Origin of the sequence: uncultured Methanobrevibacter sp. (assembly GCF_902801725.1) — an archaeon.
GTDB lineage: Archaea > Methanobacteriota > Methanobacteria > Methanobacteriales > Methanobacteriaceae > Methanocatella.
The window spans coordinates 47,667-90,841 of sequence record NZ_CADCJB010000015.1; the positions used below are offsets into that span (position 1 = coordinate 47,667).

Sequence of the window (43,175 nt, forward strand, 5' to 3'; positions counted from 1 at the left end):
CTTTAAACAGGTTAATTTCTGCAAATTTTTCATCATGAGAAGAGAATTTTGGAAATTCTGACTGGATAACACTTTCAAAATCTGAAGGGTCTCCATTTTCACCTAATAATTTAGGAACGCTACGAAATTCAACTTTAAGCAATACCTCATTTAAAAATTTTTCAGAAATGTCCAAAGTCATTGAAAACACCAAATAATCAAAATAATTATCTTTAAAATTTATATTCCTAATTATGATTTACAATACATATAAATTTTCCTAAATCATTTTATCCTCTACAGAATTTACATTTAATCATTCAATAAATCTTTTTCTCTGGTCTTTCTTCCAACTTATTTAATCTTTCAATGATTATATCTATTTTTTTATTCAATCCTGGTATAATATTTGCATTTTCAAGTAATTAAGAATTTTATATTGTTAATATCAAATAGATTAACATTTATATTGTTAGTCAAACAATCCAGATAATTGTTCTATTTTTCTTTTAACTTAATTTCTAATTTATTTTGTATTTTAAATTTTTAATTGTCAGTGCGAATACTCACTAAATTTTTAAAAAAGTAGCCATAATATATAAATATTTATATATTATAAATAATAAATTATATAATAAATTAAGTGGAGGAAAAATTTAATGGCAGATTCTATAATATTGCTTGAAGAAAGAAAAGAAGTCACAACTTTCCTTCTGGATGAGGGTACAATCACTGCAACCACTGTTACAACCCCTACCGGTGAGACTCCGGGTTATGAATACGCAGGAGATAAAATCAAGGTCGATGATGCAGTGACTTTATCTGATGCCTCAGACATTGGAAAGCCAACAGTCAAAAAATACACTGCAGCTGATGATGAAATAATTTTAGGAATTGCAGTAAACGATCCCGTCACTATGACCGGCGGCAGAAGAAAAACCTCAATATTGGTATTGGGACATTTATTCAGATTAAAATTAGCTAGTGGATTATCAAACATTAAAGTCAATGACAGAATTGCCCTAACCAGTACCGGAGCAATCAAATCAGATGACGGAGAATACATTGCGATGCATCCGGTTGAAAGCTCAGACGATTACAACTACATTGAAGTATTCAGACCATATGATATGGGTGATAGTTAATGATAACCAAAGGAAACGACACCAAAGTGCAAAATGAGGTAATTGCTCAAATAATTACTGATGAGTCAGCTAAAAGGTTGAGGCTGGCAAGACTATTTCCAAAGCAGGAAATAAAGGAAAATTCCGACTACTATACCTACTTCAGACAGAACATCAATCTTGATGATGCAATTAAACGTGGACTTTTGGGTGAGGCAAAAGATCTTGCACCGGGTGCCTCTTTACAAGAGTTAAACATAAGAAAACCTGTAACAGACACTATTTCAATTGACACAGTTGGAGGTGTTTTAAACGTCAACAAGGATGTCTTTGACAGTGATAGAATCTCCTTTGAGGATTTGTTGGCCGATGTGGCAACACTCATTGCCAATAAAATCGAAACCAACATTTACAATACTCTTGTAAGCTCACATAAGGTTCCAACATACAATACCACACAAACCGAGGATACCATGGAAGCCTTCGGTCAGTTCGTCATCAAGGCACAGGAAGCCTTCAAGGGAAGCTCCGGTGCAGGTGCTGATTTGACAATAATGGTCGAGTCATACAGGACATTAAGCTATATCAAGCAGTTGGCATATATGAGCAACAAGCTCGTTCAGCCGATAGAGGAAATACAGGCTTATTACGGTGTCGACAATATTGACTTTCTTGGAACAACCCATGCAGACGGCGGAGCAATGCTTGGAGAAAAGGACTACATCGCATTTGATTTAAGGAATGCGCCGTTGACCGTGTTGTATTCCAAGTCTTCAGGAACAACTGTTGCACCGATTACATCAGATCCGGATATTGCTGATTTTTATCCTATAATTGAAATCATGCGCAAGGACATTTATGATGAGCTTCCTCAGTATACTAAACTGTTCATCCAGTCCAAGGTTGGAATATTGTTGAACAAACCGCATCTTGCCATGACAGGCACATGCAGACCATAGGTGATATTAATGTTGACTAAAGGAAACAATGCTAAAGTTCAAGATGAAGTGATGGCGCAGATTGTGGCAGACACTTCAGCCAAATGGATGAGATTCACAAGACTGATTCCAAAACAGGAAATTGAAGAGAATTCCCAATATTACACTTACATGTCACAGCGTGTCAATATCGATGAAATAATAGCAAAAGGTCAATTAGGTGAAGCAAAAGATGTTGCACCCGGTGCTACTTTACAGGAATTGAATGTAAGAAAACCTGTAAGCGATACCGTGTCAATTGATACAATAGGTGGTGTTTTGAATGTCTCAGCACAGATGCTTGACTCTAACTTGATAAGTGTCCATGATATGCTTCAGGATGTTGGGATTCTTATAGGAAGAAGCATTGAGCAGGCTGCTATCAACATGATTTTAAACAACGATAAGGTGGCAACCTATAATCACACTTCCGGTGATGACAGCGGAGTTACCATTTTAAAAGCTCAGGAAAAGTTCAAGGAATCTGCCGGAAGTTTCTGTAACCTGAACAGTATGGCAGTCAATTATAAGTCATTGACCACATTAAAGTCTGATATGTTTGCAGCGAACAGACAGGTTGAACCGGTAGAGGCAATAAAATCATATTATGGTATTGACAATATTGATTTACTCGGAACTGCTGTTTGTGATGGTGGATCTGAAATTGCCGAGAAAACCTACATCGGTATGGACTATCAAAATCCAGGAATGAAACTACTGTACTCAAAGATAACAGGGACAACCGTTGCACCACTCGGACCTGACGGGGATGTGTATGATTTCTATCCGTTGATTGAATTCATGCGCAAGGACATCAGGGATGAACTGCCGATGTATACAAAGCTATTCATACTTACTTCAGTGGGTGTTTTGATGAATGCACCTAATAGGATTATTAAAGGTAAGTTCAGGGCATAAATAGTTGGGAGTTAATTCTCCTAGCTAAACATATTTTAGATAGAGATTGTAATATATAACTGAGGCAATAAAATGAAATTAATACTAGATAGTGAAAATTCAAATCCAACAACAATAACAGTTAAAGGAAAAGAGATAACATTGCTTTTAATTGAATCTAGTATTTTAATCGATTCATCTCAAATTGCTAAGATTTTCGATAAAAAAGAAAAGACAGTTGCCACAAAGGTGCAGAAATCCGGACTGGAGAAATACGAAACAGAAAATGTGAAGCTATTGAAAAAATATGGATTGATGCATCCGGATGCTGTTAAGCCAAGGCCTTTTTATGATTTAAGGCAGATGCTTGAAGGACCTGCGGAATATTATTTCAAACAGATTGATGAATTTGATTTGATTGAGGTTATTGTACGTGTAGCTATTGGAAAGCACCGTGAGTGGATTCATAATAAGAGGATTGATAAATTTTAATCTATTTGATTAGTCGGTGTGATTATGTTGAATGAAATAATATGGGAAATTAAATTACCGTCATTTTCAAATAGTTCATCTCAAGAAATCGTAGAAACAATTAATTCTATTTTAAGTTCAGATTTTAAAGAATTGGATGTTTGGTTAGATGAACAAATTGAAAACAAGACTCTAAAAGGATTTAAAAAAGAAAAAGTACCTAATGTTAATTTCAATGAAAGAAATGTCATTTCAATACTAGATTTGAAATTTAATGAAAGGTATTTTAAGACTCTTAATCTTATGAAATATAACGAAAAAACATTCTGGTGGGATGAAGTAGAATTTAATAATCAAATTTTTATAAGGGAGTTCAGATACACATTAAAAATTCCATTGGATAGTACTATCATTAGGTTAAATAAAAAAAATTTTCAAATACATGTTCCAGAACCTTGGTTTGTAGATATTAACAAATTTGATGTAAAACAATTGAAAACCCAAAAAAATGTAACTATATCATTCATTATTGGTTTTAAATTTGATAAAGAAATAACAAATGAGGAATTATATCCGAATGTCAATTGTGATCATGAATTTAGATTATTTTATAATGGAAATTGGAATTGGCATTTAATATGGGAATGTAAAAAATGTGGATTCATTTGTTTTTGTTCTTGTTTTAAAGAAGCTATTGAAGGTTGTAAGCAAGGAAAGATTATTACAGAAAATAAATTTAAAAATTTGGCAGGTAAAGAAGTTATATCAAAAACAACTCAAAGACTTTTCATAATTGATAAAATGTTATTAAAAGAAAGGGGATTTACTTTAGATGATTTAAATCTAAATTTATATAATCTTCCTTATTATGAGAATGCTTGTGAGGTTTGTCGTGGAAAAACTTCTTCCCATAGGTTTTGTCATAAGATGTATTCTCGCAGTGAATTTGAAAGAAAATATGGGGCTTATGCCAAAAAGAAATTTTTTGAATATAAACTTTTAAATGAAGATGTCAATGATGAAGATTTGGAAAGAAGAACAAATAATATAACCCGTGAAGAGTTAGGATTCAGAAAGATAGGTGAAAGATTTGTTACAGAAACTGAGTTATATAGGATAATCAAGTCTATTTTCCCAGATAATAAAGTTATTCATCATTATAAGACAAAATGGCTTGAAAGACAAGAAATAGATATTTTTGTACCTCATTTAAATTTAGCAATTGAATATGATGGCATCCAACATTTTAAGCCAATAAAAGCATGGGGTGGAGAAGAAGGTCTTAAAAAGAATATTGAAAGAGATAAAATTAAAGAAGAAAAATGTAAAGAAAATAATGTGACTTTAATTAGATTCACCTACAAAGAAAATGATTTATTATCTGAAAATTATGTTAAATTCAAATTAAAAGAAAAGGGGATTCATGTTTAATATTAATTAACGGTATTCCAGTAAAAAAATTAAATTTATAACTAATCCGATTTCAACATATGTCTATTGCAGTTTATTTATTTTGTTACAACTTATTTAAAGAATCTAAATAACTTATTTTGATGATATCCTAATGTTTATGTAATAGGAAATCTAATTATTAACTAATATAACAAACAAAGAGGATAAGTATGGATATTGAATATATTAAAGAGAATTATATTTTTGAAAAATTAAATGAAAACCATAACTTAGATGATTTTGAGTGTGAATCCGAGGATTTAACAAAATTTTTAAAAGAGGATGCATTGAATCAGCAAAACATGAATTTAAGCTTAACACATGTAGTTATTTGTGATGAAACTGTTGTTGGATATGTATCAATTCTAACAGATGCAATGAAATTAAAAATCCTTGAGGATAAAGAAACTAAAGATAAAATACGCAGCAAGCTAAACATTAGTGAAAACAATGTGATACCTGCAATCAAAATAGGAAGGTTTGCAATAGATAAAAAATATGCTCATAACGGATTGGGTAAACATGTTTTTAGAAATGTCCTGTTAAGCATTTTGGATATATCTGAAAATATTGTTGGGTTAAGGTTTATAACTGTAGATGCATATGCAAATGCATTCGGGTTCTATGTTGAAAAACACAAATTCAAATATCTGAAAAAAGATCAGAAAGAAGTTGACGACCTAGATAGGATTATAAAAATAGATCCTGAAAGAAGTTTCAGTCTTTACAAAGATATAAAAAGTATATAAAAATAAAGTTTGCAAAAAAATATTATTTTGAAAATAAAACAATTCTCTGATTTCTGATTTCTTTTGCAAACTCTTTATCTTCCTGTGTAGGTGCTTCCTGCATTTCATTTAAAACAGCGATTGCATCTTCACCTTCAAAAACAGGAGTTTTTGCGATAGGTTTTGCCATATGAAATCACCTCTTAAAAATATTTAATTTGTATTTTTATTTATATTTTTAATCCTTTAAATAGATTATGCATGTTAATATATATGTTTTAGAATATAGTGATTCTATATATTTGCTCTTATATTTCAATCTTTTTCTAGTTTTTATATGTTCTTATAGTATCAACATGTTCATGTTACTACTTAAACATCTTAAATCAAATAATTTGAAACATAAAATATTAAAGTTCTGATTCTAAAGTATTAAAGAATTTTTTAAGTAACTTTATAACTTCTTCATAACGATTAAAAACTTCTTTTTGAATTTCATCATCAGTAATTGCGTCAATGAGTTTTTTAATATTGTCATTTGTAATCTTTAAATTTAAATCTTCATCAAATTTAGATGAATCCCAATATTCATCAAACATTTCAATATTTTTCACTAAAAATGAGTCCCCATCATTCATTAAAGTTAGTTTACCTAAACTTCTCATAATTTTAACAGAAATTTCTTCATTTGGAGGTAATCCTTCATCTAATTCTTTTGCTTTATAGATTAACAATTTAAAAATAATATAATTATAAGACTCTGGTGCAATTAACTTAAAATTGGATTTATCATCTATAAATAAACTAAATATTTTATTAAATGCTGATAATTCGTCCCCTATACCCATTTTATCAAAACGCCGATACCATGATAATTCAAGTTCTAAATCAGATTTTAATCTAAATGAGTTGGGTATTACTGAGAATTTTACAAACTCTAGATTTTTATTATTTGTATAAATAGTAACAATTGAAGTAAATAATCCCACCATCAATGCAGAAAACACAGTAAAATTATGAATTCCTAAGTTTAAAAATGCATGATACACAATTTGATTATTATTTACAAATTTTATAGGGCAAAATACGACTAAATCGAGTATCATAACTGAAAAGATAAACAGATATGCATAATTCTTTTTAATCAAAATACAAAGTTTAGAACAAATCATTAAAACACCTTTTAGTTATATAATTAGTAATATCTTATAATGTTATACAAATAGTAATCTTTCTTAATTAATATGTTATTTAAGATATGGTTAACAAATATATATTTCATGAAAAAAGAAGAGTTTCCATCTTATCTTGAATTAGATTTAAGTAGTGCTAAAAATTTTGCTATTAAAAATAGCATTATTCCGTCTGAGTTATTCAAGTATACAAAAGTTAGAAATGCCAAAGAGTTACTCTATGATAACATAATGTATCTTCCTCAGCTTTCTGAATTAAATGATCCTTTTGAAGGGTCTTTGTTGTGTGATGAGGGTAAAGTTGAAGATTTTTATGTGAATAGTAAGCTTGATGAGTTTATGAGGTATATAGAAGAGGAACTTGATGGCGAAGATTATGATGAAGATTATTTTAAGAAGTTAGGAAAGTTATTTTTAAGATTTCAAAGCCAGGATAAACTATCGGAAATTAGGAATGTATTAACCGATGAATTTTATGTTATTTGTTTAAGTGGGCGTAAGGATATTGCCTCCTTGTGGGCACATTATGCAGATAATCATAGGGGAATCTGCATTGAGTATGATTTAGTAAATACTAAAAATGAAATTTTTAAAAATTTGTGTTTTCCAATAGAGTATTTGGAGGATTATGATCTCACTAAAGATGTTAATTATAGTTTTAATAAGAAGTCCTTTAATTTAAATTTAAAAATTAAGCCGTTATTATTAAAAGCTAAAGATTGGAGTTATGAGGAGGAATGGAGAATAATATTTGATGACTCCATTTTTTCCGATTTTTGTCCATATGAACCCTATATAAATTTTTTAAAACCTCAAAAAGTTTATATGGGCATAGACATATCTGAAAAAGATGAAAAACTAATTAAAAACATTTGTAAAATTAAAGAAATACCTTTGTTTAAAGCAATAAAAGATAAAGATAAGTATAAATTTGATTTTGATGAAGTAGATATTTAATTTAACTATAATTGTAGTTACAAATTTTTGGGGAAGTAATATAGTAAATAATTTGAAATTAAAAGCACTTGAAATTAGTAATTTAATTTTAGAAAAAGAAACTCATTTGATTGGGATGATATATTAGAAGCATCTGGCTATTGATAGATTACATACATTAATGACTAATTAGGTAAAGGAATTATGTGTAAATCATTCTATTCCATTTAATGAAAATGATAGGCTGGATGTTATTTTTAAAAATATGTTAATTAGATTAAAGAGTATTGACTCAGATATGTATTTAACAATTCTAAAATCAAATATTTCTTTATTTTCGCAATTTAACAATATAAGAAATAATTATATGAACATGATAATGATGTTTTAAGTGATGCTGAAAGTAAATTAATTTTTAAAAATATTATTAACGTTAAAGAGTTTATTGATGATTTAGAAAATAGGATTTTTTAGTTGTTTTAAAAATCAATTGTAGATCTTTATTATATTTTTTTTGTTTTCAGATAATCCTTTTCGTATTAAATATAATTTTTAATATAATTATATAAATCTTTATATTGTCTGATAATATAATATATTAATATTTGTAAATATGTAAAAATATTGATATCTATACATGGTGATTAGTGTTGATTGAGACAGCAATAGGTATCCCAGAATTTGAAGATAATGGGTATTTGCCTCATAAATGTTATGAAGTAACTTTAAATGAAATAAAAGAAAAATTAGTTGATAATTTTCCTGATTCAAAAACTAGACAATCTAGATTTGAATGTTTTATGAGATTTTACAAAGAATTATTAGATAATGTTAAGTCTTGTATAAGATTACTTATTGATGGAAGCTTCGTAACTAATAAAGAGAATCCGCGGGATGTTGACTTTATCATTATTGTTGATTCATTGAAATTAACTAAATCTGAAAAAAAGTATTTGGAAAATATTTTATTTAAAAAAGATGAATTAAAAAAAGAGTTTGTTCGCTATGAAAAATTTGTTGAGTTAGGGATGTTACATGAAGATTCATTATATAACTTGAGATTTTATAGAATGGGTTGTGATTTCTTTCAAGTTATTAAATATGATTCATCACACTTGTTATATGAAGAGTATGTTGAAGAAAGAGATGGTTGGATTTCATTTTGGGGTCATCAAAGAGATGATTCTGAAAAAGGTTTTTTGAATTTACCTGTGGATTATGGTGGAGATTTAAATGGACTCTATTGAAATTCGTTATTTGGAAAATGAAATAGAAAAAATAGAACGGAGAATTAGTGTTATAAATGATTATTTAGAATCTCATCCTGATGATTTTGCAGTTCAATTAAGTTTATCTAATTTAGAATCTAGAGTATCTGAATTAAAATTAGAGTTGTATTTGAATCAAAATAATTTTAGTGAAATGTTTGTTAATGAAGAGGTTAATCTACATTTCTCAGGCAAATTTGTTAAAAATAATTCTATTTTTGCTCCAATATTGGTTAAGATTATTGAAACATATGAAGAAGTGATTATGTACATTTCTGCAGCATTAAGATATGGTGTAGAAAATATGGAAAAACATATGGATGGAGATTTTAAAAAGGAAAGTGGTCATTTTGTTAAGGCTTCACCAGGTTCATTTATGATTACATTTTTTCCAGTAATTCATGAAGATAGTCAATCTACTTTTATACCATCTTTAAATAAATTGTCTTTTGAAAAATTTTGTGAACTTATAAATTATGATGATGATATTGATGAAATTATTAAACAAATTGATATAATTGGATCTACAACTATTTTAAAATATAAAAAGTTCATTGAAATTTTAGACAAAAATGAATTAGATATGGATATAAATGATGGGAATGATGAATCAATAATCAGTATAAATCATGAAAAAGCACATGATATTTATCATAGTCTTAAATCTTTCGAAGAAGAAACAGTTAAAACTGAAAAAATAGAAAAAGAAGGAATTTTATATTATATTAACACTGATAATAAAAAATGTGGTATAAAATTTTTTGATGAAGAATTGGGTAAATCAAGAAAAATTTCTTCTATTAAATTTAGGGATGGTTTAAAATTAAAGGTTAAAGATTTGGTTGATTCTGAAGTGAAAGTAGTTTTGGAAAAAACTACTAAAATTAATATTGGTGATGAAGATACCAAACCACTTTATGATTTAATTAATATTGAGTAGACTATTCAGTTTATTTGGGGTTTTTTATTTTAAAGTTGTATTTATTTTCATAATCATAAATAAATCGTTCACAATATTTTTTATTTTCGTCATTAAGAGTTGTTTTATTAAGTATTTCGTGAATTTTTGGTATCACATTTTTTATTTCAAATAATTCTTCCATATCATTGAAATTTAAAGATGTTTTTAAAATTGTTGAATTATCATTTAAGCATAGATTATATTCAAATGATTTTAAAAAATTTAAATATTCTTCATCTGTTTTAATAAGGGGCATATATTTTTCAAAATTGGTTTCTTGTGATAAATATTTTAATCTAGCTAGAATTATTCCTAAATTTGGATGATTATATAATTTTTTTTCTTTAAGTTGAGTTTTAATTTTTTGAATGAGAAGTGGTTCTAATTCATCATATTGCTTTTCAGAAATTAACATTTTATTTTCTGGAATAACATAATCGCCTAATTCATCTTTTCCATAATCAAAAGATAGTGTGTATAAAAATTCTAAAATCACTAATGTGTTGTTTTCATAATCAATTGATTCCTTTAACAAGTTATATCTCATGTTTCCAGATTGTAATCTTTCAAATAATTGTTTAAATAAATTATATATGCCGATTCCAGTTGTATTTTGATAAATTTGATCTCCATTTTTCATTAAAGCTCTGATAAAGTATTCAATGTTATTAGATTCAATGTCTTCAATGAAAAATTTGAATTGAAATAATAATGAGGATAATCTATTGTTTTTAGTTTCAGAATTTAATATGTCAAAAATTTCATTTTCAGTATCCAATTGGATAAATTTTGATATAACAACTGGACTTATTTCTCCATCTTCAAGATTTAATGTAAAGTATTTATCAAAATGATTTTTGCTGGAAATATTATGGAATTTATCCAATTTCTCATTATTTTCTTGATTATAATTTTTAAAACCATTTTTTCCATTTAAAATTGGGAATAAATATTGTATTATCATATATAAATTGTCAAAAGAAGAAATTTTTGCTTCATTTTTAATATTTTCCCAAAATTTCTTAACTGCATTTTTTATTTCATCATCATTTACAAAATTATTTTTATTTCCCAAAAGAATTTCTTTATTATCTTTTAAGATTAAATAAACAGAATATTCAAATGTTTGAATTAAAATTAGAATAATGTAATCGTTGATATTTAAATCATCAATAAATTTTAAATAAAAATTTAAAGTATTATGATACTTTTTTAATGAACGAATGTTTTTAATGAATGGTTTTATAAAAATTAGAAGGTTATAGAATTCATAAGATATTGATATGTTTCTCTCAAAGTATTCATTATATAAAGGTTTAATTTCCTCTGTGATATTTTTATCCAAGTCAGATTCTTTTATATCAGGCACGATTACTGGAATCTGAATGATTTTATCAATGAAATTGGTTGAAGAATCGCTATGGATTTTTTTTAATGAGTTAGTTACAACTTCTTTATCAAAAGGAATAATATAAACAAAATTGTCAAAATCTGCTAGAGACTTAACTAAAATAAAAATTTGATGAATTTCAAAATCAGTCATTCTATCAATATCATCTATTACAATAATAAATTGGTACGATAAATCGTTAATATAATCATTGCATCGTTTCTTGAGAAATGAAACGGCATGATACTCTCTATTTAAACTGGAATTGTTGTAAGTATAACTTAATCCTCGAAAACCAAAGTTTATTGAAGAATTTGATTTGATTTCCTTATAATAATGCTCTAAATAATTATATTTGAATAATTCCCTTAATGCATAATATGCATAACGCGGATAATAAAAATAAAATTTTTTAAATTCTGGAATGTCTGACTTTTTCCATTGTTTTTTTAATTGAATATATTTCTTCTCAAACCAAAATTTATCAGGATATTCTCTTTTTTCAATTTCAGATATTAACAATTTAAAAAATTGTTCATAAAGATTATTTTGTGTTGAAAAATTCCATGAATCAAATTTAATTTTAATAATGTTTTCATCCTCAATTTGATTAAGTGCCAAATTGATGATGGATGTTTTTCCTGACCCCCATGTCCCAATTAAACCAATAGTTAAGCTTTTTTTATAGTCATGATTTAAAAGAATATCTGCTAAATTTTCAGCAAAATCATATCTATTTAATTTATCATCATTTTTATTATCAAGGGGTTCATCAGGAATAAATCTCTTTGCCATGATTATAATTTAATTTTAATTTTAAAATAATTTGTTATTAGTTTGTTTGTGAATTTTTATTAAATATTTGTTCCCGGGTTATGGCGGTGTTAAACAATTTGTTGAAAATAGGATTAAATTAGATAAATTGCTTAATAATATCTAATGCATGTTTATATATCTAAAAGGATATGTTTTTCCAACTAAAACCTGAAATCCTTAAAGAATTTCAGAAGTGTCACTGGACTGGTATTCTCTAGATTATAAAACGCATGATACTTCTTATGACACCACTTACAAAGGGGAATTCCATTATCCTGGTCAAGACGAAGGGAAACGCAATTCTTAAACGAAAAGACATGATGAGCCTCCAGGTGCTGGCCGGCTCCGTAGAGAACACATCTTTCACCGTCCCTTTCTTTTACCCCGCCTTTTACTCTTTGGTGTTTCTCACTTCATCTATATTTTTGCTTTTGGAGATGTCTATCCATTCATTTTCATTTACCATAAGGTTGTTCCTCCATTATGGGTAGCTATTTATACTAAAAGGTTGAAAAGTAAAATTGTAAAATATAATATATTTTACGAACTATTTGATAAAAAGAAGATTTGGCTGTGATAAGTATTTTAGACCTCAACAAATAAATGAATACTTTTTACTTTCCAGATTTTTTAAGCTGCATTTCAATCACTCGATAAATGTATGCTGAAACTTCAAGAAAATCATGCCTGATTTTTGAGTTGAAGTTGGTGGTGTGGAAGTGAGATTATATTCATCTCACAGATTTTCAAGTTTAATTTGAACTCCTTTTATAATTATTAAAATCAGCCCTTAATCCGTGTTATTTTCTTAAATTGTATTTTATTTAATTTAAAGACCAATTTAGTATAAACAAGTTGATTGTTTATACCTGTTATATGATTTATCCATTTACTAATATAAACCTTTCTAAAATTCAATTACACTTGAACCACTAAAAACTTGCAAAAACGTTATTTTCATATAAATTTTTTGTAAAAAGCGGAAATGGAAATTATAAAGCATATCAGCCAACCGATTAAGATTAATCAACTGTCATTTTAAATTTAAACAATACAGAATAATTACACGTCGATTCAAATGCTAATCTCAAAAAACTGATGGCACGGTTAACCTGAAAATTATTTCGCCTGCACACTAATTTAACACAAATCCAAGAGATCTATAGCATTTAACTAATCCAAAATCCGTTAAAAACCTCAAATAAAAAATTTTAAAAAGCAAATCAAGTAAAAATTAATCCAAAAATAATAAAAATGCTAGTTTTAAAGATGAATTTTAAGATTTAAACTGATTTAATAAAATTAGATGAATGTGGTAAAAGCAGTGAGATGAATATATTTTTACTGATTTTACGGAGAAATTGGAACTCTATTTTTGGAAAAAACGGTGTTTTTTTCGAATCTCGAAAAAAAGTTTGTCATTAATAATGGCAAAAATATGGTGATTAAATATGAAGTTAAACTATAAATTTATAGGTTTAGTAATGTTTGTCCTGTTAGTATGTTGCATTAGTGCAGCTAGTGCAACAGACGTAGACAACATTACGGTCACTGAAGATACAGACATCATCGAACTTGATGATACTGTAGATTCAGTTGAAGAAGTAGAACAAGATCGAGGCACTGGCAGTTGCGATTGTGATTGCTGTGATTGTGAAATTGTTGAACCGACTATACCAACTGGATCAAATCCAATTACTTTAGGTCCAAATAATTATACAGATAAATTTACAGATGATGGCGTATTTAATGTTTCAAATGTGGATGAAGTAATATTTACTGGAAATTTTGTTTCAAATAGTAGTACTTATACTCCTCTTAAATTTAATCGAACAATAACTATTACAGCAACAGGAGCCACATTTAACAATTTTGGATTTGAATTGTTACATGAAGGAATAGTCTTAAATGGAGCAACTATAATTATGGATGCACCTGAATATACAAACTGTTATGCAGTCACTGTTGAACATGCAAAAGATGTCATTGTGGCAAATAATAAAATAAATTATACATGTAATTATGATAATGATGGAAATTATAATTATGCAATAAAAGCAGAATATAGTAATAATTTAACAATGTATGGAAATGAAATAGATGCAACTGTACCACTTAAACAACCAAATTGGGATATATATGGTACTATATATTCTGATTATGTTGCAGGAGTAGCAATTGAATCATGTGATTATTTAAAATTTGCAAAAAATAATTTAACTGTAATTGGTAATTGGCGTGTTGGAGGTTTTCCAACATTAGATGCATTTATCATTGCAAACTCTGCAAATGCAAAAATTTGTGGAAATAATATTCGTGAATCTGATATAATAACAAATACTGATGAATACAGTTATATTTATGGTATTGATGTTTATAAATGTGTTAATTTAACAATTTGTAGCAATAATGTAATTATGAATGGAAATGAATCTAATACTGATTATGAAGGTAATGGAACTGGTGCAGCATACTGTATACAACTCACTGGACCACATACTGGTATAAAAATATGTAATAATAATTTAACTACAAGAAATCAAGGCCCTAATTTAGGAATTTATTCCCAAAATTATGATGGGGGTACTGAATTAACAATTTGCGGTAATCATATTAATGTTACTGGAAAAGCAGGTAGTGATCCATGGTCATTAGTTTCTGGAATGGAACTTCAAGATACTTATGCGACTGTATATGGTAATGATATTGTTGTAAATAATACTAATCCTTATACTCCTGGAGACTATGCATTTGGTATAAGTTATTGTCAATCTACTAGTAGTCAACATCATTATAATATAACTTACAATAATGTAACTGTGTATAATGCAGATTATACTATTTATCTTATGAGTGCTGATCCAGTAACAGTAATTGAACATAATAATTTAACTGCAGTTGGTGTTACTACAAAGACTGGAAATGCAACTGTATCTTCACCTACTGGTGTAGGTCCAAATCCTTAGTTTATCGAATAATTAACTGAGAATATGTATTTAAACATATTCTCTTTACTTCCGTTGATTCATATGAAAAAAGGAATTATATTGATTATATTGAGTTTAATATTAATTTTTTCAGTTAATTTTATTTCCGCTAGCGAATTAACTAATTCTTCTTTAGAAATTAGTTCAAATGATAATTTGGCGGATAATATTGATGATATTCCACTAAACTCAATGGATGATTCAAATGAGTTAAATCAGATTTCAGATAATTCAGTATTATCTGAACCAGATGATTTTATTGAGATTTGGATAGGTCAAAATAAAACTATTGATGGAGGGGATGGATCTCCAGAAAATCCCTTTGCTACATTATATTTAGCATGCGATTATGCAAATACTAAAAATACAAGTCAAATTACATTAAATATTTATAATGGTACTTATGAATTATTGGATAGTCCTTTAAAATTTAATACATCTAATTTAATAGTTAATGGAATAGGTTCACCAACTATTAGAAGTTCAGATTCAATACGTGTACATTATCAAGGTTTTAGTTTAGTTTCTAGTTCCTCAAATTATACTTTTTCTAATATCAATACAATTGATTGTTTATTCAATGGAAATGCAAAACAAGGAACATTTAATAATTGTTCTTTCATTTCATCTAGTGGCGAATCATTAACATTACCTGATAGTAACAATTATGAATTAAAATTTAATAATTGTCGTTTTGAAACTTCTTCTAGTAGTTGCGTATTCTTAGTCACTAGTGGTGTTACCAAATCTCAGATTCTAAATATTAAATTTGAGAATTGTATTTTTAATTTACCTAATTGTCCTTCATTAATAGATGCTAGAGACTCAAGTAAAGTTACTATGATAAATTGTTGGTTAGGTAGAAATACTTTCCCTTCTTTTATTAAACCTTCTCGAGGGTATATAGTAAATTCTAGAGGGGCATATGTTACTTCATGGAGTTGTACTGTTGAAAGTTACGCACAATTTAATGTTACTAAAAACTATATTAGTAATAATACTTATGAAATAATTGGTAAATTAACTTGGGATGATGAAAATAATACTGCTAGTATGGAAAATTTTCAACCAATGAATGTATCATTATCATCCAATACTGGTAAAATTCAATCTAGTGCTATTTTAACAAATGGTACTTTTAGAGCTATTTACACTGGTGATTCAAATGAACATTCAATTGTAGCGATTTTGGGTTCTGAAATTAAAGAACTCAAGTTTAAATCTATTAATTTCACTGTTGATGCACCAAGTATATTCTATGGTGACGACCAAAATATTAATATAACTTTTCCATATGCAATTAATGCTACAGTTAATATCATTGTTAATAATAAAACATATAATTTAACAGTTAATGATACATCAATTAATTATATTTATACTATTGAAGATATCTTAACTGAAGGTAATTATACAGTTGAAGTTATTTTAAATGATGATGTCAATCAGGTGTATGGCTCTAATTCTACTATATTATCAGTATCTAAAGTAAGTGATTATATCTTTGAAGTAGTCCCAATTAGTGAAGTTAAAGTTGGTGAAAATGCTACAATTTACATTACATTACCTAGTGATGTAAGTGGCAATGTCACAGTTAAATTTGGAAATGATACTCAAATTTTACCTGCAAATCAAACTATGACTGTTAAATTTGGTAATTTAAATGCAACTACTTATCCAATAATAGTTTCATATAGTGGTAATGATAAATACGTTGTTCCAGATGATAAAATTGACAGTATCACTGTTGATCCTGCTAAATCTAGTGTAAATATTGAAAATGTTGAATTTATTTATGGTGAAACTATTGTTATTCCTTTCACTATTGAAAATGCAACTGCAGTTAAGGCTAAAATTTTAAAAGGAACAAGTGAAATAGAAAATGTTGTTGTTGAAAGTACAAATATCTTTGTCAATTCTGATTTGGACGTAGGTATTTATACAGTTGAGGTAACTACTATTGTCACTAGTAATTATGAAGAAACTACTGAAACAGCTATTTTAACTATTAACAAAGCAAATTCAAGATTAATAATATTTGACAAGGAATTTATTTATGGTGAGGATGCAATTATTAATGTGGAAACTATTAACTCTACTGGTGATGTTATCGCAACTTTAATGGATGAAAACAATATCAAAATTGCTGTCGCAGTGTCTGGAAATAATATAACTTTACCATTGTTAAATGTTGGTAAATATACTTTAATAGTAACTACAAATGCAGATGAAAACCATAATAATGCTACAGAATCTGCTACAATCACCATTACTAAAACAATTCCTTCAATGGAGGCAACAATTGAACCTTCAGAAAATATTACAGTTAAAGATGATGTAACATTAACAGTTAAATTACCATCTGATGCTACTGGTGATGTTGTTATTAAAGTTAATGGTAAAAAACTGTATAATGTTTCTGCTAATGAAACTATTACTATTAACTTAAGTAATGATGCTGGAGATTATGTAGTTGATATTATCTATTCTGGTGATAAAAACTATGAAAGTGACATGTCAACAAATGAATTCACAATCTCTAAAGCTAAAACCACAATAACTGCAAATCCAATAATATTTGAGGAAGGAAACAGTTCAACAATCGAAGTAACAATTCCAGATGTTGAATCAGGTTTTATTTTTGTAGATGTTGGAGATGAAAAATTCTATGGAGACATTAATGATGGTAAAGCAACAGTTTTAATTAAGGGTTTACCTGCAGGTAATTACACTGCTAAAATTAGCTTTGCAGGTGATAAAAAATTCAGTGAAGCTACTGGCAATACCACTGTTAATGTTTCAGCCGCTCCAGATATAATCGGTGAACTTGAAAAGATTATTAATGAACTCAATGGTACTGTGATTAATCAGACTGGTATTATTGATTCTCAGAAAGAGCAAATTAGTTCTCTTAATGGTACTGTGATTAATCAGACTGGTATTGGTACTGTGATTAATCAGACTGGTATTATTGATTCTCAGAAAGAGCAAATTAGTTCTCTTAATGATACTGTGATTAATCAGACTGGTATTATTGATTCTCAGAAAGAGCAAATTAATAATCTTACTCATAAAAAAGACGCAATATTAGTTGTTGATAAAACTTTCACCCGTGTTGCAGTTGATACCAGTGCAGGTGAAAAAGGTGGAATGTTTTACGCAATCTTAAAAGACAGTGACAATAATGTTTTAGCTAACAAAACTGTTCAAATTGCTATAAATGGTAAAATCTACACTAGGACTACTGATGATCAAGGAAGAGCAGGCATACAGGTAAACTTCGCAAATGCAAATACATATTCTTATGCAATATCTTTCCAAGGTGATGACACATATAACGCAGCACCAATGGCATCATCAAAATTAACAGTCACTAAAAAGAAAACATCCATAAAAGCATCTAACAAAGTTTTCAAAGTTAAAACAAAAACCAAAAAGATTAGTGTAACACTTAAGACTGTTAAAAACCAGTATGATAAAAAAACATACTTAAAATCTGGTAAAAAAGTAACCTTAAAAGTAAATGGTAAAACATACACTGCAAAAATCAACAAAAAAGGTGTAGCTAAATTTACCATAAAAATAACTAAAAAAGGTAAATACACAGCTAAGATTAAATTTGCAGGTGACAAAACCTACAAAGCATCTAGCAAAACAATAAAAATAAGAATTAAATAAAAGGAAAGTAAATCATTTTTACTTTTCATTTTTTTTCTTTTTTTTATTAAAATTTAAATTTTATTTTTTTTAGTTTTTACTACTTTTATAGTTTCATTTTTATTACAATTTAAATTCAATATAATTAAAAATCTTTAATTTTAATAGATTAAATTCATAAAAAGGAGTTATTTTTATGAGTATCAAACCTGTTTTGATATTATTTGTTTTATTTTTAAGTATAAGCATGGTATCTGCTAATGAAATGAATGATGTTAATGTCACTTCAACTAGTGTTGAATCTCCACTTGAAATTACAGACAGTGTTGAATCTCCACTTGAAATTACAGACAGTATTGAAGATGTTAATGTCACTTCAACTAGTGTTGAATCTCCACTTGAAATTATAGATTGTATTGAAGGCATGGATGATTCTAATTTGAATGAGTCTAATCTCCTTCAAGTTTCTTCACAGGATTCAATGAAAAGTAATAATGAAATAATTACAGTAAATAATTGGGATGAATTACAATATTACTGTGCACAAACTGATAAAGATTATACTTTAAAACTAAAAGAAAATACCAATTTTTATCCAACAAATCCGAATAATGGAGGTATTTCCCAAATTAAAGTTAAAAATAATGTGAAAATTATTGGAAGTGAAGGCTCTTATATTGGGGACGTTTCACCTGATGCAAGAAGAATAGAATTTGCAGCTTTTTTAGTTGAAGATAATTCATTATATGGTTCATTAAATTTTGAAAATGTTACTTTTAAATATATCTATTCTGTTTATTCCAATGCACTAGTAAGTGGAACAAGAGATGGTATTTTTATTCAAATGGGTGGAATAAGAAATAATATATTTAAAAACTGTATTTTTCATGATATTCTTTCCCAATATGGGCATGCAACTATAGTTTATCTTAAAAAAGGAACTGCTATTTTAGATAATTGTAGCTTTATTAACTGTACTAGTGGTTATGGTGTTGTCAGTGTCTATGATCCCAATAGTGTGAAATCAACAGATATGATTGTTCGTAATTGTTATTTTGAAAACAATTATGCAACTACTGAACCCGGATGTATTAATAATTGTGGTAAGTTAACTGTCTATAATACGACTTTTGTTAAAAATAGGTCTTTCTGGTGGGCGGGGGCAATTCACACACATTCCGGGGGAAATACAACAATTTATGATTCTAGGTTCATTGATAATGTAGCTGGATGGAATGGAGGAGCATTATACACTTATGCATACTTACAAATTTATAATTCTGTTTTTATAGGAAATAACTGTACCACTAATAATGGTGGTGGTGCGATAGGTGCATGTTCCTATCAAACTGACCCGCACATTTACATTGAACATTGTTTATTTAAGGACAATAGTAATAATTGTTGGGCTCCTGATGATTTATCTGATGGTACTGGTCGTGGAGGTGCAATTTCTTTAATGGATGCAGGGTCTATTGAAGTTCGTGACACCACGTTTGTTGCAAATTCAGCATCTAGAGGTACTGCAATTTGTGCTTTTGATGTTGCTGCATATGGTTCTCCAGATATAATTATTGTTAATAATTCATTTATTAATCATACGAGAGTGGGGGATGTTTTAGAAGTTCGTGTTGATGGAACAATCTTAAATGTTTCAGATAATTATTATTATGGAAATTCTGTTGTATTTTCTAATTTAACACTTATCAAATTAAGAGAAGATAAAGAATTTGCAACTTTGCAGGTTAATGCATCTTTATCAAAACCTCAATATTATGACTCAGATATTTTGGATAAAACATGGTATGATGTTTATGTTAATAATAAGTATGTAAAAACAGTAAATACAACCACGTTTAGCATTGATTTTGGTGATTTTGATATCTGTGATGTTTATGTAATCCCAACAATTTCCAACAGAAAATCTAATGAAGTTACAGTAACTAGTACCCGTGACTATGTTTTTGTATCTAAAGATAATGGTAATGACAATAACAATGGAATTTCAAGAGAAACTCCTGTAAATACAATTAAAAGAGCTTTAGAATTAGCTAAAACTTGTCAAAATATCATTCTTTTAGGTGGTGATTACTCAGAAGAAAACATTCAAATTAATTATAGTGTCACTATCAAAGGTGAAGGCAAAGCCACTTTAACCGGTGCTACTTCATTTGTTTCAAATTCTAATTTCACTTTAAGGAATTTGAAAATCAATAATATAAATAAGGATACTTTCATCAGGCAGAATGCTGATAATTTAGTTATTTCAAATTGTATTATAACTAATAATGCCAGATTACTAGTTCAAAATAATGGATTTACAACAATAACCAATTCAATCTTGTTAAACAATTCCAATATCATACAAGGCAATAATGCTGATTTGAATTATAACTGGTGGGGTACTGCATTACCCGATTTAAACATAAACAAATATATTACTTTAAATCTCACTAGTAATGTTAATGCATTGGAAAATAATCAAAAGGCAAATGTTAAAGTTGATTTCTATTTAAATGATGGAACCAAATACCATAATTTGCCCGAAATCAATTTGAATATAACTGCAATTAATGGTGTTGTAAATCAGAATAGTATTCATGCTGATAGCAATGTTGTTTATACTTTAACAGGTTTTAGCGACGGTATCTTAACTGTTAGTTACAATGATTTCAAAATTAATGAGACTTTTAAGTTTTTAAAATCTGCTCCAAGCATGTCTTTAGCCACTGAAGATGTCATGGTAGGGGATAATCTAACCATAACCGTTACACTTCCAGGTGATGTGGAAGGTAATTTAACGGTTAATGTTGGAAACATCTCACAAAGCAAAGTCATTGAATCTTCAAAAACAGTTTTCACATTCTCAAATCTAAAAGCAGACACATATACAATTTCTGCTAACTATTCAGGGGATAAAAAATACTTGTTCAATACATTAACTTCAACTGTTAATGTGAATAAGTACGAATCCAGAACTGTTTTAACCATCAGCACAATTAATGTTGGTGAGGATGTTATCTTAACAATTACAATCACTGATACTGCAACCGGTTACATTACTTTATCAATTAACAACAACACTCAAACATTGGCCTTAAACAATTCCAAGGCGAATTACACCATTAAAAACATTAAACGAGGTGATTATTCAATCACTGCAGTTTATAATGGTGATGATAAGTATTTAACCAGCCAGGATTCCAAATTCATTGAAGTGGACAATTTAAATCCTACAATGACTATCCAAGCAGATGACATTACATATGGAGAAACAGCAATTATCAAAGTCACTCTAAACAGTAATGCCGGAGGAGAAGTCATTGTCACTATAGATTGTATAACTAATTCATCAAAAGTAGTTAATGGTAAGGCTGAAGTCAGATTCGCTAATCTGGATGCAGGTCAAAATAAAAACATCACAGTTTTCTATAGTGGTGATGATACCTACTTCAACCTGACTAATTCCAGCACTTTCAATATTGCTAAGGCGGATTTAACATTCACTATTGAATCAAAAGATATCAAGATAGGTCAAACTGCTGAAATTTTAATTAAGGTTCCAGCAAAAACATCAGGTACATTCACAATAGATCAAACTACAATTAACATTCCATTATTCGGTGAAATAACATACATTATTGCTGATTTGGAAATTGGAAACTACACATACACTGCTACTTACAACGGCAATAATTACAACACTGTCTCAGAGACAACTTCATTTAAAGTTTGTGAGTATCCTGCCCCTCAATGGGCTAATGAAGGTGGAAATACTCAAAACACTCACAAATCACCATATGAAACTACAACTAATGGTGAAATAGCATTTACAATTCCATTTAATCAAACATTAAGTGGTGAGTTAGCAATTGATAGTGAAGGCAACCTTTATTTAACTACACAAAGTGGAATTTACTGTTTTAACCAGACAAACAGGTTATGGTATTTCACATCAACTGCAGCAGCAGGTAACCTTTCAGGTATAGCCATAGGTCGTGATGTCATAATAGCGCCTAAATCAGGTGATACATTATACTTCATCAACCAAAATACAGGTGAAAGGTACGGGTCTTCTAATATCTATCAGGGTTCCAGTTTATTTGCTCCGGTAATTGATTCAAACGCTACATTATACATTGTCAGTGAATATCAATTTACATCACAGGATTATAAGCTCACTGTAATCCCATATAAGTTATGGGAGAATGGTGGTGAACCGACTTTAATCAATATTGGAAACGCACAACCTTTATGCGCTCCGACATTAAATGAAAACATTATTGTAGTTGTCAGTGAAAATCGTTTAAGAATGATTGATGCTAAAACATTACAGGCAATCTCAAGTAAATCAGCTAATTATCAACCTGTAAGGCCAGTAATTGGTGATGGAAATGTGGTTTATGCTGTTTTAAGTAATAGTATTGTTGCTTATAATGGTAATGGTGTACAGGTCTGGAAAACCAAAGTCACTGGAGGTATTGGAGATACATTAGCAATTGACCCTGAACAAGCAGTATATCACATTAACGCTAACGGCATACTTTACAGATATGACATTATTGATGGTAAAGAGTCTAAAGTATCTGATTTAAAAATCACTTCAGGATTGTTAATCGGCAGTGACGGAACATTATACTTCGGCTCTAATAACCTCTTCTATGCCCTCGACAGTGAAGGAAGTGTTTTATGGAAATCTGATTTAAAATCAAAAATCATTGGAAACCCAGTAATGGACAACAGTGGCTTAATATATGTCCCAACAGAAAGTGGAATAACTGCATTAACTTATGCTCCTTTAAAAGAACCAAATTTAAAAATCCAAGTCGATGATATTGTCAAAGGCCAAACAGCAACAGTAACAATCACCTGGAATAATCAAACAACAGGAACCGTTACATGCATTGTAAATGGTGAGAAAATAACTGCAAATGCAGATGATGGCAGAATCACTAAAACAATTTCCGGTCTGGACATAGGATATTATGATGTTGACGTATCATACTTAGGGGATATGAGATTCACTCCAACCACTGCAATCAAGACTTTTGTTGTCAGATCAACTGATGATGTTGCAAATAACATCCAATTCGATGGAAACAGAACTTTCAGCTTCAATTTAAATAACGCAAAAGGCAACTTAACAGTTAAAATCAATGATAAAACCTACTCAAAAGTTTTAGTCAACGGTAAAGCCAGTATCATTATTGATAATTTAAATCCTGGTGATTGGGAAGCAATAGTTAGTTATTCAGGTGATAGTGTATACAATAGTGCAAACCGCACATTCTCAGTATCTGTTCCTAAATTCAACGTAACATTAAACGAGCAAATAACCACTGAAAATGTTATCGCAAAAATCTCAGTCACACTCCCAAGTGATGTTACAGGTAACCTGACATTATCCATTGGCACTAAAAAATACACAGAAAAAGTCACCAACGGCAAAGCAACAATCATTGTTGATGACCTGCCTGCAGGCAACTACACAGCCACAATCACTTACACTGGTGATAACAGATATGAAATGGCTTTAAAAACAGTTAACTTGGAAGTTCCTAAAAAAGCCATAGAATTTAATGAAACCACATTATCAATTGAAACACAAGATAACACTGCCATATTTAGTGTTAATCTGCCTGATGATGTGACTGGAAATATTACTGTATCCATAAATGATGATAACCTTGTTAAAACTTTAAATAGGGGCAAATGCATCATTGAATTTAAAAATCTGGCCGCAGGCAATTATGAAGCTCTAATAAACTACACTGGAGATAATAATTATGAACCTGCCACTAAATCAGTCAGATTCTCCATTTCAATGGTCAATATCACTTTGGAGGATAGTAATTTATTCATTGAAAACTTAACAGTAACCATTAAATTATATGATGATGCAAAAGGCAATTTGTCTGTTATTATCAATAATAAAGAATTTAGTGAAGTTTTGGTTAATGGAAGTGCAAGTCTTGAAGTAACCGGTTTGACTCCTGGAAATTACACTGCAACTGTGGTTTATTCAGGTGATGATAAATATTCAATCGCCACCAAGAATGTTAAATTAACAGTTCCTAAAATCATTTCCAATTTGGATAATTTGGTTGTCTCATCAAATAATAATGTCATTAATGTTTCCATTGATTTTGGAAATGATGCTGGAGGTATTTTGATAGTTAATGTTGATGGTAGAAACTATTCTGCCAAAGTTGTTGGAGGTGTTTGCAACATTAGTATTTCTGATTTGGATCCGGGCAATTATTCAGCAGCAATTAATTATACTGGTGATAATAATTACACCAATTCTTCTAAAATGGTCAATTTGGAAGTTCCTAAAATCAAAATTGATGTGGACAATAACACTTTGGTTGTAGATTCCAACATTAATCCGATTGTAATTACTTTAACATTGCCTAGTGATGCAACAGGTACATTAACAGTTAATGTAAACAGTAAAAATTACACTCAGAAAGTAACTGATGGTAGAGCTATTGTAAATATTCCGGATTTAAACCCTGGAACATATACAGCACACATCACTTACAGCGGTGATAATAAATATGAAAATATCAACTTTAAAGATGAAATTCTAAATATTGATAAGTTACCGTCAAGCATCTCAGTTTCAGCTGCAGACATTAATGTTGGTGATGTTGCACTTGTAAACATTACAACCAGCACAGCTTCAGGTAAAGTAGTGGTAACAGTAAATAAAAAGGACTACAATGTCACTGTTACTAATTACATTGGCCAATTGACTATTTCTGGGTTGGTTGAAGGCAACTACAATGTCACTGCCAAATATTTAGGTGATGATACATATGCTGATTCAGTAAACACTACTGCTTTCAGTGTTTTAAAAGTTGAAGTGCCTATTGACAATGAGACTGTTACAATTCCGGACTCTGCAGATACTACCGCCTATAGTATTAATTTGCCGGAAGACGCAACTGGTACTTTAACAGTTAGTGTTGACGGTGTTCCTTATACTGCCACCTTAATCAACGGTAAGGCAACAGTTAACATTCCAGAGTTAACAGTCGGTTCTCACAACATTACTGTAAGCTATTCCGGTGACGCCAAGTATTCCCCAATTGTCAGGTCTGTTGTTGTCAATAAGACTGCTCCGGAGCATGTTCCGGTTATAAAATTAACAGGATCCAATCTTATCATGCTCTACACAAGCGGCAAGTACTTTAAGGTCAGACTGACCAGTGACGGCAATGCATTTGCAGGAAAAACTGTTAAGATAACCATCAATGGCAAGACATATTCCAGAACCACTGATAAGAATGGTTATGCATCACTTAAAATCAGTCTGCCGCCTAAAACATACAAGGTCAAAGCAACCTACGGTAATTTAACAGTCAATAAGAAAGTTGTTGTTAAAAGCATCATAAGTGCGAAAAACGTAAACGCCAAAAAGTCAGCAAAAACAGTTAAAATCAAAGTAACCCTCAAAAAAGTAAACGGAAAGTACCTCAAAAACAAGAAGGTAACTTTGAAATTCAACAAAAAGACTTTCAAGGCAAAAACAAATAAAAAAGGCGTTGTGACATTCACCATCAAGAAGAATGTCTACAAGAAACTCAAAACAAACAAGAAATACGTCTATCAGGTGATTTACGGCAAGGACAAGGTCAAGAAAACTATAAAATTCAAAAAATAGTGTGGGGATTATTCAACCCCACAGTTTTTCTTTTTTTAAGTATGGATAACACAATCCATAAAGACTCATTTCAACACCAACATCTAATTTAATTAAAAAACCGTTTAATTAAAACAATATATTATCACTCAAATTATAGTATTTTCAATCATCGTTTTCATTTAATGAATTCTTTTAGAAACAGTATTTCCTGTTGTGGTTTCCATTTATTCACTTAAACTATTTGTACTTGAATTTTCACTATATTAGTTCCCATTCATTAAAATTTAGAGGTGAATAAACATGTTTTATCAAAACGACCAGAAACTGATAAATGACTTCCATATGAAATCAGGTCACAGCATGGGCTCAATAAGGTCTTATAGGACAGTCTTCAACAACTACTGCAGTTTTCACTCAATGAGCTTGTCCGACCTTTTAGCTGAAGCAATCACAGAACAGGAAAACAGAATTCCGGAAAACCAGCTAAGCATCTATGACAGGATTCTTTCATTTAGAAACCATATGATTAGCAATTATGTTGGAAATACAATCACAAATTCAATATCTAAAATCAAAACATTCTACCACTACAACAGAGTAACCCTGCCGTTCATCCCGCCGCTGAATCCTAAAAGCATCAAAAGAAATGATGTCATATCATTTTCTGACCTGCCGACCAAGGATGAGTTGCGTCTGGCCTTGGATTTTGCCGATGATAATCTGAAGCTCTGGATTTTAACAATCCTCTCATCGGGAATGACAAGAGCCGAAGCCAAGTCAATCACTAACGGGATGTTTTTTGACTGGACAAGCCAGTACCATAAAAAGGACAACTTCGAGGATGCGATTAAATACCTCTCAAGAAAGAACAACGTGGTGTGCACATGTAATCTAATCCGTCAAAAGACTGACAAGCCATACTACACTTTCCTCAATCCCGAATGCGTTCAAAGGATTGCCAAAATAAAACGAAAACAGAACGACTTTGAGTTAGAAGACCCGCTTTTGAAATATGAGGTAAATCATGTCACCGATAAGTTCAGAAGCCTGAATGATTATCTGGGTTTGGGTGAGGTTGGAGGCTATGCCCGCCTGAGGCCCCACATGCTTCGTAAATTCCATTCGACCCATCTGAATCAGGGGTCATTGCTTGACGGGCAGCTGAGCATGGATGAAATTGATATCCTCCACGGCCGTGGAAAAAACAAGACAAGAGAGTCCTATTTCAAGGACAATCCCGAGTTTTTAAAGTTCGAGTATATCAAGGTGATGAACAACGTTTCGCTTTATCGTAGATACGATTGGAAAATAGTCAACGGAAAGGTCAAGGTGACCTCAAAGCCTTTATGAATTGTAATGTAAATATTGTTTTCACGTTGTAATTTTCTAAACTGGGAGCAACAAATTTAATAGCTATAATATATAAATAATATAATATGAAAGATAATAAAAAAGATAATATAATTTGGACAAGCTTTTGCCAGGCAATGAATTCCATCGCCTACTGGCTAATCCAAAACAATAAGAAGTACAAGAAGCGTGACTACTACCAGATACTGTCATTGAAGGGCAGTTGTAAAGATATTGAAAAGAAAGCTAAAAAACTTGGAAATGATAAGCTGGTGGCAATGTATACAATGGCCTTAATCAAAGACAACAAGTCCTTGGAGTTCCTTCCAAACTATGTGACATTAAAAGACGGAACCCAAATCGACAAGGCTGAATATGTGGACATGGCCATAAGGACTGAAAGCTACATCAGAGCAAACAAAAGACTTCCAGCTATCGTATACAGAATGTCAAAGCTTCCGGATTACAAGGATTCCACAATGAAGCTGTTTACCAAAACATTCAACTTCAAAGGAAATACAATTGATGAAGCTTTAGCCATTATAGCAAAAAAAGAATTATACAGCAAATACTTTGATTCACAAAAGACAGACAAGAAAACAATCAATGATGCTAGTCGGGATAAAGGTTCCAACTGTGTGGACTGGGGACAGGTATATTACAGGATAGCCAAATCCTTAGGATATGATGTGCAGTTTGTCCATGTCAAATGCAGAGTGTCCGGAACAGGCCATATCAGATTAAGACTTAGACATAAGAAACATACTTCAGGTAACTGGATTAACAGGGATCCTGCTGCAGTGGCGGATACGACTTCAGGAAATGTCAGATCTATCTGGTGTGAAGATGGAAATCTTATAGCTTATGATCCATCCTGGATATTCACAGATTTATATTCAAGTTAACAGTTAATGTTAACTTCTTTTTCTTTTCTTTACATTAACACCCATCATTAATTATTCGAAACTTACTTTTTAAAACAATTTCATACTACTCCGATTTCAAATAGTGTCCGATTTTCAAAAACCCTTCCGTTAATGTAAATTACAACTCACTAAATTAAAACCATTACATTTTCCATCGATTATATTGACCGTATCTTCTTGGAAACTAACGAGGAAAACAAAGATGAAAATCAGTATTCCGGAACTTGAGATATTGAAACTGACAATGATAATTTTATATATTTGAAATAATAAAATATTATATTAATTATTATATACAGGTTGTAATAGCTATGGCCAATATAAATAATACCTCATCCTACATGGATGAAGCTAAAAAGCAAATTATCAAAGAGTCAAATTATACCTATAGAGATGCCCTTGAAGTTTCAGCTTTTCTCATTGAAACCGGAAGGTTCGAAAGGTTCTACAAGGAAATGCAGATTGCAGACCTTCAAAAAGAACTTGAAGAAATGGATGATGAATAAGACTTCAAATAATATGTCTCCAGGATATAACTCTTAAAAAAAACTATTTTTGATTTGTGAAGGTAATAATAAAATTTATTATTACTTTTATATTTTTTATATAATATAATTTTATATATAATACATAATAAAATTATATATTATGTTACTTGAAAAAACCAACATTAGTGCAAGAGTCGAAATAACTCTCAAAAAAATTGTTGAAGATTCAGCCTTCACCCACAAGGACGCATATGAACTTGGAGCAAAGTTAATAGCTATGGGAAATGCAGAAGACACATTAGCACTAATAAACACCAACCCGGATTTTGATAGAATCATAAAACAAACCGAATACCGATTGATTGAAGCAAGAAAACAAGAGATTGAAAGAGAATTAAAAGATTTATAGGAGGAACCATCACCATGGGTCGAGGAAATTCTGATATCCTCTACTTTTTAGAACAGCATAAACAAGAGATAATAAACTGTTGCAAGAAAGGAATGAGCAATAATGAAGTTAAAGAATTGCTAAAAAGAAAATACGGACGGGAGGTAGCTGATGCCACATACAGGAAATTCAAAGCCAAATTGAATCTGACAAAAAATGATTTCCTGGAAACAATGCTGGATGAAATAATAGCTATGAAAACATCCAGTGCAACAGATGCAAGTATTCGAAGATGGTTAGCTGAAGAACATGAATTTGAAGTGAGCAGAGCAACATTTTCAAGATTCAAAAAGAAATATCACCTGACGGATAATGATAAAGACCCAAGAGCAAGAGATAAGCAAGCTTTAACCAATAGAGCAATCACACAAAAGCAAATAACAGACAATAACGTTCATCAAGACAATATCGACATGGCCATTGATACCATACTCCAACAACAAGTCACAGACATCAAAACGGGACTTGAAAACTTAGATAAAATAACAAAAAATGCAGTAGGCATTGAAATTGACTTTGAAAAGCTGGACCAGGAAGTAAGATATAATGCAAACGAAAAAAGCTTAGCAAGATATCTGATTGATTTAGCAGAACTAAAAATAAGATACTTAGAATTATCTGTTAAAGCATTTGAAGCTAAAAACAAATTATTCAAAGATGAAATGGATAGACTATTCAAAAACAGAGTTCTTGAACTAGAAGATAAGAAAATAGAGATGTCTCAAAAAGACATAATGAATGAGATAGAAATCCTTGCAAAACAAATAGATGATAATAATGTATGATGAAAACGGCAAATTCTATTTAGATGCAAAGGATAAAGCTATTCTTCAGAAATGTGTATATGAAAATCCATATATACCTTTCAATCCATTTCCAAAGCAAGCAGAAATGATATTAGCTACAGAAAAGGAAGTTTTAATTGGTGGTGCAGCTGGAGGAAGTAAATCAACCAGTCTGTTAATGAGAGCATTATTTTATGTTGAAGATGATGCCAATGAATACCATGCATTAATCCTGAGACGTACATTATCTGACTTGAAACGTAAAGGAGCTTTAATACATAAAACTAGTCAATGGCTTAACAGAAAGGAAATCCAAAACGATCCGGCTATTAGGCCTAAGTGGGACGGTACTGAACATTCATGGACATTTCCAAACGGCAATTCATTAACATTCGGATATTTAAGAAACATCAACGACTTAGATACTTATCAAGGTTCAGAATATCAATTCATAGGAATAGATGAATTGACACAACTTGAAAGATTCAAATATATTTACATGAGGTCTCGTGTAAGGAAAACCAAAGACAATAGACTACCAACACAGTTAATGTGCTCAAGTAATCCAGGTAAGCGTGGGAATAAATGGGTGCGTGAAAGATTCATAGAAAAAATCGACACGGACATTCAGGACAAATCACAAATAAGATTCATCAGTTCCAGTTATTTAGATAACATCTATCTGGACAGAAATGATTATGAAGAATACTTGATGGGTCTTGACAGAGTAACAAGAGAACAATTAATGAACGGTAACTGGTATGCTAGTGTTAAAGGTCAGCTATTTGATGAATCAGACTTCCACATAATCTCTCATGATGAATACATGAAAATACCAATAGTTAGAATTATCAGGTATTGGGATCTTGCAGCTACTGAAGTATTGAATGATGACAAATTGAGAGGCAGTGATCCAGATTACACTGCAGGAGTTTTACTGGCTAAAGATCTAAACGGCAACATCTATATTCTGGATTCATATGAATTTCAACTTGAGTCAAGAAACTTAATCAATGAAATTATCAATACTGCAGCACGTGACAAGTCAGATGTGCAATATATAGAACTTGACGGCAGTACTGGTAAAAACTTCGGATTATTAATTATCGATGAATTAAACAGAAGAGGATTTACAACAGGCACTGGAAATTCACGTGAAAATAAAGTAGACCGTGCAAGAAGAGTTTCTGCAGACATTCAACTTAACGGAATATATCTGGTCGGCAAAGATAGAACAGGGTTCACTAAAAAATGGGCTATGGAATTTTTAGAAAAAATTACGGCATATCCAAATGAAGCTATTCATGATGATTGTGTAGTGGCATTTACTGGAGGTTATGAAAAAATAGTTAGTGAAACTCAAAGTAAAAGAGTTGATGTGGATAGATGGTATTCCACATGATAAAATAATTTTATGTTGTTTTTGATTGTAATGCATCTATTTATTATATCAATTATATAAACCAAATAATAAGATGGTACTTGTTACATTTTTGGTTTCAAAAAAATTTAATTAATAGTAAAAACAATAGAATATATTGTCGTAGAGAGTAAAAGTGTGGGATATTATGCGTCCTATTGATATGATGGTTACAGATTATAATTGTGAGTATTTGGGTTTGTCAAGATTATGCTTGATGGAATCTGCAGGAAAATCTCTGGCAGAGGAAGTGGGCAAAATTGCAGTCTACACATATTCAAAACCAGTCAAGATTGTTATTTTTACAGGTTCTGGCGGGAATGGTGGCGATGGATTTGTTGCCGCACGTTATTTGTTGAATAGAGGATATGATGTGGACATTTACATGTTGAAAGACAATATTCGATCTCCGCAGGCCAAAACCAATTTGGATATTTTGATGAATATGAAGCCTAGACTGTCTCATCTCAATATTTTTAATTTAAAGACTCTTGAAGATATAAATTCATGTGAAGTTGCTAAAAATGGGGATTCTGAACATATTATAGTCGATGGTCTTTTGGGAACCGGAATCAATGGAAAACTGCAGACCAACATCAGAAGAGCTATTGAAATTATTAATGAATCTGAAGGTCTCACAATAAGTGTTGATGTTCCATCAGGAATGGACCCGTTAACCGGAGAGGTAAATGACCTTGCGGTTGTTCCCGATTATACCATAAGCTTTCATAAAATCAAAACAGGGGTTAGAAATGCGGAAGAAGAACTTGTTGGGGGTCTTGTAACTGCAGATATTGGAATTCCTTTTGAAGCGGAATATTTTGTCAATTTCGGAGACTTTTTAAGGCTTAAAAATAGGGATTCAAATTCACATAAGGGAAATAACGGCCGTTTGCTTGTTTTAGGTGGAAGTAAGGATTATTCCGGTGCTCCGGCTATTGCAGGAATGGCAGCTATAGGGGTCGGCATGGACCTTGTTTATGTTGCAGCTCCTCAAATGGCGGCTGAAGCTATCAAATCAACATCACCGGATTTAATTGTAAAATCACTTGAAGGGGATAAATTATCCTTAAAACATTCTGAAGTAATTATGGAATTGAGTGAAAACGTTGATGCAGTTTTAATAGGGCCTGGTGCAGGTATTGATGATGAAACTTCCAAACTGTTCAACGTACTGGTTACAAAAATTAAAAAACCTATTGTTTTGGATGCAGATGCACTAAAACAGGTTGAATTATCATTAATCAGGAATCGCGAAGATATTATACTTACTCCTCACATTTTCGAATTCAAATCCATCTTTAAAGTTGAAGGTGGCCTGAAGTTGGATATCGATTCATTCGAGTTTGCAGAGGTTGATGAAAACATCACGGAATTTCAGAAAGTTACCCGTCAAATTAAGGGTTCCGTCATTGTCAAGGGCAAATATGATTTGATATTGTCCGGAAACAGATTTAAGATTAATAGAAGTGGAAATTCGGGCATGACTGTTGGAGGAACCGGTGATGCACTTTCCGGAATTGCATCTGCTTTGCTTGCACAAAATTTGTCTGCCTTTGATTCAGCCAGTCTTGCGGCGTTCATCAACGGCCTTGCAGGAGATGAAGCATATGAGGCCAAAGGCAACGGATTTTCAGCCACTGATCTGGTTTCCAACATAGGTAGTGTGATTAAAAATGGATTACGTTAAGGGAATTTTTATATCAAGGCCCAACAGATTCATAGCTGAAGTTGAAGTTGATGGAAAGTTGGAGATAGCTCATGTGCCCAATACGGGAAGGTGCAAAGAGCTTTTGGTTGATGATGCTGTGGTATGGTTAAAGCCTTCGGATAATCCGAACAGAAAAACAAAATTTTCACTTCACTTTGTTGAAAACAAGGGAGTGCTGGTATCACTTTATTCTCAGCAAGCCAACACCATTGTATATGATGCCATCGTTGATGATAAAATAAAGGAACTTTCAGGCTATTGTATTCATCAAAGGGAAAAGACAGTTGACAATTCAAGGATAGATATATACTTGGAAAATTCAAGTGGTGATTCATGTTTTGTTGAAGTGAAAGGTGTCACATTAATAGTTAATGGTGAAGCGAGATTTCCTGATGCTCCGACTGAAAGGGGTGCAAAACATCTTAAAGAGCTGATTAAACTTAAAAAAGAAGGAAATAGATGTTGTGTATTTTTCCTGATTCAGCATCCTGCCGGAAAATTCTTTAGGCCTAACTGGGAAAATGATTCTAACTTTTCCAAAACTTTAAACGAAGCGTTCGAAGCAGGTGTGGAAATCCTTGTTTATAGATGCGATAATCGTTTGGATGGTGTCGATTTGATTCCGGAATCATTGGATTTTGATTTGGGAAAAGACTTCTCCGATAGCGTCATTGATGACTAGTGTAGCAAGATTGTCGTAGGGTGTTTCGCTTTTATTGATCAGGACTAAATTTTCGCCGTTGAAATAGTTTATAAGTCCTGCTGCGGGATATACGACGAGGGATGTTCCTCCAATGATTAGGGTATCTGCATTTTGAATGTAGTCAATTGAAAAATTTAAAATAGCATTGTTTAGAGATTCCTCGTATAGGACGACATCGGGTTTTACTATGCCTCCACATTCGCATCTCGGTATTCCTTCGCTTTGCAGAATGTATTCTAATTCATATTCTTTATTGCATATTTGACAATAGTTTCTATGAATGCTTCCGTGGAGTTCCAATACGTTGTTGCTGCCTGCTTTTTGATGAAGTCCGTCAATATTTTGAGTAATGACTGCATTTAATTTGCCTACTTTTTCCAATTCTGCCAATTTTAAATGTGCTGGATTGGGTTTGGCATCCCTAAAAATGAGATTTTCTTTATAATAATCAAAAAACTCCTCGGTATGGTCTATATAATAAGTGTGTGAAACTAGATTTTCTGGAGTATCACCATATTTTTCTAAACTTTTAAAAATTCCGCTTTCTGACCGGAAATCTGGAATTCCACTTTCTGTTGAAACGCCTGCTCCTCCGAAAAACACGATATTTTCCGATGAATCAATGATTTCCTGTAATTGGTTAATTTTTGACATAAAAATAAGAATGTGATAGCGGTTAAGCTATCTGTTTAATTTTTGATAATTTGCTGCTTGAAGACCGTGGTATCTTATCATACCTTCAACGTCTCTTTGGTCAGTTTCTTTGTCTTCAAAGGTCCACTTACTCTTTCTTGCATATTGTCTATTGCTTGGTCAAGATCATCTCTTAGAGGTTCTTGCCAGAGTGCTCTGTAGACAAGTTCAGCATAGAGTCCGGACATATGTTCTGCAAATCTTAGCTCTGAATTTGTTAAGACCAATTCTTCCAATGCTTGGTGAGCACCAATTAATAGTTTTGCACCTGGGGTTTCGTATATTTCCCTACTTTTAATGCCTATCATTCTGTTTTCAATGATATCTACTCTTCCGATTCCATGAGCTCCTGCAATTTCATTTGCTTTTTCGATAATATTGAGTAGAGGCATCATTTCACCATTAATGGCTACAGGAACACCTTCTTCAAATTCGATAGATACTTTTTCTGGTTCGTCTTTAGCATCTTCCCATGAGGCGGTCCATTCGTAGATATCTTCTGGAGGTTCGTTTGCAGGGTCTTCTAAGACGTCTCCTTCGATTGCTCTTCCCCAGAGGTTTTCATCAATACTGTAAATTTTATCATAAGTTAATTCTATTCCTTTGGATTCAGCATATGCCTTTTCTTCAGTTCTTGTTAAATTCATTTCTCTGATTGGTGCAATTATATCTAAATCGGACATTGCAAGTATGATTGCTTCAAATCTGAATTGGTCGTTTCCTTTTCCGGTACAACCATGTGCAATTGCTGTTGCTCCTTCTTTTTCAGCTAATTCTACAAGTTTTTGAGCAATTAATGGTCTTGCAAAAGCAGTACTTAATGGGTATCCTTCGTATTCTGCATTTGCTTTGATTCCACGTGCGATATATTCGTTGGCGAATTCTTCTTTAGCATCTATATTGTAGTGTTTTAATCCTCCAATTTTAGCTGCACTTTCTTTTGCTTTTATCATTTCTTCTTCGCCTTGTCCTACATCTACACATGCAGTAATAACTTCTGCATTGTAGTTTTCTTCTAATAATTTAACACAAACAGAGGTGTCTAGTCCTCCACTGAATGCCAAGAGTACTTTATCAGTCATAAAATCACCGTAATTATTTTTAATAAAAATGAATTATCAAGATATATCTATATAATTAATAGTATTTAAAATTATTAAAAAAGTTGACAGAAGAAAACTCTTAATTGAGGAGTAATTGAGGTTGAAGTGATATGGGACTATTAAAAAGTCAAACCTCAATTAAGAGTTTGAGTTAAAAATAATTTTACTCTAATTGATAATTGTACTTCGTAGTATATAAAGTTTAGGTATGCCTAAATTTTTATAATCAAATTTTCACTTTCAACAAAGTCGATAAGTCTTTTGTATGTAGGATTGTTCTGCAGAGTATATTTGTTTCCAATTATTATCAATTTTCTTTTTGCTCGTGTAATGGCAACATTCAATCGTCTTAAATCATTTAAAAAACCAATATTTCCGTCAGGATTGCTTCTGACAGTGGAAATGATGATTATTTCTTTTTCCCTTCCCTGGAATCCGTCAACGGTTTTCACTTCAACAGGGGTTTTTTCCTGGATAATCTTCACTTGGTCTGCGTAGGGGCTGATAATTCCAATATCTTCCTCGTTAATGCCTGCAGTCAGGTAATCATGAGCTACATTAACTGCAATTTCAGCTTCTAATTTGTTGACTATTGATTTTGAATCTTTCAGGTGCTCTTCCTTATTTTTTTCAATGTTTGATGTATCCATAAAAAGCAGTGCATCTTCGCCATAGTTCGAATCAATCAAATCCTGAATGTTAATTTCATCAACGCTTACATCACTTTTTAAACTGTTGTTGTAGAATTCTGAGTTCGGAAACTTCATGAGAAGCTTATTCATTCTGTACTGTACATTCAACAATTGTGATTTGTGAGGATATTTTCTAATTAATGCTTCAAACAATGTTTTTTCAAGTTCTCCTGCCTTGTCGCTTATGATCGTTGGTGGAAGCTGTTTGTGGTCTCCTGCAAGGATAAATCTATGTGCTTTTGCAATAGGAATTAGTATGCTGGGGATTGTTGCCTGTGATGCTTCATCAACAATGGCGACGTCGAATTTTGTTTGAGCAATTGATTCAAGGGCTGCTGAGGAGTTGGTTGCAAGAATTACATCACTTTCTTCAATGATATTTCTAATCATCTTGTTTTCAATTCTTTTGATGTTTGAATGCATTTCATCAATTTCCTGATTATATTCGATCCATTGTGCCATGGATTTCATTTTATCAGGACTTATTCCTCTTCCTCCTTTTCCCTTGGATGCATTATACAATATGTCATAATCTCCATAGCCACGCCTGAACTGTGGGGTCGGCTTTGTGTAGGATTTTCTTTTCTCAATCAGTCTTTCAATTTTCTTGTGGATTTTTTTAATTCTTTTGTTCAGCTCATGCTTTTCAACTTTATAGGCCAGTGAATATGTGATGTTGTTTTTAGAGACTCTTTGGGGATGGCCAAGTCTTGTCAGGTTTAATTTCTTGTTTTCCATCAGTCTTTCAAGAATATTGTCGATTGCAGCATTACTTTCTGCTGTTGCAAGGACTTTGTGATTTTGCCTTGTTTCCTGTGATATCAGCTCAACCAGGGTTCTGGTCTTTCCGGTTCCAAAGGGACCGTGTATCAAAAAGAAGTTCTCACAGGCGAGGCTATGTTCGATAGCGATTTTTTGTGATTTGTTCAAGTTATTATCGATATAATTAATATAAGGGGTTTTCCTATCTTTTTTTGGATTCCTGTCTGTCAGCATGTATTCAAGGGCATTTTTTCCTTTTAAACTCAAATGCTTTAAATTGTCTTCCATTCTTCTGAATGTGATATCATTGGCATACAAATCAATTCTGACTTTCTTTTTAAGTGCCCATTTCGGAATTCTTTTATCGAATGCAACCTTTATAAATCGGGCTCCCTTTTCAGTAACGGTACCTGTCAAATCACTTCTTAAAGGATTGTCTGTACTGATGAGGACCATATCGCCTACGCTAATTTCAGTGTCGATTACATCGGATCGTCCATATTGGACAATTTCCATACCTAATTCTTTTCCTAAGCGTTTTCCTTTTACTTTATTGATGGCTCTTCCTAAGTCCTCTCTTTTCTGACCTGACATTGTACTGATTTCATGAGTCATTAGGTCAATTTCTGCTTCTCTTTCATAATTTATGAGCCTTATCAATTTTTTAATATATTTTTTCAATTTAATCCCTAATTTATAAATAAGAGCGTTTATGTATAATATTATTATGGATTTTGAAAAAGTCGAATGTGCAGGCAATTTGGAAATGGGTTATATTTCAAACCTTTCGGGAGGATATATTTCTAGAAATACTCATGTATTCAGCCAAATAGAGTTGAACGATTTAAACAAATTCATTTTGGAAAAATCAGTTTTTGGAACTCCTATTTTTAAGTTGGGTCATGGAGGAAACAGAATTTTAATCCTTTCAGGGATTCATGGAAATGAACTGCCTTCTCAAATAGCAAACATTCGTCTTTTAAACGAGTTGGCCGATAAGAAACTTAACAATACTTTATTCTTTATTCCTTTTGCAGCTCCAAAGGCAACAATGGAAAATAAAAGGTTTTTCAATACTCTGGATTTGAACAGGGCAGCTCATATAGACAATTCCTTAAGCAATCTCATTATTCAAAAAATTGAGGAGCTGGGTATTTGCTTTGTTGGCGATTTTCACTCAACTGCATTCAATTCTAATCCCGGATTTGAATCAATATTTTCAACAAAATCTCCGACTGCCGAAAGCTTTTTGATTGCAAACTATATCTCAAGAGACATCGATTGTAGGATAATAGCGCTGGATTCTGCTGGAGAATCTTACAATGGTGCTGTTGAAGATGTATGTAATGTGAAAGGAATTCCTGCCATTACTGGGGAGGTCTTATCACCATTTGCCAGTGTTGGTGTGGGAAGTGTTGAAAGGTCACTCATTCAGATGAAAAGTTTCCTGTCCTATTTCGGAATTTAGGTTTTTTCATTTGTTTTTTTCATCATATTGTCCCAAAGATGCAATATTTTCGTTGAATGCTTTGATGCATATATTTTTTTACACTTTTACCTTTTTATCTCTCTTTTGATTATTTTTTTCAAATACTTTAAATATAATTATTCATATAATTTTAAAATACAATTAAATTTTGAAAAATTTGTTGAAAACATTTGTATAATACTTTAATTTTATATTTTTTGTGAAAAAGGTAATATTATGAAAGATTATAAAAAAATAGTTTTTATCATGTTTTTAATGATGATTCTGTGTTCTATTTCTTTTGTCAGTGCAAATGATTTGAATGGTGCTGATGAAATTCAAACGGCAGAAAATACTCTGTCGATAGATGTAGAACATGAAACAGAAGACTTAAAAACTGTTGATATAACAGATTCAAGAGTACAAAATGATAACAATAAATCATTTGAAGAAGATAATTCGAAATTAGGTAGTGCTGAGTCAAATTATGGTCTTCAAGAAACTATCGATGATACTTCTGATGTTCCTGAAGATTCATTTTCCGCACTTTATGAATTCATTGGAAATCGCAGTGAAACTAATTTAACATTGGATAAGGATTATGTGTTCTATCCTGATTATGACGCTAATTTCTCCGAGGGTATTGTAATTAATGATACAGTTTTAATTGATGGTAACGGTCACCGCATTGATGGTGCCAACCAGGCACGTATTTTCAATATCACAGGAAATGGCGTAACTTTAAAAAACATTATTTTAGTTAACGGATATGCTGCCAACGGTAGTGCAATATATTCCACCGGTGATTCAGGCAAGATTTTTAATTCAGTTATTTTAAACAATACAGGTTCTTTAATCTATTCTGAATCAATGTTTGATGCAAACAATAATTGGTGGGGAAATACAAATGCCACATTCGATGCAGCTCCTGATGTTTCAGATAAAGTGGATGCGAATTATTGGCTGTTCCTAACAGTCACTGTCAACGATACAGTGGTGAATGTAGGCAAAAAAGCTTCAGTTATAGTTAATTTAACAAACGTATATGATAAAAACACATCCTCCAAATCAACCTATGCGGACATTGTTCCGATTACATTTGATTTGAACGTTAATGGTGTTGAAGTAGAAAGCAATAATGCAACATTGGAAAAAGGTGTTGCTGAGTTTCTGGCTGAAGTATATGGTCCTGAATATGGAAATTTAAATGTTTCTTACTTCAACGTTGAAGATGGTGTAATCTTCACCGTTGTCAGTGATGACGATTCTTTCACTGCTTTACAGAAATTAATCAATAATGCTACCGAAAGAGAATTTTTGAACTTAACACGTAATTATAAATACTATGATTATGATGTTAAATATGCTGATGGTGTAGTTATTGATAAATCCATTGGTATTAATGGTAATGGATTCACAATTAACGGATCCGATAAATCTGGAATATTCAACATACCTGCTAATGAGGTGTATTTGAGTAATATGACTATTTCAAATGCTGGAAAAGATATTGTCTGCAGCGGAACTATGTGTGTTGCTGATGCAGTTTTATTTAATGACGTTAATGGATCATTGTCAATATGCGGACAGTTCATGTCTGTTGTTAATTCTATATTCAACGGCTCTCAACCTATTGCAATCAACATATCAGCTAATTCCACTGCATATTTATCAAATAATACATTATCCAAACCAGGACGCATTTACAATCATGGTAAATTTGCATCTTCAACATCCATTGTTGTTTTAGGAAATAAAACCATTGATGCTAAAGTTGGTGATAAGATATTGTTGAATGCTACTGTTAGTGATGATAATGGAAATGTTATTGTTTTAGATAACTTAACTTTCGATATTGGAAGTACAGATTCAATTGAAGGAACTTTAAATGAAACAGTATTTGAAGCTGAATACACTTTAACAAACGGTACATTCATCATAGGCGTAAAAGACATTGATGATATATTGATGCAAAACAATGTTGATTATGCATTGGTCAATGTAACTAAATATAATTCTCTTATTCTAATCAACACATCAAATGTAACTCAGTACAATACCACCAAAGAAGTGGAATTCATTGTTGAAAACATTACCAATGCTTCTGCAATCATCACTGATGAATTGGGAAATGTGGTATTTGAAGGAGCTATTAACAGCACAACAATCACATTGGATAATTTGGATGCAGGAAATTATACAATCGTTGCAACCAATGAGGAAAATGAGATGTATTACGGTTATGTGACAAATAAAACATTCGAAATTTCAAAAATAGCCTCTTCCATTGAATTGAGTCATATTGATGACTTTGCATACGGTAATGTCAGTGAAGTGGAAATAAATGTTATAAACAGAACCACTGTTGAAATCGTAATTAGAAACGCTACTGGAGACATTGTTTATAATGAAAGCATCGAAGGCAATAATTTCACCTTGCCTGTATTGGCTGTAGGTAACTATACTGTAGTTGCAACTAATTTGGAAACCAAAAACGTCAACGGCAGCAATTATAAACAGAACTTCACTATTTATAAGGGAAATTCCTCAATTGAGATTATTAATTATACAGAATCTTTCGCTTATGGCGGTGCTTTGGTTGTCAATTTCACTAAAGAAAATGTAATAAGCATTGAAGCGGCTATTGTCGACTCATCAGGAAACATCATTTACGTAGGCAATCTGACTGCTGATGAAGTTGCAAACGGCAATTTCACATATGACAGTTTCACAGCTGTTGGAAACTACACTCTTACTTTAACCAACTATGACAATGAAAATGCTTCAGGATGTGTAGCTTCTGTGAATTTCACTGTCATCAAAAGCAATTCAACTGTTAATGTCTGGGTGGATTCAGTTTCACTTGGCGAAGATGTAACAATAAACTATGAAGTATTCCCTGTAGGCATTATAAATGTTGTCGTGGAAGATTCAAACGGAAATGTTGTCTATAATCAAAATGTAACAGGAAATAACGTTACCATTGAAGGATTACAGGCTGGTAATTATACCGCTTATGTAAACAACCTTGAAACCGATAACGTATACGGAAACAGCTCCAATGCCACATTTAGTGTTTTGGCTAAGGAAGACTATAATATCACTGTTGATTTGGTTGACAAGACTGTTAATATCCATGCTCCAAGTGATGCAAATGGAGTTGCAACAATAATCAGTGGAAATGATACATATTCCGTTGAATTGGTCAACGGTTCTGCAAGTGTTGATATTCCTGAGTTAGTTCAGGGAGTAAACACCATTATTGTATCATATGCAGGTGATGACAAATACTCTCCAAAAAATTTCACTTTTGATGTATTGGTTAAAACACAGGTTGTAGCTTCCGATATGACTCGCGGATACAACAGCGGAGTGGATTATCAATTTAAAGTTACTGATGCTAATGGAAATCCATTGGCTAACAAAATTGTCGACGTTGCTATTAACGGTCAAAAGTACATTGTTGTAACTGATGCAAATGGTGTTGCTAAACTCAATGAGAAATTGCCGGTTGGAACATACACTGTTGCAGTGACTAATCCGGATACCGGTAAGAAAATAGTTAATACCCTTAAAATTGTTAAAAGAATTTCTGGCAATAAAAATCTGGTTAAATACTATGTCAGCAATTTTAAATACAATCTTAGAATATACGGCAATAATGGTAAAGCTGTGGGATCTGGAGTAAGTGTAACCGTAAAAATGGGTAAATATACATATAAACTCAAAACAAACGAAAAAGGATACATCACACTTCTGTTGAATAGCAGATTCCCTTCAGGAAAATACGCAGTGACAGCATCATATAAAGGATACACAACCAAAAACACTATAACAATAAAGCAAATTATTGTAAGTAAAAGGGTTGTAACTGTTAAAAAATCCGCTGGAAAGCTTGTTTTAACTGCAAAACTAAGACAGGGCAGCAAAGTTCTAAAATATAAAACAGTAACATTTAAAATTAATGGTAAAACATTCTCTGCTAAAACCAATAAGTATGGAATAGCAAAAGTGACCATTAAGAATAGTGCTTTCAGAAGTCTTCAAGCAGGAAAAACTTATCTTGTAAAAATATCCTTCTTAAAAGATTTCATAAAAACAAGCGTTAAAGTTAGAAGATAGAAGGGTTTACCTTTCTA

General features: G+C 31.4%; 28 protein-coding genes and 2 pseudogenes. 22 read left to right on the plus strand and 8 right to left on the minus strand.

The window, feature by feature from the left end:
• Positions 1-181: hypothetical protein (locus tag QZV68_RS04645; RefSeq protein WP_296879043.1), on the minus strand; the 181-nt coding region annotated here is incomplete at its 3' end.
• A 457-nt stretch (positions 182-638) separates the two neighbouring features.
• Between QZV68_RS04645 and QZV68_RS04650 the strand changes: the two genes are divergently transcribed.
• The 6 genes from QZV68_RS04650 to QZV68_RS04675 all read left to right on the plus strand — a co-directional run bounded on the left by QZV68_RS04650 (position 639) and on the right by QZV68_RS04675 (position 5,649).
• Positions 639-1,124 (plus strand): hypothetical protein, encoded by a 486-nt coding sequence (locus QZV68_RS04650; protein ID WP_296879045.1) that lies wholly within the window; start codon positions 639-641, stop codon positions 1,122-1,124.
• Positions 1,124-2,062, plus strand: coding sequence for a hypothetical protein (locus tag QZV68_RS04655; RefSeq protein ID WP_296879047.1), 939 nt, complete (start codon positions 1,124-1,126; stop codon positions 2,060-2,062). The genes QZV68_RS04650 and QZV68_RS04655 overlap by 1 nt, the downstream gene beginning before the upstream one ends.
• A 9-nt stretch (positions 2,063-2,071) precedes the next feature.
• Positions 2,072-2,998, plus strand: a complete 927-nt coding sequence (locus QZV68_RS04660) for a hypothetical protein (RefSeq protein WP_296874452.1) — start codon at positions 2,072-2,074, stop codon at positions 2,996-2,998.
• A 72-nt stretch (positions 2,999-3,070) separates the two neighbouring features.
• Positions 3,071-3,469 carry a hypothetical protein gene (locus tag QZV68_RS04665; protein WP_296879048.1) on the plus strand — a complete coding sequence of 133 codons (399 nt, stop codon included), beginning with the start codon at positions 3,071-3,073 and terminating at the stop codon, positions 3,467-3,469.
• A gap of 24 nt (positions 3,470-3,493) precedes the next feature.
• Positions 3,494-4,879 (plus strand): hypothetical protein, encoded by a 1,386-nt coding sequence (locus tag QZV68_RS04670; protein WP_296879050.1) that lies wholly within the window; start codon positions 3,494-3,496, stop codon positions 4,877-4,879.
• 191 nt (positions 4,880-5,070) lie between these two features.
• On the plus strand, positions 5,071-5,649 hold the full coding sequence (locus QZV68_RS04675; protein WP_296879052.1) for an N-acetyltransferase: 579 nt from the start codon (positions 5,071-5,073) through the stop codon (positions 5,647-5,649).
• 22 nt (positions 5,650-5,671) lie between these two features.
• Here QZV68_RS04675 and QZV68_RS04680 read toward each other — a convergent pair whose 3' ends face one another.
• Together QZV68_RS04680 and QZV68_RS04685 are read right to left on the minus strand one after the other, a co-directional pair.
• A complete protein-coding gene (locus QZV68_RS04680) occupies positions 5,672-5,818 on the minus strand; it encodes a hypothetical protein (RefSeq protein ID WP_296879054.1) in 147 nt (48 codons plus the stop codon).
• A 220-nt stretch (positions 5,819-6,038) separates the two neighbouring features.
• On the minus strand, positions 6,039-6,800 hold the full coding sequence (locus QZV68_RS04685; RefSeq protein ID WP_296879055.1) for a hypothetical protein: 762 nt from the start codon (positions 6,798-6,800) through the stop codon (positions 6,039-6,041).
• 108 nt (positions 6,801-6,908) lie between these two features.
• Here QZV68_RS04685 and QZV68_RS04690 point away from each other — a divergent pair, with 108 nt between their 5' ends.
• The 3 genes from QZV68_RS04690 to QZV68_RS04700 all read left to right on the plus strand — a co-directional run bounded on the left by QZV68_RS04690 (position 6,909) and on the right by QZV68_RS04700 (position 9,965).
• Positions 6,909-7,778 carry a DUF2971 domain-containing protein gene (locus tag QZV68_RS04690; protein WP_296879057.1) on the plus strand — a complete coding sequence of 290 codons (870 nt, stop codon included), beginning with the start codon at positions 6,909-6,911 and terminating at the stop codon, positions 7,776-7,778.
• 629 nt (positions 7,779-8,407) lie between these two features.
• A complete protein-coding gene (locus QZV68_RS04695; RefSeq protein WP_296879059.1) occupies positions 8,408-9,004 on the plus strand; it encodes a DUF6932 family protein in 597 nt (198 codons plus the stop codon).
• A complete protein-coding gene (locus tag QZV68_RS04700; RefSeq protein WP_296879061.1) occupies positions 8,991-9,965 on the plus strand; it encodes a hypothetical protein in 975 nt (324 codons plus the stop codon). The genes QZV68_RS04695 and QZV68_RS04700 overlap by 14 nt, the downstream gene beginning before the upstream one ends.
• A gap of 10 nt (positions 9,966-9,975) precedes the next feature.
• Here the strand turns inward: QZV68_RS04700 and QZV68_RS04705 are convergent, their stop codons facing one another.
• Complete coding sequence (locus QZV68_RS04705) at positions 9,976-12,171, minus strand: P-loop NTPase fold protein (RefSeq protein WP_296879063.1); 2,196 nt, start codon at positions 12,169-12,171, stop codon at positions 9,976-9,978.
• Positions 12,172-12,353: 182 nt separating this feature from the next.
• Positions 12,354-12,539, minus strand: a pseudogene (locus QZV68_RS10240) (HNH endonuclease); the annotation flags it as partial.
• A 1,104-nt stretch (positions 12,540-13,643) separates the two neighbouring features.
• Here QZV68_RS10240 and QZV68_RS04710 point away from each other — a divergent pair.
• The 11 genes from QZV68_RS04710 to sfsA all read left to right on the plus strand — a co-directional run bounded on the left by QZV68_RS04710 (position 13,644) and on the right by sfsA (position 34,297).
• Positions 13,644-15,158, plus strand: a complete 1,515-nt coding sequence (locus QZV68_RS04710; RefSeq protein ID WP_296879065.1) for a hypothetical protein — start codon at positions 13,644-13,646, stop codon at positions 15,156-15,158.
• Between the two features lie 63 nt (positions 15,159-15,221).
• Complete coding sequence (locus QZV68_RS04715) at positions 15,222-18,857, plus strand: Ig-like domain-containing protein (RefSeq protein ID WP_296879066.1); 3,636 nt, start codon at positions 15,222-15,224, stop codon at positions 18,855-18,857.
• Positions 18,858-19,032: 175 nt separating this feature from the next.
• Positions 19,033-26,505 carry an Ig-like domain repeat protein gene (locus tag QZV68_RS04720; RefSeq protein ID WP_296879068.1) on the plus strand — a complete coding sequence of 2,491 codons (7,473 nt, stop codon included), beginning with the start codon at positions 19,033-19,035 and terminating at the stop codon, positions 26,503-26,505.
• A 282-nt stretch (positions 26,506-26,787) separates the two neighbouring features.
• On the plus strand, positions 26,788-27,837 hold the full coding sequence (locus QZV68_RS04725) for a hypothetical protein (RefSeq protein WP_296879070.1): 1,050 nt from the start codon (positions 26,788-26,790) through the stop codon (positions 27,835-27,837).
• A gap of 86 nt (positions 27,838-27,923) precedes the next feature.
• Entirely contained in the window at positions 27,924-28,742 is an 819-nt protein-coding gene (locus tag QZV68_RS04730) for a hypothetical protein (RefSeq protein ID WP_296879072.1), read from the plus strand.
• Between the two features lie 332 nt (positions 28,743-29,074).
• Positions 29,075-29,269 (plus strand): hypothetical protein, encoded by a 195-nt coding sequence (locus QZV68_RS04735; protein ID WP_296879074.1) that lies wholly within the window; start codon positions 29,075-29,077, stop codon positions 29,267-29,269.
• Positions 29,270-29,411: 142 nt separating this feature from the next.
• Entirely contained in the window at positions 29,412-29,660 is a 249-nt protein-coding gene (locus QZV68_RS04740; RefSeq protein ID WP_296879076.1) for a hypothetical protein, read from the plus strand.
• Positions 29,661-29,674: 14 nt separating this feature from the next.
• Entirely contained in the window at positions 29,675-30,484 is an 810-nt protein-coding gene (locus QZV68_RS04745) for a hypothetical protein (protein WP_296879078.1), read from the plus strand.
• The gene (locus QZV68_RS04750; protein WP_296879080.1) at positions 30,468-31,886 is read left to right on the plus strand and encodes a phage terminase large subunit; all 1,419 of its coding nucleotides are present in this window, start codon (positions 30,468-30,470) and stop codon (positions 31,884-31,886) included. The genes QZV68_RS04745 and QZV68_RS04750 overlap by 17 nt, the downstream gene beginning before the upstream one ends.
• Before the next feature lie 166 nt (positions 31,887-32,052).
• Positions 32,053-33,594, plus strand: a complete 1,542-nt coding sequence (locus tag QZV68_RS04755; protein WP_296879081.1) for an NAD(P)H-hydrate dehydratase — start codon at positions 32,053-32,055, stop codon at positions 33,592-33,594.
• Positions 33,581-34,297 (plus strand): DNA/RNA nuclease SfsA, encoded by a 717-nt coding sequence (gene sfsA / locus QZV68_RS04760; protein ID WP_296879083.1) that lies wholly within the window; start codon positions 33,581-33,583, stop codon positions 34,295-34,297. The genes QZV68_RS04755 and sfsA overlap by 14 nt, the downstream gene beginning before the upstream one ends.
• On the opposite strand, the gene QZV68_RS04765 is transcribed toward sfsA, so the two are convergent.
• From QZV68_RS04765 to QZV68_RS04775, 3 genes and pseudogenes are all read right to left on the minus strand, one after another.
• A complete protein-coding gene (locus tag QZV68_RS04765; protein WP_296879085.1) occupies positions 34,244-34,972 on the minus strand; it encodes an NAD-dependent protein deacylase in 729 nt (242 codons plus the stop codon). The genes sfsA and QZV68_RS04765 overlap by 54 nt on opposite strands.
• A gap of 27 nt (positions 34,973-34,999) precedes the next feature.
• A pseudogene (locus QZV68_RS04770) lies at positions 35,000-36,093 on the minus strand (argininosuccinate synthase).
• 233 nt (positions 36,094-36,326) lie between these two features.
• A complete protein-coding gene (locus QZV68_RS04775; protein ID WP_296879088.1) occupies positions 36,327-38,228 on the minus strand; it encodes an IGHMBP2 family helicase in 1,902 nt (633 codons plus the stop codon).
• Positions 38,229-38,295: 67 nt separating this feature from the next.
• Here QZV68_RS04775 and QZV68_RS04780 point away from each other — a divergent pair, with 67 nt between their 5' ends.
• Together QZV68_RS04780 and QZV68_RS04785 are read left to right on the plus strand one after the other, a co-directional pair.
• On the plus strand, positions 38,296-39,036 hold the full coding sequence (locus QZV68_RS04780) for a succinylglutamate desuccinylase/aspartoacylase family protein (protein ID WP_296879090.1): 741 nt from the start codon (positions 38,296-38,298) through the stop codon (positions 39,034-39,036).
• A 237-nt stretch (positions 39,037-39,273) separates the two neighbouring features.
• Positions 39,274-43,158, plus strand: coding sequence for a carboxypeptidase-like regulatory domain-containing protein (locus QZV68_RS04785; RefSeq protein ID WP_296879091.1), 3,885 nt, complete (start codon positions 39,274-39,276; stop codon positions 43,156-43,158).
• The last annotated feature ends 17 nt before the right edge of the window (positions 43,159-43,175 follow it).

Bases quoted from the DNA above. Each gene is read 5' to 3' on its own strand.
- QZV68_RS04680 (WP_296879054.1), bottom strand. From the start codon at position 5,818: ATGGCAAAACCTATCGCAAAAACTCCTGTTTTTGAAGGTGAAGATGCA.
- QZV68_RS04755 (WP_296879081.1), top strand. From the start codon at position 32,053: ATGCGTCCTATTGATATGATGGTTACAGATTATAATTGTGAGTATTTG.
- QZV68_RS04660 (WP_296874452.1), top strand. From the start codon at position 2,072: ATGTTGACTAAAGGAAACAATGCTAAAGTTCAAGATGAAGTGATGGCG.
- QZV68_RS04710 (WP_296879065.1), top strand. From the start codon at position 13,644: ATGAAGTTAAACTATAAATTTATAGGTTTAGTAATGTTTGTCCTGTTA.
- QZV68_RS04665 (WP_296879048.1), top strand. From the start codon at position 3,071: ATGAAATTAATACTAGATAGTGAAAATTCAAATCCAACAACAATAACA.
- QZV68_RS04690 (WP_296879057.1), top strand. From the start codon at position 6,909: ATGAAAAAAGAAGAGTTTCCATCTTATCTTGAATTAGATTTAAGTAGT.
- QZV68_RS04735 (WP_296879074.1), top strand. From the start codon at position 29,075: ATGGCCAATATAAATAATACCTCATCCTACATGGATGAAGCTAAAAAG.
- QZV68_RS04720 (WP_296879068.1), top strand. From the start codon at position 19,033: ATGAGTATCAAACCTGTTTTGATATTATTTGTTTTATTTTTAAGTATA.
- QZV68_RS04730 (WP_296879072.1), top strand. From the start codon at position 27,924: ATGAAAGATAATAAAAAAGATAATATAATTTGGACAAGCTTTTGCCAG.
- sfsA (WP_296879083.1), top strand. From the start codon at position 33,581: ATGGATTACGTTAAGGGAATTTTTATATCAAGGCCCAACAGATTCATA.
- QZV68_RS04740 (WP_296879076.1), top strand. From the start codon at position 29,412: ATGTTACTTGAAAAAACCAACATTAGTGCAAGAGTCGAAATAACTCTC.
- QZV68_RS04655 (WP_296879047.1), top strand. From the start codon at position 1,124: ATGATAACCAAAGGAAACGACACCAAAGTGCAAAATGAGGTAATTGCT.
- QZV68_RS04750 (WP_296879080.1), top strand. From the start codon at position 30,468: ATGATAATAATGTATGATGAAAACGGCAAATTCTATTTAGATGCAAAG.
- QZV68_RS04780 (WP_296879090.1), top strand. From the start codon at position 38,296: ATGGATTTTGAAAAAGTCGAATGTGCAGGCAATTTGGAAATGGGTTAT.
- QZV68_RS04725 (WP_296879070.1), top strand. From the start codon at position 26,788: ATGTTTTATCAAAACGACCAGAAACTGATAAATGACTTCCATATGAAA.
- QZV68_RS04745 (WP_296879078.1), top strand. From the start codon at position 29,675: ATGGGTCGAGGAAATTCTGATATCCTCTACTTTTTAGAACAGCATAAA.
- QZV68_RS04685 (WP_296879055.1), bottom strand. From the start codon at position 6,800: ATGATTTGTTCTAAACTTTGTATTTTGATTAAAAAGAATTATGCATAT.
- QZV68_RS04765 (WP_296879085.1), bottom strand. From the start codon at position 34,972: ATGTCAAAAATTAACCAATTACAGGAAATCATTGATTCATCGGAAAAT.
- QZV68_RS04715 (WP_296879066.1), top strand. From the start codon at position 15,222: ATGAAAAAAGGAATTATATTGATTATATTGAGTTTAATATTAATTTTT.
- QZV68_RS04650 (WP_296879045.1), top strand. From the start codon at position 639: ATGGCAGATTCTATAATATTGCTTGAAGAAAGAAAAGAAGTCACAACT.
- QZV68_RS04675 (WP_296879052.1), top strand. From the start codon at position 5,071: ATGGATATTGAATATATTAAAGAGAATTATATTTTTGAAAAATTAAAT.
- QZV68_RS04785 (WP_296879091.1), top strand. From the start codon at position 39,274: ATGAAAGATTATAAAAAAATAGTTTTTATCATGTTTTTAATGATGATT.
- QZV68_RS04700 (WP_296879061.1), top strand. From the start codon at position 8,991: ATGGACTCTATTGAAATTCGTTATTTGGAAAATGAAATAGAAAAAATA.
- QZV68_RS04670 (WP_296879050.1), top strand. From the start codon at position 3,494: ATGTTGAATGAAATAATATGGGAAATTAAATTACCGTCATTTTCAAAT.
- QZV68_RS04705 (WP_296879063.1), bottom strand. From the start codon at position 12,171: ATGGCAAAGAGATTTATTCCTGATGAACCCCTTGATAATAAAAATGAT.